The 57671-nt window shown below is 40.7% G+C and carries 33 protein-coding genes, 3 tRNA genes and 2 pseudogenes (1 of these 38 running past the window's edge); 13 read left to right on the top strand and 25 right to left on the bottom strand.

Annotated features, from left to right (window positions below; translation table 11 throughout):
* Positions 1–471: the 5' portion of an isoaspartyl peptidase/L-asparaginase family protein gene (locus JKG61_RS03160; protein ID WP_237249360.1), read on the bottom strand. Its footprint begins 519 nt before the window's first position; 471 of the gene's 990 nt are visible here — the first part of the coding sequence; the start codon lies at positions 469–471; the stop codon falls past the left edge of the window.
* 171 nt (positions 472–642) lie between these two features.
* Here JKG61_RS03160 and mtgA point away from each other — a divergent pair, with 171 nt between their 5' ends.
* Positions 643–1371: a monofunctional biosynthetic peptidoglycan transglycosylase gene (gene mtgA, locus JKG61_RS03155; RefSeq protein ID WP_202101554.1), complete on the top strand. Its 729-nt coding sequence runs from the start codon at positions 643–645 to the stop codon at positions 1369–1371.
* A 22-nt stretch (positions 1372–1393) separates the two neighbouring features.
* Here the strand turns inward: mtgA and JKG61_RS03150 are convergent, their stop codons facing one another.
* A complete protein-coding gene (locus tag JKG61_RS03150) occupies positions 1394–2494 on the bottom strand; it encodes a lactonase family protein (protein ID WP_202101553.1) in 1101 nt (366 codons plus the stop codon).
* Between the two features lie 319 nt (positions 2495–2813).
* Here JKG61_RS03150 and JKG61_RS03145 point away from each other — a divergent pair, with 319 nt between their 5' ends.
* Positions 2814–4184 carry a peptidylprolyl isomerase gene (locus tag JKG61_RS03145; RefSeq protein WP_202101552.1) on the top strand — a complete coding sequence of 457 codons (1371 nt, stop codon included), beginning with the start codon at positions 2814–2816 and terminating at the stop codon, positions 4182–4184.
* A 53-nt stretch (positions 4185–4237) separates the two neighbouring features.
* On the opposite strand, the gene JKG61_RS03140 is transcribed toward JKG61_RS03145, so the two are convergent.
* The 8 genes and pseudogenes from JKG61_RS03140 to JKG61_RS03105 all read right to left on the bottom strand — a co-directional run bounded on the left by JKG61_RS03140 (position 4238) and on the right by JKG61_RS03105 (position 9270).
* Complete coding sequence (locus tag JKG61_RS03140) at positions 4238–5107, bottom strand: YybH family protein (protein ID WP_202101551.1); 870 nt, start codon at positions 5105–5107, stop codon at positions 4238–4240.
* Between the two features lie 43 nt (positions 5108–5150).
* Complete coding sequence (gene cysS, locus JKG61_RS03135; protein ID WP_202101550.1) at positions 5151–6623, bottom strand: cysteine--tRNA ligase; 1473 nt, start codon at positions 6621–6623, stop codon at positions 5151–5153.
* A gap of 26 nt (positions 6624–6649) precedes the next feature.
* The gene (gene der / locus JKG61_RS03130; RefSeq protein ID WP_202101549.1) at positions 6650–7954 is read right to left on the bottom strand and encodes a ribosome biogenesis GTPase Der; all 1305 of its coding nucleotides are present in this window, start codon (positions 7952–7954) and stop codon (positions 6650–6652) included.
* Positions 7955–8228: 274 nt separating this feature from the next.
* A pseudogene (locus tag JKG61_RS03125) lies at positions 8229–8470 on the bottom strand (GIY-YIG nuclease family protein).
* A 112-nt stretch (positions 8471–8582) separates the two neighbouring features.
* Positions 8583–8820 (bottom strand): annotated as a pseudogene (locus JKG61_RS03120) (GIY-YIG nuclease family protein).
* 64 nt (positions 8821–8884) lie between these two features.
* Positions 8885–8956 (bottom strand) — tRNA-Met (locus JKG61_RS03115).
* Between the two features lie 41 nt (positions 8957–8997).
* Positions 8998–9069 (bottom strand) — tRNA-Met (locus tag JKG61_RS03110).
* A 129-nt stretch (positions 9070–9198) separates the two neighbouring features.
* Positions 9199–9270 (bottom strand) — tRNA-Met (locus JKG61_RS03105).
* A 116-nt stretch (positions 9271–9386) separates the two neighbouring features.
* Between JKG61_RS03105 and era the strand changes: the two genes are divergently transcribed.
* Positions 9387–10265, top strand: coding sequence for a GTPase Era (gene era, locus JKG61_RS03100; RefSeq protein WP_202101548.1), 879 nt, complete (start codon positions 9387–9389; stop codon positions 10263–10265).
* Between the two features lie 98 nt (positions 10266–10363).
* Here the strand turns inward: era and uvrC are convergent, their stop codons facing one another.
* From uvrC to ispF, 4 genes are all read right to left on the bottom strand, one after another.
* On the bottom strand, positions 10364–12175 hold the full coding sequence (gene uvrC, locus JKG61_RS03095; protein ID WP_202101547.1) for an excinuclease ABC subunit UvrC: 1812 nt from the start codon (positions 12173–12175) through the stop codon (positions 10364–10366).
* A 6-nt stretch (positions 12176–12181) separates the two neighbouring features.
* A complete protein-coding gene (locus tag JKG61_RS03090) occupies positions 12182–14431 on the bottom strand; it encodes a penicillin-binding protein 1A (protein ID WP_202101546.1) in 2250 nt (749 codons plus the stop codon).
* Between the two features lie 16 nt (positions 14432–14447).
* The gene (porW, locus tag JKG61_RS03085) at positions 14448–17759 is read right to left on the bottom strand and encodes a type IX secretion system periplasmic lipoprotein PorW/SprE (RefSeq protein WP_449618960.1); all 3312 of its coding nucleotides are present in this window, start codon (positions 17757–17759) and stop codon (positions 14448–14450) included.
* A 150-nt stretch (positions 17760–17909) separates the two neighbouring features.
* Positions 17910–18389 carry a 2-C-methyl-D-erythritol 2,4-cyclodiphosphate synthase gene (gene ispF / locus JKG61_RS03080; RefSeq protein WP_202101544.1) on the bottom strand — a complete coding sequence of 160 codons (480 nt, stop codon included), beginning with the start codon at positions 18387–18389 and terminating at the stop codon, positions 17910–17912.
* 274 nt (positions 18390–18663) lie between these two features.
* On the opposite strand from ispF, the gene JKG61_RS03075 reads away from it, so the two are divergent.
* A complete protein-coding gene (locus JKG61_RS03075) occupies positions 18664–20169 on the top strand; it encodes an SUMF1/EgtB/PvdO family nonheme iron enzyme (protein ID WP_202101543.1) in 1506 nt (501 codons plus the stop codon).
* Positions 20170–20547: 378 nt separating this feature from the next.
* Here the strand turns inward: JKG61_RS03075 and pnp are convergent, their stop codons facing one another.
* From pnp to JKG61_RS03060, 3 genes are all read right to left on the bottom strand, one after another.
* Positions 20548–22725, bottom strand: a complete 2178-nt coding sequence (gene pnp / locus JKG61_RS03070) for a polyribonucleotide nucleotidyltransferase (protein WP_202101542.1) — start codon at positions 22723–22725, stop codon at positions 20548–20550.
* Between the two features lie 200 nt (positions 22726–22925).
* Entirely contained in the window at positions 22926–23204 is a 279-nt protein-coding gene (gene rpsO, locus JKG61_RS03065) for a 30S ribosomal protein S15 (RefSeq protein WP_202101541.1), read from the bottom strand.
* Between the two features lie 116 nt (positions 23205–23320).
* Positions 23321–24532 (bottom strand): acyltransferase family protein, encoded by a 1212-nt coding sequence (locus JKG61_RS03060; RefSeq protein WP_202101540.1) that lies wholly within the window; start codon positions 24530–24532, stop codon positions 23321–23323.
* Positions 24533–24849: 317 nt separating this feature from the next.
* Between JKG61_RS03060 and JKG61_RS03055 the strand changes: the two genes are divergently transcribed.
* The 4 genes from JKG61_RS03055 to JKG61_RS03040 all read left to right on the top strand — a co-directional run bounded on the left by JKG61_RS03055 (position 24850) and on the right by JKG61_RS03040 (position 32979).
* Positions 24850–26040 (top strand): ROK family transcriptional regulator, encoded by a 1191-nt coding sequence (locus tag JKG61_RS03055; protein ID WP_202101539.1) that lies wholly within the window; start codon positions 24850–24852, stop codon positions 26038–26040.
* Positions 26041–26051: 11 nt separating this feature from the next.
* On the top strand, positions 26052–29150 hold the full coding sequence (locus JKG61_RS03050; protein WP_202101538.1) for a SusC/RagA family TonB-linked outer membrane protein: 3099 nt from the start codon (positions 26052–26054) through the stop codon (positions 29148–29150).
* A 19-nt stretch (positions 29151–29169) separates the two neighbouring features.
* Positions 29170–31068 (top strand): SusD/RagB family nutrient-binding outer membrane lipoprotein, encoded by a 1899-nt coding sequence (locus JKG61_RS03045; protein ID WP_202101537.1) that lies wholly within the window; start codon positions 29170–29172, stop codon positions 31066–31068.
* A 120-nt stretch (positions 31069–31188) separates the two neighbouring features.
* Positions 31189–32979, top strand: a complete 1791-nt coding sequence (locus JKG61_RS03040) for an alpha-L-fucosidase (RefSeq protein WP_202101536.1) — start codon at positions 31189–31191, stop codon at positions 32977–32979.
* A gap of 16 nt (positions 32980–32995) precedes the next feature.
* Here JKG61_RS03040 and JKG61_RS03035 read toward each other — a convergent pair whose 3' ends face one another.
* The 3 genes from JKG61_RS03035 to JKG61_RS03025 form a co-directional block, all read right to left on the bottom strand.
* Positions 32996–33664 (bottom strand): copper homeostasis protein CutC, encoded by a 669-nt coding sequence (locus JKG61_RS03035; RefSeq protein WP_202101535.1) that lies wholly within the window; start codon positions 33662–33664, stop codon positions 32996–32998.
* On the bottom strand, positions 33657–34646 hold the full coding sequence (locus tag JKG61_RS03030) for an isoaspartyl peptidase/L-asparaginase family protein (protein WP_202101534.1): 990 nt from the start codon (positions 34644–34646) through the stop codon (positions 33657–33659). The genes JKG61_RS03035 and JKG61_RS03030 overlap by 8 nt, the downstream gene beginning before the upstream one ends.
* Before the next feature lie 76 nt (positions 34647–34722).
* A complete protein-coding gene (locus JKG61_RS03025) occupies positions 34723–36498 on the bottom strand; it encodes an aminopeptidase P family protein (RefSeq protein ID WP_202101533.1) in 1776 nt (591 codons plus the stop codon).
* A 137-nt stretch (positions 36499–36635) separates the two neighbouring features.
* Here JKG61_RS03025 and dacB point away from each other — a divergent pair, with 137 nt between their 5' ends.
* From dacB to JKG61_RS03000, 5 genes are all read left to right on the top strand, one after another.
* Positions 36636–38057: a D-alanyl-D-alanine carboxypeptidase/D-alanyl-D-alanine endopeptidase gene (dacB, locus tag JKG61_RS03020; protein ID WP_202101532.1), complete on the top strand. Its 1422-nt coding sequence runs from the start codon at positions 36636–36638 to the stop codon at positions 38055–38057.
* Between the two features lie 71 nt (positions 38058–38128).
* On the top strand, positions 38129–40405 hold the full coding sequence (locus JKG61_RS03015) for an NADP-dependent malic enzyme (protein WP_202101531.1): 2277 nt from the start codon (positions 38129–38131) through the stop codon (positions 40403–40405).
* A 93-nt stretch (positions 40406–40498) separates the two neighbouring features.
* Complete coding sequence (ruvA, locus tag JKG61_RS03010; RefSeq protein ID WP_202101530.1) at positions 40499–41083, top strand: Holliday junction branch migration protein RuvA; 585 nt, start codon at positions 40499–40501, stop codon at positions 41081–41083.
* Positions 41084–41255: 172 nt separating this feature from the next.
* On the top strand, positions 41256–48245 hold the full coding sequence (sov, locus tag JKG61_RS03005; protein ID WP_202101529.1) for a T9SS outer membrane translocon Sov/SprA: 6990 nt from the start codon (positions 41256–41258) through the stop codon (positions 48243–48245).
* A gap of 74 nt (positions 48246–48319) precedes the next feature.
* Entirely contained in the window at positions 48320–48799 is a 480-nt protein-coding gene (locus JKG61_RS03000; protein ID WP_202101528.1) for a GAF domain-containing protein, read from the top strand.
* Between the two features lie 35 nt (positions 48800–48834).
* On the opposite strand, the gene JKG61_RS02995 is transcribed toward JKG61_RS03000, so the two are convergent.
* The 5 genes from JKG61_RS02995 to JKG61_RS02975 all read right to left on the bottom strand — a co-directional run.
* On the bottom strand, positions 48835–49731 hold the full coding sequence (locus JKG61_RS02995) for a WD40 repeat domain-containing protein (protein ID WP_202101527.1): 897 nt from the start codon (positions 49729–49731) through the stop codon (positions 48835–48837).
* Positions 49732–49798: 67 nt separating this feature from the next.
* Positions 49799–51439 (bottom strand): tetratricopeptide repeat protein, encoded by a 1641-nt coding sequence (locus JKG61_RS02990; RefSeq protein WP_202101526.1) that lies wholly within the window; start codon positions 51437–51439, stop codon positions 49799–49801.
* Between the two features lie 151 nt (positions 51440–51590).
* Positions 51591–53534 (bottom strand): OmpA family protein, encoded by a 1944-nt coding sequence (locus tag JKG61_RS02985; RefSeq protein ID WP_202101525.1) that lies wholly within the window; start codon positions 53532–53534, stop codon positions 51591–51593.
* Positions 53535–53545: 11 nt separating this feature from the next.
* Positions 53546–54565, bottom strand: coding sequence for a PorP/SprF family type IX secretion system membrane protein (locus tag JKG61_RS02980; protein WP_202101524.1), 1020 nt, complete (start codon positions 54563–54565; stop codon positions 53546–53548).
* Between the two features lie 11 nt (positions 54566–54576).
* Positions 54577–57671 (bottom strand): DUF7507 domain-containing protein (locus JKG61_RS02975; protein ID WP_202101523.1); only part of this gene is annotated, 3095 nt, incomplete at its 5' end.

Below are 57671 nucleotides of genomic sequence, written 5' to 3'. Positions count from 1 at the left end.
ATAGAAATAGGATGGATCTACTTGCGGGATCCCCTGCTCTTTGGCAAATCTTTCAGCACCTTTTCCCATCATCATCACATGCGGAGAATGCTCCATAACGGCAATAGCTGCAGTTATTGGATTCTTGATCGTAGTGACTCCTGCTACAGCTCCAGCTGCTCCATCTTTACCTTTCATGATAGAGGCATCTAGCTCATTTGTTCCTTCGTGCGTAAATACCGCACCTTTACCAGCATTAAACAAGGGAGAATCTTCCATAACGTGAATGGCTGCCTCTACCGCTTTTTCGCTACTGCCCCCCGCTTTCAGGATATCGTAGCCCGCCCGCAATGAGGTGCGGAGTGCATCCATATAGGCTTGCTCCTTCTGTGGAGTCATTTTGGATTTCAAGATAGTTCCTGCGCCTCCATGAATCACAAGGACTACCTTATCTTTTGGGGTCACTTGTTGCCCTACACCGATTGAACTCATAAACATTAAAAATAAAAAAAGTATATTTCTGAAAATCATAACACGGATAATAATAAACCTTTAAATTAGTAAATTTTAGACAATGTATACCTATCTCGTTTAAAAAGAATAAATGTGGTTACTTAGTTTGTATGTTTTTTCATAGGTTTGCATCGCATTTGTGATGAGGTCATGGCAATAAAACGAGGTAATTACAGAAAGAAAAAAGGGGTTCCGGTTTCCTGGAAAAAACAACTAAAAAAGTGGTCAATACGTGTCGTAAGTGTATTCTTTGCTTTCACCATTTTTTGGGTAATATGCTTAAAATTCATCAACCCTCCTATCACTTATCTCATGATAAAAAGGGGATTCCAATGGCAATCTGAAGGAAAAGGATTTAAAATTGAAAAAGATTGGCTACCGTACGATGAGCTATCCAACAATCTCAAAAGAGCAGCCTTAGCAGGTGAAGATGCTCATTTCATGACACACAGTGGATTTGACACCGATGCTATCAAACAAGCCCTCGAGAAAAATAAATCCGGAAAGCCGCTTCGTGGTGGCAGTACAATTAGCCAACAGGTGGCAAAAAATGTATTTCTTTGGCCAGGTCGCTCTTGGCTTAGAAAAGGCTTAGAAACCTATTTCACCTTTTGGATAGAGATTCTCTGGAGCAAAAAGCGCATCTTGGAAGTGTACCTGAATGTTATTGAAATGGGGCAGGGCGTGTACGGAGCCGAGGCTGCAGCGCATTACTATTTCAGCAAATCAGCAAAAAACCTAACAAAAAAAGAAGCTGCTTTGATTATAGCGATATTACCCAATCCAAGACAGTGGGATGCCCGCCGTCCTTCTAACTACGTTAATTCAAGAGCGAATAATATTGTGCGCTACCTCAACCACTACGATATCCCGGAGTAAGTCTAAACCTTATCCCAAGTCCTTAAAAAATAAGGCAAACCGGTTTACTCACCTCGATCATAGCTGACTCTTCTGGTTCTAAAGCCCCAGTAGTTCTGTTTCTTTTAAACACAGTGATTTGATTCGAGATCTGATTCGTGACAAATATACGGCTACCGTCTTCCGAAATATTCAAATTCCGGGGGGAGTTACCACCCGTAGGCACAATACTTTTTAAATGCAGTCTCTTGTCCTTCATTACCTGGTAGCAAGCAATTACATTAGCATCGCCCCGATTTGTCGCATAGACAAATTTATGATCGGCAGACATCTTTATATCCGCCCCACCATGTTCGCCAACAAATCCTTCGACATAAATGGGTAAGACCTGCGTATTCACCCAGCTACTTTTTTTCTGTTGAAATACAGCGACTTCACCTGTCAGCTCAAGTACTGCATATACGCTTTTCGCATCAGCCGAAAGAACGACATGTCTCGGTCCTGCTCCTTTAGGTGTCTGTATACTATCAATCCTATTAAAACTGTAACCCGAGCCCTTTTGTTTCACCTCGTATATATAAATAAGATCAGCTCCTAAGTCGGACACAAATAACCTGCTACCATCGGCAGAAAAAAAAGCAGAGTGTATGTGGGATTCTGATTGTCGTTCCTTATTGACACTACTACCTCTAAATTGGATAAAATACTCTTCCCGATTTAGGTTTCCATCATTTTTCAAAGAAAACAAAGTCAACGAACCTCCACTATAATTAGACACGACCAAAACAGGCAAGTTGGGGCTGATAGCTATATGACAGGGATGAGCGCCCTTAGTAGGCAATGTACCAATAGCGGTACTATTATCTAAATCTACCACTGTTACCATCCCTTCGTTATTTTCGTTTACAGCATATAGAATCTTACCCTTTCTCGCTAAAAAAGAAGGATTATCCATGGGAATGGTTTCTAAAAAAGTGGACGCGCCGGTGCCGGCCTTAAAGTCGTATACCTGCACCCCCTTACTACCCGTAGAAGAGGTATATGTACCTACATAAAGTTTCGTCGTCTGTGCCGTCAAATCAGAAAATAAACTAGGAATTAGCAATCCTAAAAAAATTACCCCGAACCTTCTTAAATCAATCATATTATACCCGCGTTAAATTTCGTTAAAAACCTTATTACCCTTTATCAAAAAGCTATATTCGTAGCAAAAATATAGAATAAAATAAGGCATCAAAAAAGCTAGATAAGGAAATCAGCTATAACCTTCGCAACTATAGCGATAGGGTTTAGCTGAGATTATCTTATTCTGATGAAAAATACGACTTTTACAAATTATTCTGATATTTTTGTATACAAATATTGAATATATACATATTATGAATCCATCATGATTTATACCCTCACAGCTAGGCATAAATAAATCTGATCGCTTCACTCAAATTAAAAACAAATTAGAAAAGATGAAAAAAATCTTAGGAGTATTTCTTATTCTATCGATATACCTTTCACCAACTATTGGACAAGAGAAACTCGTAGACCGTGTCATATCCACTGTAGGAACAAGTCATATCCTACAATCGGATCTGGAATTGGAGTACACCCAATTTTTAGCTCAAGGAAACACTCCTAATGATAAGATAAAATGCTATATCCTACAGCAACTATTGACACAGAAGCTGTTGGCCCAGCAAGCTGTAATTGACTCTGTCGAGGTATCGGAAAGCGAAATCGATGATCAGTTGAATTTTCGGATCCGCTCCATGATTCAAAAAGCAGGAGGCAAGGAAAGATTGGAAGAGTTTTTAAATCGTTCTATCCTTCAGCATAAAGAAGAGATGCGCCCTGCTGTTGCAGAACAATTGAAAGGCAATAAAATGCAGGGACAATTGGTTTCTAAAGTTGATGTAACGCCTCAAGAGGTAAAAAAATACTTCCAAAGTTTGAATGCAGACAGTCTTCCTTATTTCAATACAGAGATTGAATACGCCCAATTGGTTATCAATCCAGTACTGACAAAAGAGGAAAAGGAAAAATTCCGCGCAAAAGCAGAAGGCTATCGCCAGCAGATATTAGACGGCTCAGACTTCGGAACAATTGCCCGTCTATATTCGGAAGACGGCTCTGCCCCTTATGGTGGTGAACTAGGGTTCAGCACTAGAGATGCATGGGTAAAAGAATTCTCTGCACAGGCTTTTAAATTGAAAGCCGGTGAGATCTCTCCTGTATTTGAGACTCAATTTGGCTTTCACTTCTTACAGGTTCTGGAAAGAAGAGGTGAGGAAGTAAATGTACGTCACATCTTGATCAAAAGCATACCTACACAAGCGGCATTATCCCGTGCAAAAGCGAAGATAGACAGCATCCACAATATCATCGTCAACACCAAACGGATGAACTTTAACACAGCCGCATCCTTATACTCGGATGATAAAGAAACAAAATACAATGGTGGTGTAGTAACCAACATGGAAGATCGGTCTACACTCATACCTGTGGATCAATTGGATGATGTAGCGGTATTTAATGCCATAGACCCATTAAAAGAAGGCGAAGTATCCACATCGGTATTATATACGGATAAAAGGACAGGAGAGACATCTTACCGTATATACTATCTGAAATCTAGAATAGCGCCACATAAAGCAAATTTGGATCAAGATTTTGCTAAAATCAAAGAAGCTGCCCGTCAGGATAAAATAAACCGCACATTGAGTGAATGGTTCGAATCCCGAAGAGAGACAACTTACATCGACATAAATCCAGACTTTTTATCCTGTGATGAATTAAAAGTATGGGTCAACAATGATGATAAAATCGTGAAAAGCAACTAATAAAAAAAGGCGAAAAGTTAAACTTTTCGCCTTTTTTGTTTTTGACAATATGATTACCGCTCAAATAACATTTCTAAAATCACACGCCATTGATAGTCGTCTTTCAGTTGCCATATTCTTATGTAATTAAACTTTACCTCTTTCTCCTTCGAAGCAACAGTCGCCGTCCCTAAGGAGTAAGCAAACTCGCCGCTATAAGCTCGCCCCACATCATTAGGCTCGGTTTCAATAGTTACACGCTGTCTTTTCAAAAAAGAAAGTATATTTTTCTTTCCCACGATTTCCTCCTGCCACGGATAATAAAAGCGTGCATCATCCGCCAAAAACTCGGAGTAAGCCGTTTCATTGTTTGCTTTCAACACCGTTGAGAACAATTGATCGGTAGACATCACGACATCTTCTCTCTGCTGCAATCTGACTTTGGAGCGATGTTTGAGATACCAGGAGTTATCCGGTTCGTGGTACCATAGCTCGCTAGGTTTATTCTTGCCGAAGTTTTCTACCTCAGCTCTTAACTCTACTTTCCAATCTCCCTTCTTACCTCGTTTCCAAACGGTCAGATACTGCCCATTCCTCTTCACAGCTCCGACCTTCTGAAATTCCATTTTACCGGAAGTAACACCCCAATCTAAGCTTTTGGATACCAAAGCAAAATTAGGATCCCAGATCAAGATATCGGGTATATTGGGCCTATTATTCAAATAATTAAAAGCATTAACCGCTGAAGGGACATAAAAAACCGATTGCTTATCAATAATTGACGAAAAAGCTGCATGTGGCGACTGCGCTTTAGAAATCGCTGCAGCATTTCTATCGGCTGTGATCAGGCCTCCGACTTTATCCGGCAATTGTGCAAACAATACCTGCACTGGAAATGTAAAACAAACAAGAGATATGCTGGTAAGAATACTATTATACTTCATAAATATATGACCGACTTTTATTTGTCATTTTGAACCTACCTTATCAAATCTTATTCCAAAGTGTTCCGTCTTTGCTGTCTTTCAGCTGTATTCCAATGCTAGACAGTTCTTGCCTAATACGGTCCGAGGTTGTAAAGTCTTTATTCTGTTTTGCTTCGTTTCGAATAGTTATAATCAAATCCATTAACCCGTCTATATGCTGACTATCTCCTGCCATTTGATCATCTTTCAGTCCCATGATCTCAATTACGAAGTCCTGCATAAGCAGCTTAAGCTGTGCTAGTGTTGCGACATTAACCTGCTGCTTGCCATCATAAATGGAATTGATCAAACGTACAACTTCAAAAAGTTCAGCAATCAAAATAGGACTATTAAAATCATCATCCATGGCTGCGTGACACCTGTTGTGCACTTCCTCCAAATCCACATCGATCTTAGTCTTAGCGGAGGGCGTGATTTTATCCAACAAGGATATAGCCGTCATCAAGCGCTTATAACCTTTTTCAGCAGCATCCAATGCCTCGTTCGAAAAGTCTAATGTGCTTCTATAATGTGCTTGTAACATAAAAAAGCGGACTGCCATAGGGGAGTATCCTCTTTCAAGCAGAGAGTGATCGCCTGTAAACAATTCACCTGGTAAAAAGCCATTGCCTGCAGACTTTGACATCCGTGCACCATTTACAGTCAGCATATTAGTATGCATCCAATATTTAGCAGGCTGCACATGATTACAAGCTTCTGACTGCGCTATTTCATTGGTATGGTGTGTAGCTGCCAAGTCCATTCCTCCGCCGTGTATATCAAATTGATCGCCAAGATACTTGCGACTCATCGCCGAACATTCGATATGCCATCCTGGAAAACCGACACTCCAAGGTGCAGGCCATCTCATAATATGTTCCGGCTTGGCTTTAATCCACAATGCAAAATCTAACCGTCCTTTTTTTTCATCTTGCCCACCTAGTTCGCGGGTATTGTTCAAAAGATCTTCAAGATTACGGTTAGTTAAAATGGTATAATTATGCTCTTTCACATATTTATCTACATCAAAATACACCGTTCCATTGACTTCGTAAGCATAACCGTTCTCGATGATCTGCTGCACCATCTCGATCTGCTCTGAAATATGCCCCGTAGCAGTCGGCTCTATGCTCGGCGGCAATGTATTGAACACCCGCAACACATCGTGAAAGCCAAGGGTATACTTTTGCACAATCTCCATAGGCTCTAACTGCAGGAGTTTAGCTTTCTTTGCAAACTTATCATCTCCCTCATCATTGTCGCCTTCAAGGTGTCCTGCGTCGGTAATATTGCGTACGTACCTGACTTTATAGCCTAGATGCAGGAGGTAACGAAAAATCAGATCAAAGGATACAAAGGTCCTACAATTGCCCAAATGTACATCACTGTATACGGTAGGTCCGCACACATACATACCAACAAGATTAGGATGAATTGGTTCAAATTTTTCCTTTTTTCGCGTAAGGGTATTGTATACGACTAGATTGTGTTGCATATCGAACAGATAATATATTGATTAAACTATTTTTGTCTAAAAAACACTTGAATAGGTACGCCATTAAAATCAAAATTCTCCCGCAGCTTATTTTCTACAAATCGCCTATAAGGCTCCTTGATATATTGTGGGAGATTACAAAAGAAAGCAAACATAGGACTGCGCCCCGGCAGCTGTGTTGCATATTTTATTTTGATATATTTGCCTTTTATGGATGGTGGGGGGTAGTTTTCGATAATCTCCAACATCACCTCGTTCAGCTTAGAAGTAGGTATTTTTTTTGTCTTATTCTGAAAGATCTCCATAGCCTTTTCAACGACTCTAAAGATCCGTTGTTTTTCGGTAACTGACGTAAAGATAATAGGCACATCCGTAAATGGAGCTATTTTCTCCTTAATACGATCCTCGAACTCCTTCATCGTTTTATTGTCCTTTTCAATAGTGTCCCATTTATTGACAACGATTAGAATTCCTTTCTTATTTTTCTCAGCTAAATGGAAGATATTAATATCCTGTCCTTCTATACCATCATTAGCGTCCAACATCAACACAACTACATCTGAGTCTTCTAAAGCTTTTATAGTACGCATCACCGAATAGAATTCAATATCCTCGCTCACTTTGCTTTTTCGTCTCAATCCCGCAGTATCTATCATTAAGAATTCATGTCCAAATTGATTATAATGAATCCGTATAGAATCACGTGTAGTTCCTGCTATATCTGTAACGATATTCCGATCGACGCCTAATAAAGCATTAGTCATTGACGACTTGCCTACGTTTGGACGCCCAACGATCGCAACTTTTGGCAGCTGATTCTCCTCTTCTTCTTCCTCATCTGGGAAATTAGAAACCACCGCATCCAAGAGCTCACCAGTACCAGAGCCGGTAGCCGAAGACACATTATAGATTTCGCCTAGACCAAATGCATAGAACTCCGCAGAATCATGATGTAGCTTTGCATGGTCGACTTTATTAGCCACGACATATACGGGCTTGGATGTCCGGCGCAACAAATCTGCAATCTCATCATCCAAATCAGTAATTCCGGTAGTTACGTCTACCATAAATATTATTACGGAAGCTTCTTCGATAGCGATATGAACCTGATCCCGGATAGCCTCTTCAAATACGTCATCTGACCCATGCACAAAACCGCCGGTATCAATAACCGTAAATTTCTTGCCGATCCAATCGGCGACTTCGTAATGACGATCGCGCGTCACACCACTAAAGTCATCTACAATCGCTTTTCTACTTTCAGTCAAGCGGTTAAACAGGGTCGATTTCCCAACGTTGGGACGACCTACAATTGCAACAATGTTTGCCATATCTTTAAATTTTTATCTCGCGCGTTACCCTCACGGCAACTAATCTTTTATTACTCAATAAATAGAACGGACAAAGTTAAGCAAAAACAGTGGTATTATCTTTTGTGTCCATAAACTTCCTGGATAATATTTTTGTCGTTTACACACACAGTATACATGATTTATGGAAATTGATCACAAAAATAAGAAAAGCCTAACCTTACGATTAAGCTTTCTACTGAGTAGCGGGGACCAGACTCGAACTGATGTCCGCCAGCTGGCGGATAAGAGCCCTTCAAACCAGCAGACCGCGGATAAAAATACGCCCCTGAGCACTCTTTAACTCCCGTTCCCTCTTCATCGCCTCTTCTTTACTGGTGTATTCCTCCTGATAGAGCAAATCCCAGGGCCTGTACCGAACCGTCCAGCCTTTTGTTGACAGCTATGACTCAATAAACGATTAGCTAGATTACCGGTATAACCGATATAGATCTTATCATAAACAGGTGAATGCAATACGTAAACAGTATAAATCATTTCATTAAATTGGTTACAAAACTAAGAAAGCCTAACCTTACGATTAAGCTTTCTACTGAGTAGCGGGGACCAGACTCGAACTGATGTCCGCCAGCTGGCGGATAAGAGCCCTTCAAACCAGCAGACCGCGGATAAAAACACGCCCCTGAGCACTCTTTAACTCCCGCTCCCTCTTCATCGCCTCTTCTTTACTGGTGTATTCCTCCTGATAGAGCAAACCCCAGGGTCTGTACCGTCCAGCCTTTTGTCGACAGCTTATTGTGACTCAATAAACGATTAGCTAAATTACCGGTATAACCGATGTAGATCTTGTCATAAACAGGGGAATACAGCACGTAAACAGTATACATGATTTCTTTAAATTGGTTATAAAACTAAAAAAAGCCTAATCTTGCGATTAAGCTTTCTACTGAGTAGCGGGGACCAGACTCGAACTGATGACCTTCGGGTTATGAGCCCGACGAGCTACCACTGCTCCACCCCGCAATATGTTTTTTAAAAGCCAAGCTAGCACTTGGCTTATTTAGTAGCGGGAACCAGACTCGAACTGATGACCTTCGGGTTATGAGCCCGACGAGCTACCACTGCTCCATCCCGCAATATATCTTATTGCAATTCTGAGATTCAAACTAATGTCCGCCAACTGGCGGATATGAGCCCATGAGCTTCATAGCTCTATCTCGCAATATTTTTATTTTTTTGAAGCCTCGCGCCTCAAACTTATTTAGTAGCGGGGACCAGACTCGAACTGATGACCTTCGGGTTATGAGCCCGACGAGCTACCACTGCTCCACCCCGCAATATATTTTTATTTCAAATCTTTGCCTCTACTAGCAAAATCAAAGATTATTTACTTCCTTAATTGGAGTACAAAGATATTATTTGTTTCTTTGCAAAACAAATAAAAAGCAAAATAATGTCACACAAAGCAGGATTCGTAAGTATTATTGGTAAGCCAAACGCAGGTAAGTCTACGCTAATGAATGCTTTAGTCGGCGAAAAGATGTCTATCATCACGCCTAAAGCTCAAACTACCCGTCACCGCATTATGGGAATTGTGAATGATGAAGACCATCAAATAATATTTTCTGACACTCCTGGAGTGATCGTTCCAAAGTATACACTACAAGAATCTATGATGAATTTTGTCGAAGGCTCATTGATCGATGCTGATATTATTTTATTTGTTACTGATATACACGAGAAATATGACGAGAGTGATGTTCTAGACAAATTACGTAAAACCTCTTCTCCGGTGGCTGTTCTAATCAATAAAATAGACAAGTCTACCGAAGAAGAAGTAAAGGAGAAAATGGAATTCTGGAAAGAGAAACTCAATCCAGAGGCTATATTCGCAATGTCGGCTTTATTAGGATACAACGTTCCTCCTATTTTAACCTATATCAAGGATAAATTACCTATACACCCTCCATATTACGAGAAAGATGAGCTGACGGACAAATCTATGCGTTTCTTCGTTTCTGAAATAATCCGTGAAAAAATCTTCAAGCTATATGACAAAGAAATCCCTTATAGTACAGAGGTCGTGGTAACCTCCTATAAAGAAGAACCTAAGATCACGCGGATCGCTGCGGAAATTATCGTAGAGCGAGACTCCCAAAAGAACATTCTTATTGGTAAAGCAGGTGCTATGATCAAAAAAGTAGGTACCTACGCAAGACAGGACATTGAGGAATTTATTGATGGAAAAGTATTTTTAGAATTATTTGTGAAAGTCATTCCTGATTGGAGATCCAAGAAAAATCATTTAAAACGCTTTGGTTACGATGACTAAATAATAATTAAATAATAATAAAGAGGTGCCAGCACAACCTTGCCACACCTCTTTATCAAATTATGTGTTAGACGTAATAATGCACTAGCCTTAGGGGGCTACTCCGCAGGCATTTCAAAATATGCACGCAATGCCTTAAGCTGTTTGGTATTCAGAACCTGTGCCAAATTTGTGTCCGATTCTTCCCTGATCCGCTTTACGGATTTAAATGTTTTCAACAGCTTCTCCACCGTAGTTTTACCGATTCCCGGTATATTTTCCAATTCGGAAACAAAGGTCTTGCGACTCCGTTGGTTTCTGTGAAAAGTAATTCCAAAGCGATGTGCTTCATCTCGTAAATGCTGTATGACCCGCAGCGTTTCAGATTTCTTATCCAAATAAAGGGGATACTGGTCTCCTGGATAGTAAAGCTCCTCTAAGCGTTTTGCAATCCCGATAACCGTAAGTTGCTTTTCTATCCCTAAGAGTCTTAAGCTCTTTAGCGCTGCACCAAGCTGACCTTTTCCTCCATCTATAATAATCAGCTGGGGCAATTCTTCACCTTCATCCAACAACCTACGATAACGTCTAAACACGGCCTCTTCCATGGTCGCAAAATCATTTGGACCTTCGACCGTCTTTACATTAAAATGCCTATAATCTTTTTTGGATGGCTTTCCATCTTTAAAAACGACAATAGCCGATACCGGAAAGTCACCTTGGATATTAGAGTTGTCAAAACATTCAATATGCCGTGGCAACACATTCATCCGCAGATCTTTCTGCATTTGATTCAACAGTCGTTCTGTTTTGACTTCTGGATTTAGCTTCTCATACTGTAGCAGACGCTCCTTTTTAAAATAAGCCACGTTTTTTAGCGACAGGTCGAGCAGCTTACGTTTATCCCCCAATTTTGGCACGAAAAAGCTAACTTCTGCTGGCAAGCTTTCAATCTGGAGCTCAAAAGGCACAATGATCTCCCGAGAAAGACTTTTATACCGGTTCCTTATCTGTGGAATAGCAATAGCTAAGAGCTCCTCATCACTTTCATCGAGTCTCTTTTTCATCTCGAGAGTCTGTGTCTGTATTACCACACCATTCATCACTTTAAGGAAGTTGACAAATGCATAACTCTCATCAGAAGCGATACTGAAAACGTCGACATTGGTAATAGATGAGCTGACAACTGTAGATTTACTCTGATAATTATCCAACTTATCTAACTTCGCCTTTAACAGATAGGCTTCTTCAAAGTTTAAAGCACCGACAGCATCATTCAGCTGCTCTTTCAATCTCGATGTTACCGCACCGATCTTACCATTGAGGATATCTTTGATACTTTCTAGGTTTTGATCATACTCTTCTTGTTCTTGAAGCCCTTCACACGGTCCTTTACAACTCCCAATCTGGTATTCGAGACATACCTTATATTTTCCCTTGGCAACATTTTCGGGGGATAGGTTCAAAGAACATGTTCTTAATGGAAACAGCTCCCTGATGGTATCAAGAACGATATGCATCATTCCTACCGAGGCGTAGGGACCATAATACCTAGACCCATCCTTGAGATACTTACGTGTCCAGAACACCCTAGGATAAGCCTCATTTTTGATTACAATCCAAGGGTAGGTCTTGTCATCCTTGAGCATGACATTATACCTTGGTTTGTGTTTTTTGATCAGGTTATTTTCAAGCAACCAGGCATCGATTTCAGTGTCAACGATTGTAAAAGCAATGCGATGTATCTTACGCACCAAGACCTTTGTCTTTGAATTCAGTTGTCTCTCATTGACAAAATAAGAGCTCACCCGATTTTTCAGATCTTTGGCCTTACCAACATAAATCAACACATCATCTTTATCAAAATATTGATAGACTCCAGGTTTATGAGGTATCCTCTTTAATTCTGCTTTATAGTCAAATGAATCCATTACTACTTAAAACCCTAACCGATCGTCCTGCAATTCGGGTTCAGAAGAATACCCCTCATATTTAGAATACTCGGAACAATCCATGACTCTGGTCATTCCTTCAGGAGGTTTTGGAAAATCCATTTTTGAATAGTTCAGCGATTTATCATTGTACACTTTTTTCATGAATAGGCCAAACACGGGAAGCGCTGCGGCTGCTCCTTGTCCATACTGCATGCTGCTAAAACTAATTTTTCTATCCTCAGCTCCTGTCCACACTCCGGCTACTAATTGTGGCGTAAAACCGATAAACCAAGCATCGGCGTTACCATTTGTTGTACCTGTCTTGCCGCCCATAGGAATAGTCAACCCACCATATTCCGCTCTACGAACACGAGAACCTGTCCCTCCATCAACTACACCTCTCAACATATCAACCATAATGTAAGCTGATTCACTATTCAACACTTTTAGCACCTTAGGCGTACGCTCATAAATAGGGGTACCGTTCTTGTCTTCTATGCGTAGAATCATCGTTGGTTCGATCCATGTGCCATGATTAACAAATGCAGAATAAGCTCCTACCATATCATACACTGAAGCTTCGTATGCTCCTAAGGATATGGAAGGATAATTTGGAACGTCCGATGTCACTCCCATCTTACGCGTTAAATCAGCAACACTAGCTGCTCCCACTTCGTTCACAACAAAAGCTGTTGCAAAGTTCTGGGAATATTTTATGGCATTTTTCAATGTAATAGGATCGCCTCCTTGTACCGTACCGCGAGGTGTCCAGTCGCCATATGTTTGTTGATGATTTGGAACAGTATAACACGGAGAGTAACCATTGTCGATAGCTACAGCATAAGTAAAAGGCTTGGCTGTTGACCCGACTTGTCTAATCCCCATTTTCACCTGATCAAACTTATAGTGTTCAAAATTGATACCTCCGACCCATGCTTTGATATGACCATTTGTGGGATCCATTGCCATAAGTGAATTTCTCAGCATTAGCTTATTGTACTTGATAGAATCCATAGGCGTCATTACGGTATCAATAGATCCTTTCCAGGTAAATATACTCATCGACACTTTGGTATTGAATGCCTTTTTTATCTCTTCGGCGGAAGCCCCGTTATCTCTCATCTCCTTATAACGATCCGAGCGCTTCATACCTGTTTCCAATAGCCTTTGTTTGTCAGCTCCTGCAAATGCATTTCGGCTGCGCCATTGTTTATCAAATTCGCCCTGCAGTTTTTGCATCCACTCCTTTTGTGCTTCTTCAGCATACTCTTGCATTTTGTAGTTGAGTGGTGTATAGATCCGTAAACCGTCTCTATCTAAATCATAAGGAGTACCGTCCGCTTTGGTAATGGAAAGCCGTTGTAACTCCTTTTTTATTTCGTCTTTTAGTACTGATCTAAAGTAAGGAGCTAGACCTTCTCCATAGCTCGAGATATTTATGTCCAGGCCTAAGGGTTTACTTTTAGCATCTGCAAGTGCCGCATCGGTTAGAAAGCTCTCCGCATGCATATTGATCAGTACCTGATTACGGCGAGTCTTAGCTCTTTCCTCCGCTCTTATAGGAGAGTACATGGTAGGACCTTTCAACATGCCGACCAAAAGCGCAGCTTGTTCGGCAGTCAGCTTATCTGGGGTGGTATTAAAAAAAGTACGGGCTCCCGATTTTATACCAAATGTATTTTTATACCCAAAATCTACGGTATTAAAGTACATCATAATGATTTCCTCTTTGGTATAATTTCGTTCTAGACGTACCGCTGTAATCCACTCCTGAAATTTCTGCATAACCCGCTTGATCGTACTGCGTTCCCGTCTTTCGGAGAATAAGTTCAAAGCCAATTGCTGTGTAATTGTACTCCCCCCCTGTTTATCGCGCAATACTATGGTATGAAAAATTGTGGTTAGTGTACGGAAATAATCAATCCCCGAGTGATCATAAAACCGTTTATCTTCGGTAGATACGAGCGCGTGCACCAAATGAGGCGATAGTTCGCTATACTTTACATTCGATCTGTTTTGAAGATAATAAGTACCTAATACGCGGTTGTCTTCCGTCAGAATCTCAGAAGCCAGATTACTTCGTGGATTCTCCAAATCTTCGAACGATGGAAGCTTGCCAAATAACCCAACACGTACCCCAACCAAAAACAAGCATACAAAGACTATAAACCCAAATAAAATCAGCCAAAATGTACGCGTATATCTATTTATTTCTTCCGTTGTTAATTTAATGTTCTTCGATTCTCTCTTCATCGTATAAAAATATCCACTATTGTTCTATATAATTTTGATGATACTTCTTGATCTCCACACCATCCGTCAGTGCCGGGATAGCCTGTTTTGTGATGACAAAGGTATTATAAATTTCTCCTGGTATTTTCATTATTTCAGGCATTAATGGCAATAATCTTGATTCATAAAGTTTTACTTCTTCAAAAGTTTTGAATGGTCCGATGAAGATTAACTGATTCTCACCGTTGATTACTGCCAATTGATGATTAAGCGAAACACTATGATATCTTGTCCTATTAAACTGTCCTATTCCGTAACGACTTGGAGCCATATTTACCTTTGGATCTAACACATTTATCGTAAAGTAGTATTCTGCTGTATCCGGAAACAATCTCTTATCTCTATAGTCGTTGGGGCCAAAATCTATTTTCGAATCCGCTAATTTTAAGTCCTTGCCAATGATACTCACATCAGTATTAACTTTGCCATTAGCGGTCAGTCGATCTACCCCTGTTACATCTATTAAGGACACCACTTGTTTAGGTTCTTCTTTTACTTTCGCTTCGACCTTAGCTACCTCAACCTCCTTCTTCGGTTCCTCTTTTACTTTCTCTTCGACCTTAGCTACCACGACCTCCTTCTTCGGTTCCTCTTTTACTTTCGCTTCAACCTTAGCTATCTCAACCTCCTTCTTCGGTTCCTCTTTTACTTTCTCTTCGACCTTAGCTACCACGACCTCCTTCTTCGGTTCCTCTTTTACTTTCGCTTCAACCTTAGCTACCACGACCTCCTTCTTCGGTTCCTCTTTTACTTTCGCTTCAACCTTAGCTACCACGACCTCCTTCTTCGGTTCCTCTTTTACTTTCTCTCCGACCTTTGCTACCACAACTTCCTTCTTCGGTTCCTCTTTCGGTTTTGGTATTTCTTTAACAATTGCCGTACCAGTTCTGTAATCACCGTAAATACCAAGACTAGGCCATGCCGTCATATCCGGTTCATCTACAAAGGCAACTCTGGATTTATCCATATCCTGCAGCGCATTGACGCGATGTACAAAGTACTGTGGGTTTTCAGCAATGAAGACCAAATTTTCTTTTGCTAGCGGGACAACTAGACTATCAGAAGGGTAACGTTCGACAATCCCTTCCAATGTAGCTGTAAAATCTTCGACACGACCGACACGACCGACCGCAAGCGCTCTCAGATATTCTACCTGCGCAACCAAAGCTGTATTTTCGAAGCGCTCTTTGAGATCGACATCTGCTTCCCGGATCACTGCAGCATGATCACCGTTGGCATATAACGTAAATAGCTTTTCGAAAACTCGGTCTAAAATATTTTTATCCCTCTTTATCTTATCCATGTAAGAAGGGTCTTTAGCAACTTTGGCATGTAGGCTATTCGGGAACAATGCCACAAGCCGATTAAAGTAGTTCTGTGATTTCTCTTTATTAATACCATCGTACATCCGATACAACGAATAATATATCTCTGCCGCAGCATCTGTATTGGGGTAACGTCTCAGAAACTCTTCATATACCTTTATCGCATCACCATTATCCTGGGTGTAATCCCTATAAATATTGCCTATTACAATAAGACGATCGTGTACTATTTTGTGACTAGCTTCAAAAGCTTCCTTATCTGCAGGGATTTCTTTCCTATACCGTTCTTTAACATTGGACATGAACAGCTCTTCGTCCAGTTCTTCCTTTTCAGTAACACTATCTGCTACAGCGACAATGGCAGTTTCTGCCCCCTGTAGCCTAGCCGAGTTATCTCCTTCGTAACGCCAATTGTCTTTGAGCTGTCTATTTCCCCATCTACGTTTGAAAGCATTCTGCCCGACCAACAACTCATCAGGATTATTAAAATAAAAAGTCCGGTCTGCAGTATTCGAAATATCCATCGATTGTCCCAATCCGTAGGCGGCATAAGCGGTATTAATCACTTCACCTTTCTTAGACTTCTTCTTTGCCTTTTTGGCAAGTTTCTCCTGTTCTTCCAGTTCTTTTTTCTTGACTACCAACTGTTCTTGTGCGTATGTCTCTAAGATCACTTCACGGGCGCTGTCATTTAAAGCCGCTAGCTGAAGGAGCGTATCCTGCCACGAAACCTCCTGATACAACTGCGTGATTTCGTCCATATAACCTAATTTACGGCGGACTTTATTGACATCTGTATAATCTGCGGGCAACACCATAGCCACAGAGTCGAAATAATTCTGGGCTTCAAAATAATATTGATGATCAAAATAATGCTCGGCTAACCGTAAGTAGGTCTCCGTAGATTGGTATTCATTCCTTTGGGGTTGAAGCAACGATCTCTTAAAATAATTCAGAGCCTCCCCTTGATCTCCAGCTTCATAATAAATATCTCCTATCTGATATAGAATCTGATCTTGATAACCATCATTCTTGCCTTCCTTAAGCATACGCTTCAGGGGTCTGACCCTATCGACTAGCCCTTGTCCTCTATCTCCTTCTAAAAATGCCGCCTGCAGACTAGCTTCAAAAGCCATATCAAATGGCACATTACTTTTTGATATCTTATTGAAGTAGTTATAAGCTTTTTCCTTATCTCCATTATCCATATAAAGCTGAGCCAACAAAAACGTCCATCTTCTATTATCCAGTATATTTGAATTGGACTCCAAGGAATATTCTAGATACGGGATAGCAGTAAGTTCATCCCCTAGTCTGATATGATAATTCGCTGCGGCAGCGTTAACAAAAGTGCGCGTTTTCTTTTCCTCATCCAATGTGACAAAAGAGGAATCTATTGCCAGTTTCGCTTCTTCATATTTCCCGATTTGCAACAAAGCTCTAGACTTCCAAGCGTATGCTAATGGCAGATATTGTGGTTGTTCTTCTATCGCAGAACGGAGCAAATGATTAAAAAACTCAATAGATGTATGGTAAGCTCCTTTATAATAATTAGCTTTTCCGACCAGCAAATAGGCCTCATTGACATACTTACTTTCTTGCTTGTTATTGACTATCTTGTAGGCTTTCTGAATCAGTGAATCCATCAGCTTGTGCGGTTCACCATCTCCTTGAGGCTCATCAAAAACACTTTGACGCACCTGATAATTTTTTTTTGCTCCATGAAAGATATTCTCTCTTTCATTGTCTAGCATCAAGTTAGAATTGTAAAGAACATTGTATTTCGCTGTAAAGTTCTGGCGAAAATTATACTCTTTTTCTTCTATTGCACCGCTAGTTTTATCAAAGGCTTTATTTTTATTTTTCGCGCTCTTACACGAAGAAAAGAATATGAAAAATAGAACAAGCAAGCCAACTAGTGACCGTATATGTCCCGAGGTATTTTTTGAAATTAAAACTAACATTCTATAAACCTATGTATAAAGGTAATTGGATTAACACACTTCACCCCAAACACTACAAAAGTATTAATTATTACAGCATAATCCGCTGTTAAAAATCACTAAATTTAATGATTTCTAAGGCTTCTAGAATATTCGGCTGTGGAATCAGCTTTACGCTTTCTGTATTAGACACACGGCATAGGCCACGACTCCCTCCTGTCTACCTATGAATCCCATCGTCTCATTGGTCGTTGCTTTTATTGAAATGTCTTCGACCTCTAGACCAGCGGCCTCCGCGATTCTTTCTTTCATTTCAGGAATATAAGGTTTGATTTTTGGCGCTTCCAAGCAGAGCATTGCATCTATATTGCCCAATGACCAGCCTCTTTCTAGGACCAGGCGGACACATTCTTTGAGCAGCACCAAACTGCTTATACCCCTCCAACGTTCTTCTGTATTAGGGAAATGATAACCGATATCCTCTAAGTTAGCGGCTCCTAAAATAGCATCACAAACCGCATGAACCAACACATCCGCATCGGAATGTCCAAATGCTCCAGCATGATGATCCAATAACACGCCACCGACAATAAACGGATGCCCTTCTTTTATCTGATGAACATCAAATCCAAATCCTACCTTTATCTTCATAATATTATATCTATTGCATCAATTTTTTCATTTACCCCAACAACGATAACATTTAACTTGACACTTTTCCTTAAAAAATGTCTAAATTACTATATATTTTGGAGAAAGCCCAATACAACAATATACAGGGAAAAGCGAGGCTTGAAAGAAAAATCACTTTATTAAACAGATTACCCAAACTATTATGTATATTATTTTATACGTTAATGCTTACCATATCTCTTAAATTATTTATATTTTTGGGAGTTATTTAAATGGACAATTGATTATTCATATGAACTATTTGAGATTTGTCATTACATCCGCCGCATTAGTTGTTTCTGCTTCGCTGTTAATGACTTCTTGTAAAAGCAAAAGCCAACGTGGTGATGTATCCGCTAAAACCGGTGTACGATACAATGATCCTTATAACGGAGGTCTTCAAATCAACCGCAAGATCAAAGAGAGTCCGGGACCAGGTCTCATTGGAATTGAAGGAGGAACTTTTGTAATGGGCGGAAGCCTAAATGAGGATTTGGCTTTTTCACACGACAACTTGAGAAGACGTGTTACGGTAGCTTCCTTTTATATTGACGAGACAGAAGTGTCGAATGCCGATTGGTTGGAGTATCTTCATTGGATTTCTCAAAATTATCCCCAGGATGGCAAGCTTTATTACGACGCACTCCCTGACTCTTTAGTATGGCGTAATCCACTATCCTACAATGAACCCTATGTAAATTTCTACTTACGCCATCCGTCTTTTCAGGATTACCCGGTAGTAGGGGTATCTTGGGAACAAGCTAATGCCTACTGTCAATGGCGTACTGACCGTGTCAATGAACATATCTTACGGGAGCGAGGCATATTGGTTGACTACAAAACCTTAAATGACCAACAGCAACAAGCAGGACAGGCTTTCAATACCGAAATTTACTTAAATGGTCAGATGCAAGGCGCGGGAATCGATGGCAAGAATATGCCTAAAGACAATAAAATAGGTGCACAAAAAGATGCTAGACGTACCGTACGCATGGAAGATGGTATATTGAAACAACCATATAGACTTCCCACGGAAGCGGAATGGGAATACGCTGCTCTAGGCTTAATAGGTAACACATACGATGGCAATATAGAAACCAGTAAAGCCTACCCTTGGAATGGTCTAGGAGTTCGTGACGGAAGCCGTAGAAACCAAGGTAGAATGATGGCCAACTTCAAGATTACAGGAGGTAATAATATGGGGGTCGCGGGCGACCTTAATGATGGAGGAGACATCACTGTACCGGTAAACAGCTATAAACCCAACGATTTTGGCCTTTATAATATGGCAGGGAATGTCAATGAATGGGTAAGTGATGTATATCGTCAGCTTTCATTCGAAGACTTTGAAGACTTCAACCCTTTCCGTGGTCATGTATTTATGGACAATCAATATGAAAATGCGGAGACTAGAACATTAGCTAAAGATAAATATGGTAGGCCGATCAAAGTTCCTGCCAAAGCTCCAAGAAAGCAAACATGGGAAGAGCTTCAAGCTGCAAAAGCCGGCGATCCAAACAATACCACTTATGATTATGATGTTAGAGGATTTAAAGATGAAGAACAGCAGGCTCTCTACGGCAAAACTACGCTTGTTAACGATAAGTCACGCGTATTCAAAGGTGGCTCTTGGAACGACAGAGCATACTGGTTAAATCCGGCAACGAGACGTTATATGCAACAGAATGAATCTAATGCTATGACTGGATTCCGTTGCGCCATGACTATGGTCGGAAATGTATTTGGCCCAGGAAAATAATAAAACTTAATTCTACTATTTTAACAAGCCTCGAAGTAATCCTTCGGGGCTTACTTTTTTTATGCCTATCGTTACTAATCCCTAAATAGTTATAGTCCTCTACAGGCAACATCAGATATCGATGGAATCAACACCAAACCTGATTATATATTTATATAACAATAACCTATGGTTTACATAGCCTTTACATAGCCTTTACATAGCCTTAACCTAGCTATTAGCTATGTAAAGGGTAGTTAAATACCAGGTTATTACAGACTTAATATTGTAGTTGACACCTATGTATCTACAAGCTGGGCTATAGCCTTTCCTCTGGCTACAAAAAGCAATAAAAAAAGCCCAGCTATTGCTAGCTGGGCTCTGTATTGGACAACATACTTATGCTTTCGGAGTATCTCCTGCAGGCTTTTGTTCTTGTTTTGGCTTATCTTCCCGTGGTGGGCGAGGTAATAACACTTTACGTGAGAGCTTCATTTTACCTTGTTTGTCCACATCTAAGAGTTTTACGGTGACCATATCGCCTTCTTTAAGCACGCCATCCATTGTCTCTAAACGTGTCCAATCAATTTCAGAGATATGCAATAATCCATCTTTACCCGGCATGATTTCCACAAATGCACCGAAAGGCATAATAGATTTTACCTTACCTTCATAGATCTCACCAATCTCTGGTTTAGCCGCAATTGCTCTGATACGCGCAACAGCAGCGTCAATTGATTCTTTATTGTCAGCAAAGATCTGAACCACCCCTTTATTTTCCACTTCTTCGATTGAAATGGTAGATCCTGTCTCACGTTGCATCTCTTGAATAATTTTACCACCTGGACCGATCACCGCTCCGATAAATTCTTTATCAATAGTCAACGATATAATACGTGGTGCATGCGGTTTATAGTCCTCACGAGGTGCATCGATTGTTTTCTTCATCTCCCCTAAGATGTGAAGACGCGCTTCTTTTGCTTGATCCAATGCCTGAGTCAATACTTCCCATTTCAGACCATTGATTTTTAAATCCATCTGACAAGCAACAATACCTTTTTCAGTACCTGTCACTTTAAAGTCCATATCGCCTAAATGATCTTCGTCACCTAAGATATCTGAAAGAATAGCATACTTACCAGATTTTTCGTCCGTGATCAATCCCATAGCAATCCCTGACACGGGTGCTTTCAACTTAACTCCAGCATCTAATAGCGCTAGGGTCCCTGCACACACAGTTGCCATAGAAGACGATCCATTTGACTCCAATATATCAGATACGACACGGATAGTATATGGGTTTTCCGAATCAGCGGGCAATACCTGCTTCAATGAACGCATTGCCAAGTTACCGTGACCGATCTCACGACGTCCAGCACCTCTATTCGGTCTTACTTCTCCTGTTGAAAACCCAGGGAAATTATAATGCAGAATAAATTTATTGTAGCCATTGATGAAAGCGCCATCTATCATCTGCTCATCGTCTTTAGCTCCTAAAGTAACAGATGTCAATGCTTGTGTCTCTCCACGAGTAAATACAGCTGAACCGTGCGCTGCAGGCAAGTAATCTACTTCAGACCAAATCGGACGTACAGTACGTACATTACGACCGTCCAAACGGATTCCTTCATCCAACACCAAATTACGAACCGCATCATACTGTACGTCGTGGTAGTATTTTTTCATTAAAAAGGTTGTCTCTTCATCAAGATCTTCCCCTAAGGTTTCAAAAAATTCTTCGCCGATAATTGCAAACCTTTCAGAACGCTCATGTTTTGTAGATCCCGATTTTGCAACTTCGTACACCTTATCATATGTTGCTGCAAAAATTGCTGCACGCAATTCCGGATTAGAAGGTTCGTGGCTGAATTCACGTTTTACAGTAGACCCGACCAAATTAGCTAACTCTAACTGAGCGGCTACCTGTTTTTTGATTGCTTCGTGTGCAAAAGCGATAGCTTCCACCATCTCTGCTTCCGAGATCTCACTAGCTTCACCTTCCACCATACCGATATCCTGTGCAGAACCAGCTACGATAAATTCTAGTGTGGCTTTTTCCAGCTCAGAAAGACGCGGATTGATGACCAACTGTTCATCTATTTTAGCTACACGAACTTCCGAAATCGGACCATTAAAGGGAATATCAGAAACTGCAATTGCAGCTGATGCTGCCAATCCTGCTAATGCATCTGGCATAATATCTTTATCTGCAGAAATCAGTGAAATCATCACTTGGGTATCTGCATGATATGTTTCTGGGAACAATGGACGTAAAGCTCTATCTACCAGACGAGAGATTAAGACTTCGTAATCTGACAATCTCGCTTCACGACGTAAGAAACCACCTGGAATACGACCAGTAGCGGCATATTTCTCTTGGTAATCTACGGATAAAGGCAAAAAGTCTACACCTGCTTTAGCTTCTCTGTTTGAAACAACAGTTGCCAACAACATGGTATTACCTTGCTTTAAAACAATAGAACCGTCAGCTTGCTTTGCTAACTTTCCTGTAGACAACTCGATTGGAGGCAGGCCACCGCCCATCTCAATCGTTACTTTCTTTTCATTATAACTCATTTTGTTTTCTTTATAGATGCATTTTCCTCTTTATTAATATGATGCACCTTGTTTTTTGACCTTTAAAAATCACCACAAAGGTAAATAAAATTTAGAGTAATACTCCAACCAAACAAAAACTTTCATGGCTGAGAATGAAGCGAAAACAAAAAAGCCACCCCCTAACAAGGAGTGGCTCTTAAGCTTTTCACTGTATAAGCTTACTTGATGATATCACGTAAACCTAGACCTTTAATGATCGCACGGTAACGGTTGATATCTTTTTTGTACAAATAAGCTAATAAAGCACGACGCTTACCTACTAACATCTGTAAGGAACGTTGTGTGTTAAAATCTTTTCTGTTTCTTTTCAAGTGCTCTGTTAAGTGAGCAATTCTCTTTGTGAATAAAGCTACCTGTCCTTCTGCAGAACCTGTGTTTGATGCTGTTCCAGCGAATTCTGCGAAGATATCAGCTTTGTACTCTTTACTTAAATACATCTCTTGAATAATATTAAAGCGTTATAAAATTTATTAATTGTCCGCAAAGGTATGAATTAAAAAGTAAAAAATAAAAATAAAAATCCATTGATCATCAATAATTGACGACTTAATTATCATACTTTCACATATATTTTTTTCTGATCAAGCCAATAGCAGATCACCCACATAATCCCCAAAAAGCAAAGTGAATAAACAAATGAACCTAACTCCGTAGGGCCAGGGATCTGCGCGCACACATTCTTATAGAACCAGGAAAAAGGTGTCGTAAATAAAGCCTGACCGCTCTCTCCAACTCCATTTGGGATACGGATCAAAGCCGTAGCTTTGGGCAGCAGGCCACTCAAAACAAAAATAAACAGAGGATTTTTTCCAAAGACATCAAAAAACCGGGTAAGTTTATTCTTTACCCCTTGCACTTCAATATACCATATCATCCCCCCTATAGTCATGACACCTAAACCTGTGGTGTATAATACATAGGAACTACTCCATATCTTCTTATTAATGGGAAAACCTAACGACCATATCCAACCCAATACTACCAAAATAAATCCGGTTACGAATAAACCTGACAACAATTTAAAATGGGACTCATTGCTTTGCGGCACTTTGGTCCAAAGCCAATCAACCTGCCCTTGGTTCTTAATAAAGGTACCTGCCAAATATCCAAAGACGACCTGTACTACGGCCGGTATTGTACTCATTAGTCCTTCTGGATCAAATGGCACACCTTCGCCTTTATACATATGCGCAATGCCTAAGATCTGTTTATCATAAACTGTACCGAACCAGCCCTCTAGAGAATATGGGTCACCTGTACCTAAAAATATACAGAGCCCCCAATAACTTAACAAAATAAAAGCGCTTATATAGATCAAAGTCCGTGGTCTGAAATAGTAAGCCAGGACGGAAGCGAAGAAGTAGGCTACTGCGATACGCTGCAATACGCCGAATATACGGACGCCCTTATTGGGGTCAGCACTACTCACCCATTCTCTAAACTGCAGTCCCGCATCTCCCCACTGTACAAAAGGAAACCAATTTAATCCTAAGCCAATTAAAAAAATCAGAATGGTCCGCTTGATCACTTTTTTCCAAAAAACACCATCCCCTGCATCCTGCATTCGTGGAATAACAAATGACATGGCATTACCGACAGCAAACAAGAAGAATGGGAATACCAGATCCGTAGGTGTACAACCATGCCATGGAGCATGTTTGAGTGGAGTAAACATAGAGGACCATGTACCGGGATTGTTGACCATGATCATGAGTGCCACTGTAGCACCTCTAAACACATCTAAAGAATAATATCTTTGCTTCATAATTATAGCATATTGCACGAAGTTACTATTTTTCATCATAAATCCGCAAAAACAGACATATAAGTTGTACACCATACCAATCTCTAGTAAAAACACTATTAGTTACAATTTACAGGAACATATGTTCGTAGAAACATACAATTTTTCCAAAAAGTTACTAAATCTACAGGCTCATAATCCTCCAAAACAACATTCAAAAACCTAACTAAAGAAAACTTATTAAAAAAATTAAAAAGTATTTTGATGTTAAAATAATTTTAACCTATCTTTATCCAGATATTAAATCCAGTTATTTACAATGATATAGTTTCTTAACATTGAAAACGCTCCATAAGTCCATATTGACATCCTTATATTATCAGACTCCGCAATCTATTGCTGAGTTAAGCAATTCTATTGGAAAAAGTGTTCCTAACGTTACTCGGAGCGTACAGGAACTACTCCAATATAATTTGATCAATTCAGAAGGATTTGCGGCATCTACGGGAGGTCGGAGAGCTATCCAGTATTCGTTAAACATAGAAGTTCTACCTACCCTACTAGCTATTGCTATCGACCAATACAATACGAGTATATCGCTAATGGATCTTTCCAATCAAATGATTAAAGAACTACATCAACAACACATTAATCTGAATCAGAGCGAGGATCCCTTAGAAAAAATTATAGCCCTAATTGATTCCTTCTTGGAGAGTGAGAACAAGGAGAACATTTTAACAGTGGGTATTAGTATGCCTGGCTTTGTAGACTCTGAAAAAGGAATTAATTCTTCTTACTCTCCCACAGATCCGCTATACCATATAAAGGATGCTATCGAAAGGCATCTGCAGATCCCTACCTACATCGAAAATGACTCTACAGCGATTGCCATTGCCGAACATCAATTTGGAAAAGCAAAAGGATCCAATAATGCTCTTATCATAAATCTAAATTGGGGGGTGGGTCTAGGTATGATATTAGAAGGAAGACTGTTTAAGGGACATAGTGGTTATGCAGGAGAGTTTAGCCATATTCCCTTATCTAATCAGAACAAGCTATGCTCCTGTGGTAAACGGGGCTGTCTTGAAGTAGAAGCGTCGCTCATTGCCGCATTAGGCTATGCCAGTGAACAAATTGAAAATGGACAAATCTCTCAACTAACCGCCCATTATGGTCAAGAAGGGAGAATCAACATAGATCAATTGATAGCCGCTGCACTTAATGGTGATCAGGTAGCAATCGAGTCTTTTGCTAAAATTGGTTATATGCTCGGAAAAGGCATTGCGACATTAATACACATCATTAATCCAGAAAAAGTGATCATCAGTGGTAAAGGCTCGGAAATAGGACAGATACTATTACCGCAGATACAGGCTTCTATGCTAGAATTCAGCATACAGCGTCTATCCAAAGACACAAGTATAGAAATCTCTACATTACACAATGCACAAATAATAGGAACCGCTTCTATAGCTGTATCCTCGTCAAATTGGGAAGTACTACACAAAAAACAAACAGAAACGAACTAAAACTAAATTTTATGAGCAAGTTTTATCTTAAATGTTGCAGCTTATCTATCCTTATGCTTCTATGCATATCGACGATATTTGCACAGCAATCTGTCACTGGAATAGTTACAGATGCATCTGGCCCCGTAAAAGGAGTAAGCATCTCCATAAAGGGCACCAACAAAGCGACACAGTCGGATAGCCAAGGAGCGTATGCTATCCAAGTAGAAACGGGCCAAACATTACGTTTTTCCATGATTGGCTACGCCACACAGGAAATTATCGCCTCATCAGCTAAAACGATTAATGTGTTTTTAGTAAACCAAGAAGGATCTTTAGATGAGGTTGTTGTCACAGCAATGGGAATCAAGAGAGAAAAGAAAACTTTAGGTTATTCTTTTCAAGATGTCAAAGGAGATCAACTTGTTGATGCAAAGGAAACAAATATTGCCAACGCTTTGGTAGGTAAAGTTTCTGGGCTTCAAATCATAAAGGGCTCAGCAGGTCCAGCGTCTTCTACCAAAATTACACTTCGGGGCAACAACTCTCTTACTGGAGACAACCAACCTTTAATAATTGTAGATGGCGTACCGATGAACAATTTCCTTGGTGGAATAAAAGGTAATGGCGACAAGAACAATGATATCTGGAATCCCGCAACCGATATGGGCGGGGGATTAGGCGACATCAATCCCGATGATATCGAAAGTATGTCTGTCCTCAAAGGTGGGGCTGCTTCTGCACTCTACGGTTCAAGAGCCGGTAATGGAGCAATTATTATCACTACCAAATCTGGAAAAGCTCAGAGTGGCGCTGGTATCACTTATTCTTCAACCCTTGGTCTCGAAACCATATTCATGACTCCCGAGCTTCAGAATAATTTCGGACAGGGAAAAGATGGCGTCTACAACCCAACAATGACCAACAGCTGGGGAGAAAATATCTCTGGGAAAGCCTATGACAACATTGGCTCTTACTTCAATACGGGCGTAAATCACACACAGAACCTAGCTTTCCAACAGCAACTCGGTGAAACTAACATTTATTCTTCAGCAACCTATCTAAACGATCAAAGCAAAATTCCAGGATCTTCTTTAGAACGGCTAAACCTGATGACAAAAGTCACTTCATCGTTCGGTCCCGACAAGCGTTGGACAACGGATGTGAAAGTGCAATACATGAATATTAATGCTAAAAACAGGCCTGTTTCTGGACATAATGATTCCAACGTGTACAGCACCCTATTCACGATGCCTCGTTCCATAAACATCTTAGATTTCAAAAATCCATTGAATGCAGTAGGCGATATGGCCTGGTATGGGACATCGGAAAATAAAACTATAAATCCTTACTGGCTCGAAAAATACCGTTTGAATAATGATATCCGAGATCGCTTTATTATGAATGGAAACATTAAATACAAATTCAATGATTGGCTGGATACTGAAGCTAGATTTGGCCGAGACCAATATACCACCAATTACGAAACTAAAACCTACGGCGGGAGTCCGCTGATCACAGGAGGAAGCTATGTGTTAGGAAAGAATACTTTTTTTGAAAACAACTTCACTTTAGCGATAAATGCCCGTAAAGATGACCTATTTGGAAAATGGGGCGGAGCAGCATCTATTTTTGGACAGATTATGAAAACCAAATCTGCAGGCATTGATGCTAATACCGGTGAGCTTCAAGTACCTAATTTGTTCTACATCAATAATAGCAAATCGTTCCCTACGATCGAACAGAGCTTACTGCGTAAACAAATAAATTCGTTGTATGCTACTGCAGAGATTAACTACGATAATTACATATTCCTGAACGTAACTGGGCGAAACGATTGGTCGTCGGCACTAGGTTTAAACAACAGATCTTTCTTCTATCCATCCGTTAGTGGATCGTGGGTTATCTCTGACATGATCACAAAAACAGGAGGAATATTACCTCAATGGTTATCTTTTGCTAAACTACGAGGTTCTTATGCTGAAGTTGGAAACGACCTACCTGCCTTTCAATTATACAATGTATATGATATTGGAAAGGATCCTAACGGAAACACAACTGCTGGAATGGGTAAAACTAAGTTTAACCCCGATGTACTCAGTGAACTTATCAGAACTGTTGAGTTTGGTTTCGACACACGATTATTTAACAGCAGATTAGGTTTAGATTTCGCTTGGTATAAAACAAATGCGACAAATCAGTTAATTGATTTACCGATGAATCCATACAGTGGTTATGAATATGAAAAAATCAATGCTGGTAATATCCAAAACTCTGGATTCGAGGTCGTATTAGATGGCAGGATACTAACGAACGCTGATAAGTTGACTTGGAATTCAAGTGTTAATTTTTCGACAAACAAAAATAAAATAATCAGCCTTATCGAAGGCGCAGACATGTATCCGTTGGGATCATACGACAATGTCTCTATCAGAGCTCTTGAAGGAGGTCTATATGGCGATATTTATGGCACCAAATTTTTAAGAGTCGAGGATGCGGACAGCGAGTTCAATGGACAGTTGATATTAAATGGAAACGGAGTACCTCAAGCAGCTGATGATCTTCACAAGTTGGGAAATCAAGCTCCAAAAGCCCTTGTAGGCTGGAATAATAGCTTTGCTTATAAGAGCTTTGGTCTTAGCTTTTTGGTAGACGGAAGATTTGGTGGAGAATTCTTTTCAGGAACTAACCTTAACCTCCAAGCTAATGGTAACGCAGCTATCACAGCCCCAAATGGCGAACGCGCACCTTTCGTTGTTGACGGAGTAGTAAAATCCAATGGCTCTTATGCAAAAAACACACAACAGACTACACCGCAACTGTATTGGGCACAAGTAACCTCTACTTCAGGAAACTATGGTATTACGGAGCAAAATGTATATGATGCAACCAACATCCGTTTGAGAAATGTAACGTTGAGCTATAACTTTCCAAAAAACATTTTAGGTAGCAGTATTGTACAACGTGCCAAGGTAAGTTTTACAGCTAACAATGTTTGGATGATTAAAAGCTATGCAAATGGTATAGATCCAGAATCGGTCTTCGCAATCAATTCGAATGCGACAGGTTTCGAGAATTTTTCAACTCCCACCTCTAGATCATTCTTTCTCAATTTAACGTTAGGATTTTAATCAAGCAAAAAAGAAAACAATGAAAACTATCATATCAAAAATAAGTCTTGTACTCCTCTTAGGGGGAGTTGCGAGTTCATGTTCTAAGTTTGATGACATGAATGTGAACCCGCTTAAGGGTAATGACAATCAAGTAAAGATTGAGTTTTTCTTCAACAACTCGCTTACAGGAGCTCAACAGGACCCTCACATAGGAGAGCGGATATTTGTATTGGACTGGAAAACTACAGGAAGGCAACACATGACCAATGGCCTCGCGACGGGGACAGCTAATGATGATTGGTCGAAAGACTATTACAGATATTCAGCAGAATGGATAAAAAATGCTACAAAAGGGATCGAAATTGCTACCAATGAAATTAAGGCAGGATCGGCCAACGAATACACCAGTAATATTTTACAAATCTCCCGTATATGGAGAGCCTACTTGATCAGCGAAGTGGCTGACAATTTTGGCCCGATGCCAATTGAATACGCTTTAGGGGAAAATCCGAAATACCGCTCTGTAAAAGATGTCTACTATTATCTATTTGAAGAACTAAAAGACGCTGTCTCTAAAATCGATCCTAGCGTTAAAATTCCAGACGACATTGCTAAATTTGATCGAGCCTATAAATTTAACCACGAAAAATGGATAAAATACGCCAACTCTATGCGTATGCGACTAGCCATGCGACTATCCGAAGTGGACGCACAAAAGGCTAAAACGGAGTTTGAGGCTGCAGTAGAGACAAAACAATACATCATAACTACAGAAGATAATTTCACTGTTGCAGAAAAAGACGGTTGGGATCCTTTAGCAGGCGTTACCAGCCGTTCATGGAACTACCAAGCACTTTCGTCCACATTAAACAATCTCTATTTGGGATTAGGCGGCATAAAAACAGAAAGACAAGTAGCTGATTCCCTAAAATCATCCATCAAAGCGGAGAACTATATAGGAAAACGATATGCTGACCATTTTACTTCTATGACCAACGACCCCTCTGCTGGATACTGGTTAGACGGATTACCAAATAAAATAGACCCTCGTGCATTAAAAGCTTTCTTTATCCCAGGCGACATCAATAACCAAAATTTCTTTGTGAATGGCGATGACTCCAAAAAAACAGTAGACACGCTAGTAACGGCGAATAGTAAAATCCCTGTGCATACCAAATTTACCTGGAATGCTTTTGCTTTGGGGGATTGGGCCGCTAAGGGCACTAACAATAGACTACGCAGTACTCTTGTGGGTAAAGTGCCTGCATTAGCTAATCAATTCAGAAAAAGCTCAAATAGTCGTATCTTCTTTGCAAACTGGGAAACCTACTTCCTTTTAGCGGAAGCCTCCCTAAAAGGATGGACTACAGGAACTTCTACACAAACTGCTTATGAAGATGGTATCAAAGCGAACTTTGATTATTGGGGAGTAGGTCAATTTGCCTCTGATTACCTGAGTTCAACAGATTATAATAGAGTTGGCACCTCTGTAAGTTTCTCTCATACGACCGAACCTGGTAATGAACACACAATGAACTTCATCGACGGGTACACTCAAACAGCCGGAACAGTTAGCATCAAATACCCCGTCAATTCACTTTACAAAAGTGGTTCCGTACGTAACGATATATTGACTAAGATTATTACTCAGAAATTTATTGCCAATTTACCTTGGCTACCATTAGAATCCTGGAATGATCAAAGACGGTTAGGTTTACCATTCTATGAAAATCCAGCTATTGAAAATGCATTACCAAATTTACCTGATCTTAATTCAGGCAACTTTTTAACAAGTAATATCAAGTTCTTTCCGCAGCGACTGCCATTTCCTTCTTCTTTGAGAGATTCTGATCCAACAGGATATCAAGAAGCTGTTACATTATTAGGTGGCAGTGACAAAGTATTAACCCCACTTTGGTGGGCTAAACAAAACTAATCCCACTAACACCCTATCCCCGTTGCTCACCGCAACGGGGATTTTATATTCTATATCAACCTATATTTCTTGATAAAAATTCATTTTTAGTATCTTGTTAGACCACAAAAACACAGCATTATGATTCGTTCCAATTTATTGAAGTCCTTTGTACTCATTTGTCTGTCCATAGTATCCTACCTACAAGTATCCGCTCAGTCTTCTTCTGCGAAAGCCCAATGGTTTCAAGAGGCAAGATACGGGATGTTTATCCATTGGGGACTATACAGTGCTGCTGAAGGGCTTTGGAAAGGGGAAAAACTGCGTTACCTCAACAACTATGCGGAATGGATAAGGTACCGCAACCGTATCTCGAAAGAAGAGTATGGCGAATTGTCGAAGCGCTTTGATTGGAACAAAATAAACCCTGAGGAATGGGTAATTCTTGCAAAAGAAGCCGGCATGAAATACATTATCATGACCAGTAAACACCATGACGGCGTAGCTATATGGGATACAAAAATAGGAGATTACTCCCTACCTCACCTAGCTGGCTCTAATAGGGACATCATAAAAGAACTAGCAGATGCCTGTCGCAAACACGGTATGAAACTGGGGTTTTACTATTCGCATTGGATCGACTGGGAGCATCCTTACGCCTGGGATCACAACCAAGAACTGCAAGGTCATGTAAGCGATGCCCAATTTAACCAGTATTGGCAAGAAAAGGTAATCCCTCAACTTACAGAACTGTTGACCGACTATGGCGATATCGCACTGATGTGGTTTGACATGTGGATTCCTTATCAAAAATCTATCATTAAGAAAGAACAGTTGCTACAAGTTGTCGAGCTCATACGCCGCTTACAGCCCCACTGTCTCATCAATTCAAGACTCGGACTCCCCACGGACGAAAAAAATGTTGATTTTGAAACTTTCGGCGACAATCAATTTGGCAGTACCTACATAGATCACCCTTGGGAGACGCCCGCTACAATTGCACACTCTTGGGGTTATAACGGACAAGAGAATGAATGGAAATCGACCTCTCAATTATTTCACTCTTTGATCTCCAACGTGAGCCTTAATGGAGGTCTCACACTCAATATAGGCCCTAGAGCAGATGGCAAAGTTCCATATGAAAGTACACAACGTCTCCATGAGGTAGGAGATTGGCTCAAAGTCTATGGCAATAGTGTCTATGGAGCCACTGGACTTCCGCTCCGAGCGGAACAGCATGATTGGGGATACCTCACAACTAGGCAAGAGGGCAGCTCTACTTTTGTATATGCCCAGGTCTTCAACTGGCCATTGGATCAAACCTTACGCATCTCAGGAATCAAAACTGCGCCACAAGAAGTCTACCTCATGCGAGGCATAACAAAAAGAAAACTTTCATTTAAGTCTGACGGACCGTTATTGCATATCGAGCTAAATGGTGTAGAGCCAGACAACCACGTTTCCAATATCATACTAAAATACGACCAATCCCCCACTATAGATAGCGATATTGTTGCGGAATCGACTTTTGGAGGTCTTGCTCTCACCACAACTAATCATCAGGACAAAGGAATAGCCTATGAAAAATATGATGGAAAACAGCCTAACCGTATCAAACTTGATGGGACAAAGAAGATCAGATGGGCAGTATATATTGCTGAACCAGGCTTATACAATTTTGACCTATCGGCCTACAATCCGCTCAAAACAGATAAAAAGATCAGCATTACAGTAGATAAAAAAACAACTAAAGGACTATTAGAACCAAACTCGCTGATGGTGGCCGAGCCGAATGAGAACAATTACAATCCGGAGTTTACCGATCGACGGATAGGTCAGATTTCCTTCGCCCAAAAAGGGACCTATACTATTGAACTCACCAATGAAGGAATGGATGAGTTTTGGTTTAATAGGATATGGATCAACAAATAAAGCGAAAGAGAAGGTATTAAGAAACCTTCTCTTTAAGCTCTCTCACTTCTTGAGCGACGGCTGTATTTCCACCATCAGTGATTGCCGACGAGTGAAAATATACGGCAGCCGTTTCACGTAAAACCTGTTCCACATTCGTCGAGCGGAGGCCTCCTCCTGGCATGATGACAATACGTCCTTCAGCCCTATGCACAAGATGCTTGAGATTGGTCAATCCCATCATCACATCAGGTTCGCATCCAGAGGTCAGGATCGTAGTAAAACCACAAGAAATAACATCCTCCAAAGCAACATCCATATCTACGACATCATCAAACGCACGATGAAACGTACAAGGCAACGGGGAAGCCAACTCGACCAGTTCTTTATTCTGGTCCTTATTCATCGTGTTATCCCTATTCAATATACCAAAAACAAAACCATCAACGTGCTGCTCCTTCAGGCGAATCAAAGCTCTTTTCATCTGCTCAAACTCGTCCGCACTGTAGACAAAATCTCCTCCTCGTGGACGTATCATAACATTCAGATCGATATCAAGTTCTTTACGAAGTGTGATAACATCGTCGATATCTGGGGTAGTGCCGCCGACCTCCATACCTGCACAAAACTCGATACGATCTGCCCCGTTTTCTTGTGCAATCAATGCCGCCCTACGATTGAAACTTGCAATTTCTATTTTAGCCATCCGTTTTTAGATAAGAGTTGGAGACAATAAGTTCATTGCCTTTAAAGTCATACTTTGCATAATTAAACCCACCATGGATACAATAGGCGCCATATTCTCCCCTTTTATTCAGGGCGATAAAACCGACCTGTATATTATCCAGCGTCTTCTTTCGATTATGGGTAAATTTAACGATCCGCTTTACCGCTTCTTCACAAGCTGCTTGAGGAGTATGTCCTTGACGCATCAGTTCGACCACTAAATGACTTCCGACAGTCCGGATCACCTCTTCGCCATGCCCTGTAGCCGTAGCTGCACCGATTTCATTGTCAACATAAAGACCAGATCCTATAATGGGAGAATCCCCTACACGACCATGCATCTTGAAAGCCATACCACTCGTCGTACACGCACCAGAAAGGTTACCACGGCTATCTAGCGCAATCATACCAATCGTATCATGATTTTCAATATTGACCACCGGTTCATATTTGGCCGTTTTTAGCCATTCGCGCCATTCTTTTTCCGATTCAGATGTCAACAGATTTTCTTCTGGAAAGCCTTGTTCTTTCGCAAATTGTAAGGCTCCATCCCCGACCAACATCACGTGAGGAGTTTTCTCCATCACCGCCCTAGCGACAGATATGGGGTGTTTAATATGTTCCAGCGCTGCTACAGAACCTATTCCTGCATATTCATCCATGATACAGGCATCCAGTGTCACCTTGCCATCTCTATCGGGACGGCCTCCATACCCCACACTACGCTCGCTAGGATCAGCTTCTGTCAGCCGTACTCCCTGTTCGACCGCATCCAATGCACGTCCTCCCGCAGCAAGCACTTCCCACGCCCCCGCATTGGCCTTTAGACCAAAATCCCATGTCGATAGCACCACTGGCTTATTCACTTTCTCTAATGACATCCCTTTTGACAAATTAGGATCCAAACCTAGAGCCAGTGACCCTACGCCTATTTTACGTAAAAACCTTCTTCGTGAATTCATCTATTTATGCTAAATAAGAGTTATTTCAAAGATTGACAAAAGGTTACCTTGCAAAGGCAACCTTCTATCGTAATATTTAAATCGCTTGGGTTTTACCTTTCAGCCATCTAGCTTCGTCCTCTGTCAATAGCGGAGATACTTTTTCGTACACCCATTGGTTGTAGCTATTAAGCCAATCGATATGGCTTTGCAGCAACAGGCTTTTTTCGACTAGATCCGTCGCAATATAACAAATAGTCAAGGTTTCGAAATTCATAAAATCGCCAAATTGAGAACTCTTGTAATTTGTTGATAACACTAGATTCTCGATACGGATACCATGTTTACCTTCCCGGTATAATCCAGGTTCGATAGAGGTAATCATTCCTTCCTCCAAAGGGATATCGACATTTGTAGGATTGATGACCTGTGGTCCCTCATGTACATTCAAAAAGAACCCCACCCCGTGTCCTGTACCATGCCCGTAATTACGCAGTGTTTCCCATATAGGACGTCTCGTGATCGCATCAATCTGATAACCTCGTGTATTTTGTGGGTATATCGCCTGACTCCCTTCAATCGTACCTTTCAATACGATTGTATAGTCTTCCTTTTCTTCTTGTGTAATATCTCCTAATGAAACCACACGCGTAATATCGGTAGTCCCGGTTTTGTACTGTCCTCCCGAATCCACCAACAACAGACCTGAAGGCTTTAATGCATAATTACTAGTCTCCGTAGCATGATAATGCGGTAATGCACCGTGGTCCAAATAACCAGCAATGGTATTAAAACTGACATCAACAAATCCAGGCTGTTCTGCCCTAAAACCCTGTAATTTTTCCGCTATAGAGATCTCCGATAATTCTTCTTTACCTAGAGTTTCTTCCAACCACTTAAAAAACCGAGTCATAGCTACCCCATCATTGACCATGGTATTGCGTACATGAGCTACTTCGGTTTTATTTTTAATTGTTTTCAAGCTCGTCGATGGGTTGATACGCTCGACAATCTTCACTGCTGCTGGAATACTGTCATATATCGCAAAACAAGTCCGTTTCGGGTCAATGAGAATACTGCTGATCGATATATCTTTCACAAAAGCGAAGACATTCGCATAGTCCAATATACGCACCCCCTCGCGCTCTAATTCAGCAATCGCCTCTTTGTCCAGTTTTGAGGATCCAACAAAGAGAATTGCTTCATCCTGCGTCACATATACAAAGCCCAGTACAACTGGATTACACGGAACATCCTGACCTCTAATATTAAGTAACCAAGCTAAATCATCCAGTGAAGATATAAAATGTCCTTCCACACGATACTTTTGCAGAGCCTTCCGGACCTCTCCCAACTTGGAACCCGTACGCTGACCTGTTGTTGCTTCATCTAACAGATAGGCTTTTACTTGTGGCAAAGCAGGTCTGCCCTCCCATATCGCCCCTAGCAAATCCACATGTCCATCTACCACAATACCTCTGGGTTCCAAACTGTTCTTGACTGTTTGTGCGACAAGCAAGGATGCAAGATTACCATCGAAGGCAACTTTCGCTCCTTTTTCAAGTCGTTGATCCAACCACTCCACATACTCTGCAGCTGCCTGCACCTTGAGCTTTACCAGCTCAAACCCGGTTCCTGCAAGTTGTTCTGCAGCTTGAACGAAATAACGGGCATCTGTCCATAATCCAGCAAAATCTGGAGTAATCACTAAGGTACCTGCAGACCCACTGAAACCCGATGTCCACTCGATACATTTATAACGCTCAGGGAGGTATTCACTAATATGAGGATCCGATGAAGGAATAATATACGCATCAATTCCTTGCTCCTTCATTAAACCACGGACCTTGGTTAATCTTTCTAAATGTGACATATTTTTATAACTAAATATCTCCTGCAAGTTAGCGATTTCTTTTTTTTTACGCTAATTTGCGAATATGTGAATCTGCCTATTTCCAGATTTGCAGATTTGCAGATTTTCCTTAGGTTTGTCAAAATGCTATTATAATTATGAACACAAAACAATACGTTGCACTATTCTATTTTTCGTTAGTGTCTATTACAGCATCCCTAGCGCAGTCTATACATCAGAATTTAGACAAACGCTTTCAATCGTTCCTTGCACAGCCAGGTTTGAAAAACGGGATGGCTAGTTTGCATGTTATAGATAAGAACACTGGCAATACCGTGTTTGAAAAAAACAGCGACATCGGCCTTCCTACAGCTTCTACGCTCAAAGTAATCACTTCCATTACAGCACTTGATCTTTTGGGTGCAAACTATACCTATAAGACAAAGCTATATTACACGGGTATTATAGACAGTACAGGCGTTTTACATGGTGATATTGTGATTCAGGGCAGTGGTGATCCCACGCTTGGCAGTGATCGTTATGAGCAAACCAAAGGTCAGACCTTATTAAATAAATGGGTTAATACCATCAAAAATGCAGGCATTACAGCCATAGAAGGACGTATTATTGGCGATGACCGTCTTTATAATGGACATGATCTGCCGGGAGGATGGATCTGGACGGATATGGGCAATTACTATGGTGCAGGTATATCCGCATTAAACTGGCAGGAAAACAAAGCAGGCATCAACTTCCAAGCCGGAAGTCTTAGTAACCCCGCACTAATAGCATCGACAACCACTGACCTTTCCTATCTTCAATTAATCAATACCGTAAAAACCGGTAGGCCGGGCAGCGGTGACAATGTCTATGCCTATTCGGCTCCCTATTCCGAAAAGATATACCTTCGTGGCACTTATGGTCAGGATTTAAAGAAAACCATTGAGATTTCTCTTCCGGACCCAGCTTTCGCATTAGCTTTCGACCTGTCCAAAGCTATCAATGCCTCCGGAATATTTGTAAGCTCAACTCCTACAACGGGACAACGACTGGTAGAGCAGGATTCCATATTCCCAAACAAAACGGCAGAACTAGATATACACACGTCTCCCAACCTCACAGACATTGTGTATTGGTTTAATCAAAAAAGCATTAATCTATACGGCGAGGCTATCTTAAGAAGCATAGCGTACCTTAGTGGCGGAAAAACATCGACATACGACGGAGCAAATTATTTACAAAAATTCTGGCAACAAAAACTTCAGCTTAGTATTAGCGAATTAGACATTATAGACGGCTCTGGTCTTTCTCCCCAGAATAATGTCACGACCAACGCTATGAACAGGATTATGCAATATGCTATTAAAAGACCTTGGTACGAATCTTTCACAAAAAGTTTACCAATCTATAACGAGATGACAATGAAGAGTGGTACCATAGGCGGGACTCTAGGTTACACAGGGTATCATAAAGCGAAAGACGGAAAAGAATATACGTTTACAATTATTGTCTACAACTATACGGGAAGCGCGTCAAAAATGCGTCAAAGTATGTTCAGTGTACTAGACATCCTGAAATAATAGCTTTATAATTGTATATTGTAAAAACAGAATAATACCTTTGAGGGCTTAAATTTGACACGCATACTAAAATGAGTAATATCAATAGAAAAAAAGAGGCTTTGGACTATCACGCTCTAGGCCGGCCTGGTAAAATTGCCATTGTTCCGACAAAACCTTACAATTCTCAACGCGACTTATCCCTAGCTTATTCACCTGGTGTAGCAGAACCTTGCCTTGCCATTGCTGAAAATCCTGAGGACGCTTACAAATATACAGCCAAAGGTAACTTGGTCGCTGTTATCAGTAATGGTACTGCGGTATTAGGATTAGGAGACATCGGAGCTCAGGCAGGTAAACCTGTTATGGAAGGAAAAGGTCTTCTTTTTAAAATATTTGCCGATATCGACGTATTCGACATCGAATTAGACACCAAAAACGTAGATGAATTTGTCAATATCGTAAAAGCGTTAGAACCTACTTTTGGCGGTATCAATCTCGAAGATATAAAAGCACCTGAATGTTTTGAAATCGAACGCCGTTTGAAGGCAGAAATGAATATTCCGGTTATGCATGATGACCAACACGGTACAGCTATCATTTCGGGTGCAGCATTAATTAATGCCTGTGAGCTTCAAGGAAAAGATATTTCATCGGTGAAGATTGTTGTAAACGGCGCCGGTGCTGCTGCGATATCATGTACAAGCATGTATGTGGCTGTAGGAGCAAAAAAGGAAAACATCGTTATGCTGGACAGTAAGGGTGTAATCCGTAACGATCGGGAGCAACTAGATGGATCCAAAGCAGAATGGGCTACCAACAGAGATATCCACACCTTGGCGGATGCTGTAGTTGATGCAGACGTATTCATCGGTCTATCCGCAGCAGATGTTCTCACGGCGGAAATGCTAAAATCCATGGCTGCCCAACCGATCGTACTCGCAATGGCTAACCCGAACCCAGAAATTGCTTACGACTTAGCAGTAGCCACACGCGCTGATATTATCATGGGCACTGGCCGTTCTGATTTCCCAAACCAGGTTAATAATGTATTGGGATTCCCCTATATCTTTAGGGGTGCGCTAGATGTACGGGCTACCGCAATCAATGAGGATATGAAAATTGCTGCCGTCCGTGCGATTGCTGACCTTGCAAAAGAAAATGTGCCTGAAGAAGTGAACCAAGCATATAACACTAATAATCTACGCTTTGGGCCTGATTACGTGATTCCTAAACCGACGGACCCTCGTTTGATTACAGAAGTATCTGTTGCTGTCGCTAAAGCCGCTATAGCATCTGGTGTAGCCCGTCAAACAATTACAGATTGGGAAGGTTACAAAGATGCTCTACGTAAGCGTCTTGGAAAAGATGATGGCATCATGCGTAAGGTAACCTCTATTGCTAAGAACAATCCGAAAAGAGTAGTCTTTGCAGAAGCAGACAATGCAAAAACTCTTCGTGCTGCGCAAATCGTCAAAGAAGAAGGTATCGCTATACCTATTTTATTAGGGAACAAAGAGCGTATAACCAACATGATTGAAGAGTACGCTTTTGACCTAGACAATGTCCTGATCATTGATCCTAAGGCGGAAGAAAAAACAGAAAGATTCGAAAAATATGCAGAGCATCTGTATAAGAAAAGACAACGTAGAGGGGTTTCAAAAATGGATGCTATCAAATTGATGTCCAATCGGAACTACTTTGCTGCCAGTATGGTTGAATTTGGAGAAGCAGATACATTAATTTCTGGCTTAACCAGAAACTATGCATCTACAATCAAACCGGCGCTACATGTTATCGGTGCTAAGGAAGGTAGCCGTATCGTAGGGATGTATATGATGTTGACTTCCAAAGGTCCGTTGTTCTTGGGGGATACTACGGTAAACACAGACCCTTCAGCGGAAGAACTTGCAGATATAACTGTATTGATCGAAAAGGCAGTACGTCGTTTCAATGTTAAACCGAGGATAGCTATGCTTTCTTACTCTAACTTTGGCTCTAGCGACGGGGCGACACCGACGAAAGTACGGGAAGCAGTCAAATTGATCCATAAAAATCATCCCGAAATCATTGTAGATGGTGAATTGCAAGCCAACTTTGCGTTGAACAAAGAGATGTTGGATAGCAACTTCCCTTTCAGCACCTTAAAAGGGGAGAGTGCCAATACGCTAATATTCCCGAGCTTAGCATCAGGCAATATTGCTTACAAACTATTGCAAGAAGTTGGAAATGCCGAAGCCGTTGGACCAATTTTATTAGGTATGAACAAGCCAGTACACGTATTGCAACTGGATAGTTCTGTTCGCGAGATTGTGAACATGGTGACTATCGCAGTTGTCGATGCACAAGCACACGAAAGTTCAAAATAAACTGAAGTGCTAATCGTGATAAGGTTATACTATTTATAAAAGATACCTCTATAGCTTACATCACCTCTATAACTTCATAACTTTAAAGTAACCATGTACGATTATTTCAATGGTAAACTCATATTCAAAGCCCCGACCCATGTTATACTTGAGGTTGGGGGCATTGGATATTATATCCACATTTCATTAACGACATATTCGTTGATTAAGGACTTGGAAAATTGTAAACTCTTCATCTCTTTTCAAGTCCGTGAAGATGCTCATACTTTATTCGGTTTTGCTACGGAAGGTGAGCGCCATTTATTTAATCACTTAATTTCTGTTTCAGGGATTGGCCCTAATACAGGCAGAATGATGCTTTCTTCGATCACTCCCGAAGAAATACAATCTGCTATCGTGAATGGGCAGGTGGCTATCATCCAAAAAATAAAGGGGATAGGTCCCAAAACAGCTCAGCGGGTTATTCTTGAACTTCAGGACAAGCTCAAGAAACAGGGAGACCATGCCCTACTTCCGATTTCCCCAGTGGCACAATCGGTTCCCGATGAAGCTCTATCCGCATTAGTTATGCTGGGCTTTCAAAAAAATCAAGTCGAAAAAGTACTTGGTACACTTTTACAAACAGCAAACGATCTTAGTGTAGAAGGGCTGATTAAGGCTGCTCTTAAAAAACTATAATATTGTAGTAAACAAACCACATTAACAATCTTTTAACATTTAATCTAAAGGAATATCTTTGGGAGACTTTGTTATTATTAATTAAAACACAGATATTTGCCTGAATAATAGCAATTATTAATTTTATTTTAGCCAAACTCTCTTGAAAAAGCGCAGGTCATTATTAACATTATTGATACTTATTTGTGTACTAATAAATATTGGCTATGCGCAAGTAATAACTCCTGTTACTAATCTTTCAGCCGATGATTCCACAAAGTTAAAATATCATATCCAAGATAACCCCTTTATTAAATTACCAAAATCTTATCGGCCGATTTCGTTGGATATACCGCAGAATATCGAACGGGAGGTAATTTTTGATCCCAAGACGAAGCAATATATCATCCGGGAAAAACTAGGTACAAAGATGTATCGTCCTCCTCTGTACCTTAGCATTGATGAGTTTAAAGATTATGAATTTAAAAGACTAAAGAAAAACTACTGGGAAGAACTCGCTGGTAAAGAAATAGCAGAAGAGCGTCGTCGTCGGTTATTTCCTGTAATTGAAATCAACAGTCCTACTTTTGAAAAGATATTTGGAGGCAATAGTATAGACATCAATCCACGGGGAAGTGTAGATATTGGCCTTATGGCCCAATATAACACTAATGACAACCCCATGTTTAACGAACGGCAGCGCAAACAATGGGGAATGGATTTCGATCAGAACATGAACCTTAACCTTGTCGGTAATATAGGTGAACGGGTCAAAGTAAATGCAAATTTCAATTCCCGTGCGCAATTTGGTTTTGAAAATCAGATTCGATTTGACTATGTCGCAGGAGATGACGATATCATACGACGCTTAGAAATAGGTAATGTCAATATGTCTCTAAATTCAACGCTTATTCAAGGTGCTGAATCATTATTTGGTGTAAAAACACAGTTACAATTTGGAAAGCTTGCTGTTACAGGCCTATTATCGCAACAACGATCGAATAAGAAAGAGATTACACTTTCCAATGGCAGCAGGGAAAGCGAAATGACATTAGAGCTCAGCAACTACGAAGCAAACCAACACTATTTTCTGGGACAATACTTTAGGGATACCTATGCACAATCCCTTGCTATGGCTCCTATCGTTACTACTCCAGTCAATATCACGCAGATAGAGGTGTGGATCAACAATCGCTCTAATGCTTACGAAGATGCGCGGGACATTATGGCCCTTATGGACCTAGGCGAGTATAACCCCTATAATAACATTATTAATCGGGTTTCTCCTTCTAAATTGCCGTCTACAGGAATCCCTGGCTCTGTAAGTCCTGACATATCCAATGACTTACTAACCCAATTAGGCGAACCTGGACGTGAATCCACAGGGAATGTCGTTCAAAGTTTCTTTGCTAGCAGTGGTGCTAATGACAACTACGCCAAACTTACCTACGCCCGAAAACTGACTGAAGGTCGGGATTATACCATCAATAGGCGATTGGGCTATATCTCCTTGGTATATCCTTTAGGACAGGACCAGGTATTGGCCGTAGCATATCGCTATCTTGCCAATGGGAAGGAATATCAAGTTGGAGAATTCAGCACAGATATTCCAGTATCTCCTTCTTCTCCAAAAATGCTCTACACGAAACTATTGAAGAATGAAGTTTTAAAAACAAATCTTCCGACATGGGATTTGATGATGAAAAACATCTATTCACTCAATGCAACGAATATATCGGAAAACAATCTATTCTTACAGATATATCGTACAGAAACTGAGACGGGTGCCGAACGCCCCTCCATCTACGAAGGAAGTCTAACTGCAGAAAAAACTTGGTTACAACTAACCAACCTGGATCGTGTTACACAAAATTTAGCAGCTGGCTCAGACGGGTTATTTGACTTTTTACCTGGTATCACCATCGAACCCGTGAGGGGCAAATTGATTTTCCCTGTTGTCGAGCCATTTGGTAAAGATCTAGCCACGCGTTTTGCTAGTGGCGAAACCGATCTCATCGAGAAATACACCTACCCCGAATTGTACACGCACACCAAAGTTGACGCTGAACAAAAGTTTCCCAACAAAAACAGGTATAGGCTGAAAGGAAGATATCAATCAGGCTCAGGTACGGAATATCAGCTGAGTGTTATGAACCTGCGTCCCGGACAACTACGGGTTATGTCCGGAGGGGCTATCCTTCAAGAAGGAACCGATTACATGGTCGATTATCAAATCGGCACATTACGCATGCTTAATCAAGCCTTAGTACTCTCGGGGCAACCCATAACTGTATCTGTAGAAGACGAAACTTTATTTGGCCTACAACAGAAAACTTTGATGGGCGGGCGTCTAGATTATACTTTTAATAAAAATCTGATGGTGGGTGCCACCCTAATGAATCTAACGGAAAAACCCATCTCTGAGAAAGTCTTTATCGGCGAAGAACCAATTTCCAATACGATGTTTGGAGCAGATGTGACATATAACGCCCCATCCCGCTGGCTTACTAGAATGGTTGACAAATTACCTTTCCTTAGTACGAAGGAAGAGTCCCACATTAGTTTTTATGGTGAATTTGCTCATTTAAAACCTGGGCATCCTAAGGGGCTGAATACCGCCAATGGCAATACAGGCACCACTTATATTGACAATTTTGAAAACAATTTCTCGTACATCGATATCAAGGGACAGTTAGGATGGCAGATATCAGGAACACCACGTATGTTTCCAGAATCAGATCTGAACAATGATTTAGCATATGGATATAATCGGGCTCAACTCGCTTTTTATAATATCGACCCTATATTCTATCAACCGTCGAGCCTCAACCCTCAAGTAAATCAGCGCTTCTTGCTGGATCACCGAACAAGAAAAGTGACAGAAAAGGAGGTATTCCCTTACAAAGAAATTAAAACTGGTACGGACGCCTTCTTGCCAACACTCGATTTGGCTTATTACCCAATGGCGCGTGGACAGTTCAACTATACCACGACAAATATAGGTTCGGATGGCAGTCTCTTAAATCCAAAAACGCGTTGGGGAGGTATGTTTCGTAAAATCGACCAAACAGATTTCGAAGCCCAAAACATCGAATTTTTGGAGATGTGGATGATGGATCCTACACTCACTAACCCCAATAAAGCGGGTGGTGATATCTATATTAACTTAGGTAATATTTCTGAGGATATTCTAAAAGACGGTCGAAAATCGTTGGAAAATGGCCTCTCTCCCACGGGAGATAAAACCTTAGTAGATCAGACGGTATGGGGTAATGTGGTACGTAACCAACCTGTCGTACAAGCTTTTGAAAACTCAGATGCCAGTAGATTACACCAAGATGTAGGATTAGACGGATTGACTAATGATGAAGAGCGCTCTTTCCACGCTAACTTCTTGAACCAGATGAGTGGTATACTGGACGCACAAGCATTTACCAAATTACAGAGCGACCCTTCTTCGGATGACTATATCTATTTTAGAGGTAATCACTTTGATCAAAATGTAGGTATCCTAGAGCGTTATCAACATTACAATGGTACGCAAGGAAATACACGTACCAATAACCAATCTATGGCAGACTTTGGTGTAGAAACCTCTGCCAGCACCCTATTACCTGACGGAGAAGACATTAATCGGGACAATACCATGAACGAGATTGATGAATACTATCAGTATAGACTCTCTATCCGTCCTCAGGATATGGTTGTAGGCAAGAACTTTATTGTAGATGAACAGACATCTACAGTCCGTATCCTTAGTAAGGACATGGACGTGAAATGGTATAAATTACGCATCCCGTTGAATGAATTTGAAAGTAGAGAAGGTAATATTCAAGATTTTAAATCTATTCGTTTTGTTCGTTTGTTCATGACAAATTTTGCGGACACTTCCGTGGTCCGTTTTGGAAGAATGCAATTTGTACGTGGCGATTGGAGAAAATACAATGCAGAAAATGTAGCCAGCAAGGTCATTGCCGATCATAGCATGGGCGTAGTAGCATCGGACAACTCCATCTTCAATGTTGCTAATGTTAGTATTGAGGAAAACGGAAAGCGCGAACCTATCCCCTATGTTGTTCCGCCGGGAATCAACCGGCAAATCGATATTTCCAATAATAATCTCGATATACAATTGAATGAGCAGTCCATGAGTCTTGATGTCAAACAGCTACGAGATGGGTATGGTCGTGCTACTTTCAAAACTGCGTCACATGATTTCAGACCCTATGGCCGTCTTGAAATGTTTATCCATGCAGAGGGTGAAAATCTAAATGATGGTGACTTCAGGGCCTTTATTCGGGTAGGAACGGATGACAAATATAACTATTACGAGTATGACATGCCTTTACGTGTGACCCATCCCGGTACCACATCTGCAGATTTAATATGGCCCGAAGAAAATAGGATGAACATTCAAATCAAGTTGTTCCAAGATGCAAAATTAGCTCGTGATAATGCTAAGCTCAACGGACAACCATGGCCCTTGGACGTACCTTATGAACACTCAGATGGTAAAAACCGTATTCTAATTATTGGAACTCCTGATATTTCTAAAGTCCGTTTTTACATGATCGGTGTACGAAATCCACTACGCGGCTCATCGACGAGCACATCGATAGACGATGGGAGAGATCTTGCTGGTGAATTTTGGTTTAACGAGTTACGCCTTACCGACTTTGATGATAAAGGTGGCTGGGCAGCTACCGCACGTCTTAACCTAAAATTAGCAGACTTCGCCAACGTAGCATTAACGGGTACTAAATCTACCATTGGTTTTGGTTCCATATCCCAACGTGTTGGAGAGCGTAACCGTTCTGACAATTTCTTCTTTGATATTACGACCAATGCGGAGTTTGGAAAATTCTTCCACCCGCGGCATGGTGTCATTATTCCATTTTATTTTAATTACTCTAATCAAACTGCGACACCTGAATTCAACCCTTTAAGTCCAGACATCGAATTGAATAGTGCTCTAGCAACACTGTCCAATTATCAACGTGATTCCTTATTACGCTTGGTGCAAGATTATACTACCCGTAAAGGCTTTAGCTTTACCAATGTACGTAAAATACGGACAGATAATGAGAGTCAAATACGCCCTTGGGATATTGAAAACTTTGGTCTCTCCTACGCCTTTAGCGAGTATTACCATAGAGACTTCAATACAGCTTCGGCTTTACAACGTAATTATCGCGGTGCCTTAGACTATACATTCAGTAGTCCTACAGCAACTTTCCTTGAACCTTTCAAAAGTATTAAATCTAAGAATCTGGCTTTGATCCGGGATATGAGCTTTAATCTCATGCCGTCCTTGCTAAACTTCAGGATGGAGGTAAATCGTATTTATAACGAGAATACACTACGTGACAACTCTTCTAATAATGTACTTCCGACATATTACAATAAGAACTTTAATATGAATCGGATTTATGGCATCAGTTGGAATCTGACCAAGGCCTTACGCCTTGACTTTAATGCCACAAACTATTCTATTATTGATGAACCTAATGGTCGAATTGATGGGGCAAAACGGGATACGATATGGTCAAACTTCTGGAAAATGGGAAGAACTACAGATTACAACCACATGATGAATCTGACCTATACCCTTCCGATCAACAAAATACCTTACCTAGAATGGGTCAATGCCACGGCCCGATATGGTACACAGTTTAACTGGCAAAGTGAGCCTCTATTAAGTTTACAAAATGAAAACATCAATCTTGGTAACAGTATTCAAAATAACAGGACTATACAAATTAATCCGACGTTAAATCTGAATGCACTCTATAGCAAGTTCAGTTTCATCCGTCAAAATTCCGGTAGAAATAGCACAGGAACCATACCATTTTTGGTACAGTTACTAACCTCTATTCGGAATGTCAATGGAGCGTATACAAAAACGGAAGGAACTTATCTACCTGGTTATATGCCTTCAACCAATATGTTCGGATATGATTTTAGTTCGAATGCGCCCGGTTGGGGCTTCTTATTCGGCGGACAGGGAGACATTCTGGATAGAGCTGCCCGAAATGGCTGGTTGTCATCTGATACCCTACAGACAAATATGTACACTAAAACGTTTGCCGAGAACCTCTCTGTTGTAGCTAATCTAGAGCCTATCAAAGGATTAAGAATAGACTTGACGATGTCTCGCATAGATAATTACAATCAAAGTACTGCTATTAAATTTAATGCCACGACAGGTGAATTAGAAAGCGTTTCTCCATTCGTAACAGGTAACTACACTATTTCGCAGATTGCTATACGTACTTCATTTAAAAATAGTGATGCATTATTTCAAAAATTTGAAGAGCACAGGCAGCTTATATCCCAGCGTCTAGGCGAGCATAATATCAACTCTGTGGGTCAATCTCCGGATTTTTACGCGGATGGATATGACAAAACACAACAAGATGTTGTAGTCAACGCTTTCTTGGCCACTTATCTTGGGAAGGATACGAATAGTTCGAAACAAGGAATCAAACCTACTTTCCCACTGCCGAACTGGCGGATTTCCTACAATGCGCTGGCAAATGTATTGGGCATACAAGACTTTATTAGCTCGATCAACATTAATCATGCTTACCAATCTCAATACGTCATCGGTGGATATACGTCCACCGCAAGATATGAAGAGTCTGAGGGAATGCCGTTTGTACGTGATGCAAATCAAAACTTTTTACCTAAGAATCAATATGGCCAAATATCGGTTATTGATAGATTTGTACCCCTTATCGGTATAGATATGCGTTTTGCTAACGCGCTATCCGTAAACTCGGAATACCGTAAAATGCGAGATATGAATATGAGCTTACAAAACAGTCAATTGGCTATGATGGCCGAACAGTCTTTTGTTGTCGGTATGGGATACCGAAAAAACAATGCTCGTCTTCCTTTTGGTATTTTCGAAGACCGCAAATGGGTAAATGACATGAACTTTAGAGTAGATTTTGCATTAAACGATAGGAAAACAACCGTATACCGCTCTGACATCAATCAGGCTGAAATATCAGGAGGAAACAAGAGTTTGACAATCAATCCATCATTAGATTATACCATTAATCAATTTTACAACATTCGATTATTCTATAATTCAAATGCTGTAAAACCGTATACTTCGCAAAATTATGCGACTTCGTACACTTATTTTGGAGTCAACATACGCATTCAGTTTCAATAAGAAAGTTAACAAATGAACAAGTTATCTAGTTAACGAGTGAACTAGATAACTCGTTAACTCAATACCTATAAAAAATGGCAGAAGATCTTACAATAAACAACGGCAATAAAGAAGAACAGTATAAAAGTCTAATTCCGCAGATCCAAGGATTACTAATCGGAGAATCGGATAGGATAGCTAATCTAGCAAACATTACTGCAGCACTAAAAGAACAGTTCAAATTTTTCTGGGTTGGCTTTTACTTTGTAAAGGGTAATCAGCTTGTTTTAGGTCCCTTCCAAGGCCCTGTAGCCTGTACTAGGATAGCATTCAACAAAGGAGTTTGTGGGACTGCTTGGGCGCAAAAAGAATCCCTGATTGTCCCCAATGTAGAAGAGTTTCCAGGCCATATAGCCTGTAGTTCACTTTCTAAATCAGAAATAGTCCTTCCTGTGATCAAGAACGGAGAGGTAGTCGCCGTGTTGGATGTAGACAGCGATCAATTAGACACCTTTGACCAAATAGATGAAAGATATTTAACAGAGATAATTAATCTTGCTTGCCCCAATTTTTAATTGGAGTTATCCTGCGATCGAGTGAACGGATTCCTTCAAACCTCCACTGCCCAGACTTTAATCTGTTTGTCATCACCAGCAGTACACAACAGACGAGCAACATGGTCATAGATCAGACTATTAATGGAAAGTTGGTGAGAGTCGATTCCTTTGTCCCGGGAGATATTCTTTAAAAGCCGAAAATCTCTATCCCATATTTTAATGGTTTTATCTCTACTGACCGTGACTAATTTATCCAATAACGGCGCTATACCATATACCGTAAAGAAATGAGGGGTTAATTCATTTTCCTTTTGTAGCGATGGAAAAGATAATTTATACATACGCGCATCACGTCCTCCGGTGTAAAGATATCCATCATCCAGTAACATACTTGAGATTGCCATCTCATGAGTTTTGCTCTCCGCAATCCGATGGAAATCTTGAGCATCATGTATATATACCATACCGCCCTTATCTCCAAAAACCACTGTCTTTTGATCTCCCGACACCTCCATCGTACGTATTGTTTCCTTCGACACTTGAAAAGTATAAAGTAATTGGAAAGTATCTAAACTCCAAACATAGGCCCTTCCTTCTTCCCCAATAGCAATAATTTCATTTTTGGATGTCAATATTTTAATATTGAAGATAGCTCCCTTTTCTACATTTAACTTAGCTACCAAACGAGGATTTGTACGTTGAATAATAAAGAGTTCACCATTACGCATACCAGCAGCAATCCAATCGGTACCCGGAATAATTTTAAGAAAATATACAGACGCAGGAACTGCACAGAGTATTCGTTGGAATTTCAGCTGCATAAGATCCCATTCTACAATTCCCTTGTCATTTCCCGCCGAATATAACAAGTGTTTGTCTATATCGACCTCTAAAGTATAAATAGGATTTTGATGCCCTGTTAATGTACCGTGTAAGCTAATTTCCGTCATATCGAATAAATAATCATCCTATCACGAAATTAGGCAAATATAATGGGTAGACAAAGCTATTGTCTAGTTACAGATAGATATGTTCGTTCAGTTTTTTCTTAAGGCGTTGCTTAGCCTTTTTTATGCCTTCTAAAGATACGGAAAGTTTATCCGCAACCTCTTTATTAGAAAGATTGAGATTGATCAGCGCTAGCAGGCGCAAATCAGCATCCGTCAGCTCCGGATACTTATTGATCATATCACTAAAGAAACAAGGAAAACTATTTAGATAAGCGACCTTAAATTTTTCCCAATTACGGTTATTCATCAGATTGCTTCCCAATAGTTGTCTAAGTTCCAAGCTTATCCTAACTTGCTTACCCGCATCATCGCTATGAAAACGCTTATCACTTAATATCACCAAAGGGCAGTACTCCTCTTCGTCTTCCACCTTTACTACTCCCAATTTCTGTGATCCACGTTTATTTTTCTTATATACTATAATACAAATAACTGTTACTGCAATACCCAATGTCATCATCAGCAAAAGACTCAATCGCTTATACTTTTTAGACTCGCTATAATACTGATCAAAATGAGCCTTTTCATCCTGTAATTTTGCCATTTCAATGGAAGAATTACTATGAAATGTGGATAGCAATCTGTTGTATTTAGTTGCTTCTTTTAAGGTCAATAACTGTCCTTCTTCAATAGCTAATGTATCCAACAACCTGGCTTTTAAGTCGTATGCCTGGACCAAGCCCTCATAGCGAATAGGTTTTTTCTCCATCTTACGGAGATAGATATCAATATTCGCTAGTGCTTCCCTTAATTTTCCTTGCTGGAACTGTATCTCTGCTATTCTCTTCAAAGTCAGCAACGCTGATATCATATCACCTGAAGGCTTGGAGTTATAGATATAATCAAGCTCAAAATACTCCAGTGCCTTATTAAGATCATGATTTTGGGCATACACATTTCCCATATTTCCGTAAGCTATGCCCATCCATGCCGAATCTAATACTGCATTAGACTTTGTCAATACCTTTTTAAAATAATTCAGAGCTTCGTCTTTTTTCCCTGTATTTAAGGCAATAAGACCTAAGGTGTTAATAACATTAAACAACTCCCTTGGAGCTAATTTATTGTTATAAGAAAGTGTCTTTTCAAGCAATTGTGAAGACATATCGTATTCCTCGATATCAAAAAAGTAACGCGATAATGTAAGGTAATACTGCCATACATTTGCTATCTTATCTTCATCAAGCTTTTCTAGAATCGAAAGGCACTGTCTAAAATAGCGATAAGCATCTGCGTATCTAAAATAGGTGTAGTAGTAATTTCCAAAGCTAAAGTTCTGACGAAATAGTTGTTGAACCAAAGAGTTTTCTTCGGCAAATTGAACCGCCTTCTCATGGTTTGCTGTTGACAGCCCATTGACGCGATCGTAGCGAAGAGAAAAATAATGCCCTAATGTTTCGAAATAAATACAGGTGATGCTCTTATCATTTCTTTCCTTGGCGAGCTTATGTATAAACTCTATATTCTTAAGGACAGAATCCACTTCATTTAATTCGAAATCCAAACTTAAGATAGAGCGCGCCTTAAATCCTATGAACTCACTTTTTAAGGCTCTTAATTCTTCATAAGGATTCTGCCCTCCTTTCGCTTCTCCACAAAAGAAGCAAAATAGAAAAACACTAGTCCAGAGAGAATATAACAATTTCACTTTTAGTCCGGTAATTGATTTACAGGACAAATAACTCAAAGGAAAATGACATCAGCAAAAGTAGCTACTATTTTGTAGTTATGCATCTACAAAAACCACTACTTTTGCTAAAAATACCTAAAAATGGGTATATATTGCCCGATGGTAATGACTAATAAGACAGTATTTCGACCTCCGTCCGCCGATTTGCCTGATGCTCAGTGGGAGAACATTTCACACCATCAGCACAACGGTTGACCAAGCGCCGTTCGCCATAACCTTTTGCTACAAGTCGATCACGTTCTATTCCTCTAGATACGATATAAGCCACCGCGCTTTCTGCCCTCCTCTGGGATAAAACATCATTATAGCGATGTGACCCTCTGCTATCTGTATGGCTCGACAATTCGATCCGCAAGGTAGGATTGTCACGCAATGTTCTGACCAACTGATCTAATATTACTGCCGCATCTTTGCGAATATTGTATTTATCAAAATCATAATATATATCTTCAAGTACGAATTTATGACCGACCTCCATTACAGGTTCTAAATACAAAGCAACCTGATATATGGTATCTTTTGTCGGTATTGTAGTCAATATATCAATAGAGTCGGCATGAAATCCTGAGCGTTCGGCTAAAATCTTGTATGTCGCATTGTTATCGGCATCAAATGTAAATTCAGCACTTCCATTGCTTTGAGTTTTGGCCACTAGGTTCCGCTTAGCACCGTATAGTGTCACATTAGTCTCTGCTAATAGCTTTTTCGACTTTTTATTAAAAGTTTTCCCCTCTATAACTATCTTAAACACCGGCTTCTTGGTCGCGTAGGTGTAGATATCATCTCCCCCTAGACCGCCTGTTCTATTGGATGATAGGAAGCCTTTTTGAGCCTTATCATCGTCATCCTGTACGAAGTAAGCGAAATCATCCGAAGCACTATTGATGGGAAATCCCATATTTTTCACCTTTATAGCTTTTCCTCCTTTTAAGATCGCTTCGAATATATCCAAACCTCCCATCCCCGGTTTACCATTGCTGGAAAAATAAAGCTTACTCCCAAATACCATCGGAAACATTTCGTCGTACGGGCTATTTACCTCTGCTCCGACATTTACAGGATTTGCCCAAGTACCATCGCTCCGAAGCTCACAAAACCAAATATCAACACCACCTTTACCACCAGGCATATCTGAAGCAAAATATAATCTATTTTCATCTTCGCTCCATGCCGCATGACCTAACGAATATTCTTTTACGTTATTGAAAGGAAAGGCTGTTTCTTTCCACCCATCCCCCTCCTTATCATAGATCATAAGCTCCAGCGTAGCCCGCGACCACTTCCGTCCCTCTTTACGATACTTTTGCACCTCTTTACTAGGATTAGTCCGGGTCACATATAGTCTATTTCCAGACTTATTACTGGCGATCGGTCCCACATGGTACTTCGCCTGATTGATATTACCATCCGTCGCTATGCTCCCTTTTCCTGAGCTGTTGCTATCTCTTGAAAAAAGTCGGAGAAAAGACTCTCCGGTCATACCCGATTTGGCTACAGTAGCATCTTTTGTCTCCCCTACATAGTAAAGCTTATTTTCTATGGACATCATCGCAAACTCAGAAAGCGGACCATTTACGCCGGTAAAAGGTAGGATATCAACTTTTTTTGGGTTAGCTATCCAACGTATGGCGGAGTCAGCTCCCTGTAATGCCAGCTTGACAAAATCGTCGTCGCCTTGTTCGTCGGTATATCTCTTATACATCGCCTTTGCCTCGGCATATTTGCCATTTTCTTTCAAGACGGTCGCATAAACTAAGAGCGATCTCTTCGCGTAGTCAGATCGTTGCACAGCACGTGCATACCAATTTTCTGCCAAGTCGTAATTGTTAATATAAGCATAGCTTTCTGCTAGACGTTCTAAATTTCTAGTTTTGATTTTCTTTGACTCGCTAAGTTTACTATATAGCTTGGCTGCATTATAATATTCATATTTATCAAAGAGTAAATCAGCTTTTTCCTGTACACTACGCTGTTCCTGCGCATACAGTTTCGGTCCAAAGAGCATTAGTGCTAAGACCAGATAATGACTTAAAAATATGCGGTTATACTTCATCTTATTAAGTTTTAAAAGAACCTTGGACTTAAAATCTGTTTCAGCGCGCGATCGAATGTAATGCCCAAAGTCACTTCATGTGTACCACTTTGTAATCCTTGCATTCTATTCAACATGATATCATACGAGTATCCTACCCTAAATTTGGGGGTCACATAGAATTGTGCTATTCCCTGTACCGAGTTGAGCGAACTTAACTTAGCTGGTGAATTGTCATAATACTTTCTATCGAAGATTTTAGCACGGGTCCGATATCCTCCGCCAATCCAGAATTTGCTATTAAATATGAACATGGCGTTAGCATCTAGAGATGTCGGCCCTTTAAAATCATCCTTTACCAAAAGACTTGGCCGTAAATGTAAGCCCTCTTCCAAGGAAATCAGACCACCCGCAATAACGTAAAGACTAACATTCTTATAAAGACTTTCTAGCGAATTCTGATTGAATACAAAATCTTCATTGTCTATAGAATTGGAGAACAGATCATGTACCGCTACCCCTGCATATATTTTTGGAGTCGCGTAGTATGCACCCAATCTTACATCGGGTACCCATGTTGAAAGCTTTCCATCCGGAAGTACTTGATCCTTTCTAGTAACAGGATCAAGCTTTGCTCCGTCCAATCCATATTGGGTAACCCCCGCGGCAATACCCAGACTGAGTCGCTTGGTGTCTTCGGGATCAAGTTGTAAACGTAACGCATAATTGGCATATACGGATGTCGCAGACTGTGCTCCTAGCCCATCCATCGTTACCTGTAACCCGACACCGTGTCTTCTACTGATGGGATCTAAGACCCCATCAATAGAAATACTACCGGTTTTTGGAGCGCCATCCCAGCCCGTCCATTGACTTCTCAGACCGATCTGTGCAAACCACTCTTCTTTGTATCCTGCATAGGCCGGATTTACACTCAACGAGTTGAATATATATTGCGTAAATTGTATGTTCTGCTGTGCTTGTGTTGTTAAAAAACAGGTTACGCCCATCAGTAACAGCATCAGTCTTTTCTTCCTATTATTCTTGTTCATGACCTTATGCTTTAGCGTGTTTTGATTAGTACATGACCTTTATATAGATCTTCCTTAGCTCCTTTGATTGTCTTCACGATATAGAAATATGTTCCTTCGTTAAGCCCGTGCCCTGTCCATTCGTTTCGGTAATTACTATTCCTGTAGACTTCATTGCCCCAGCGATTCAAGATAGTAACCTCTATACGGTCAAAACCCTCGATTCCTAAAATCTCAAATGTGTCATTAGTCCCGTCATCATTTGGCGTAAACACATTAGGGATGAAGAATGGCATTGCTGCTACATTGACCGTTTTCTGCGCACGCGCTTCTACCTGTCCACCTATCAGATCCTTAGCTGTAGCAACCACCTCATTAACAATGGTACGTTTATCAAAATCGGATCTTTGGGCTGCATAGGTTGTGGTAAATGTCCTTTCCTTTCCTACATTCAAATCACCTACACTCTCTATCATTCCCGTCAACGGATCTTTAACGACCACATCTGTCAGGTCATAGTTACCTCTATTCGCTACTTTAATAGTATAGGTAATAACTTCACCTTCCTTATTGATTTCCGTTTTATCAGCATCCTTAGTTACTTCAAGAACATTGCTAAACAACACTTTAACTAAGACCTCATTAGACAACTTCTCTATCACACCGGTCACTGGGTTGAAAGAGCGCATTTTCATTGCTCCGCCTACAGTACCTTCGACATGTGCTGTGTTTCTGATCTCTCCTCGAATAATATCGGCCAAAACCGACTCATAAGTAAGTTCGAATTTTTTACTCTCGCCGACAGCTAGATTACCAGCGGCTCCCGTAAAACTTGGGAACATCGGATCGGTAACGACGACTCCTACCAAATCAACGGTTCCTGTATTAGTCACCTCGATCGTATATTCAACAAGTTCTCCCAAGAATGTAATTACACTCTTATCCGCACTCTTGACAATATCGATCTCTGGTTTAAATTTAACGTTGGTCGATGTTTGATCTACAACTTTTTCTTTAGTTTTTAAAGTTGCTGAAGCGACATTATCTATCGACGCCTTTAAAAGATCATTGTAAGTAACCGTATACTTCAATTGATAGTTTTTGACTTCTCCAACCTTCAGATCGATTACATCATTAAGCGCTAACATCACATCTTCGACAGTGACCTCTTCTAAATCGATGTTACCCGTATTGGTTACGGTTATGGTATATGTCAACTCTTCTCCTACTTTGGATACCTCTGCCTTGTTTACCGTCTTCGTGATAGCTACCTTACCGGTCTGACAGATGCTGATGATCACTTCGTCATCGGCAACGACCATACCACGGACGGCTCCCGTTATGTTACCTTCCGGAGTTTTGGCGGTCACACCTGCTCTATTTGTGATCGACCCACGGTTTATGTCGGCCTGTGTAACGCTATAGGTAGCCTTGAACACCCGTGTTTTACCTGGTAGTAATGACCCGTCCTCATCACTTGATATCGTGCCGATACCCGGCAATAAATCGGTAACGGAGACATCATTCAAGGATACATTGCCTGTATTTTTAACCGTAAAGGTATAGGTAATCTTATCGCCTACCTGGAGTGCATGACAGTCTCCCGTACCTTGTAAGTTGTGACTTTTCACGATGCTGACACCTGCATCACGACAGATCGCTATTATCGTTGGCTCATCATTATTGATATTAGTGCCCGATATATCCTGAACGGCTTTCTGAGCAGGATCAACTGCCGTCACCTTCGCCGAATTACGGATAAAACCAGCGTCGACATCTGCTTGCGTCACCTTATAAGTAGCTATATAGGTTCTTGAATTCCCCGCTGCCAATGGGCTAACATCTTGCGTCAATCCAGTTAATCCTAACATAGCATCCACTAAATTGATATCGCTCAGTGTGACATTACCTTCATTAGTTACAGTAAAGGTATAAGTCACGATATCCCCGACGTTAACTCCGTAACAATCGCCATCTTTTTCAAGATTATGCGTTTTCACAAGCTTAATTTTAGCCTCACGACAGATAGAAATTACCGTTGGCTCATTTGAAGACACCGTACTACCCGATACATCACTAACTCTTTTGTTCGCGGCATCGATAGCTGTCACAGTCGCCTGATTAACCACTTGACCGTTATCAATATCCACAGGAGTCACAACATATTCGACTTGGTAAGTCCACACTTCATTAATATCCAGTTTACCATCGCTGTTATTATCCCCTCCCTGATATACCGCTGCTCCGAGTGGATCATTTACAACAACATTCGTGAGACTAGTATTTCCTACATTGCTAACATGCAATGTATAAACGATCGTACTACCTTTTTCTAGTCCGTAGCAATTACCATCTCCTTGGAGGTTATGACTCTTGACAATCGCTATTGCTCCATCTCGACAAATTGAGATTACAGTAGGGTTGTCATTCGATGCATCGGTTCCTGACACGTCACTAACATCCTGATCGGTCAGAGTTTTTGATGTAACAGTAGCGGTATTACTAATAAAACCTGCTTCTACATCAGTCTGTTTTACAACGTAAACGGCAGTGTAGTTACGTGTTTCTCCTGGAGCTAGCGGATTATTGTTTTGAACTATCGCTGCGTCTAACATCGCATCGGTCAGAATGATATCTTTCAAAGTCACGTTGCCCGTATTGGTCACCGCGAAACTATAAGTCACCTCAGAACCCGCTGTTAATTCATAACAGTTAGAATTTCCTTGCAGATTGTGATTTTTTACTAAGCTAATTGAACCGTTCTGACAGATAGCGATAGCTGTAGGGCTATCATTATCCAGAGCAGTACCCGAAAGGTCTTTATAACTCACATTGTTAAAGACTCCCGTAGCCTCCGCCTGGTTACTGATATTACCACGGTTAAGGTCACCCTGCTCTACAGTATACGTAGCCGTATAGGTCAGGGTGCCCCCCGGCAATAGCGCTGTAGCACTGCTGCCCGAACTAGCCACTGGTGTACTCAATCCACTTATAGTTCCTGAACCGTTAAATGTTTTATCGGCAACAGTAACATTACCCAATGTAACACTACCGGTGTTGTGGACCACAAACGTATAGGTAACCACCTCACCTACGGTCAAACTGCTGCAGTTCTCTCCGTTCGCAG

The organism is Sphingobacterium faecale, from assembly GCF_016746095.1.
GTDB lineage: Bacteria > Bacteroidota > Bacteroidia > Sphingobacteriales > Sphingobacteriaceae > Sphingobacterium > Sphingobacterium faecale.
The sequence above is the reverse complement of the archived record's forward strand: the minus strand, read 5'-3'. Positions and strand labels throughout refer to the sequence as shown.

What these genes read in the sequence shown, in the direction of transcription:
- mtgA (WP_202101554.1), top strand. Translation starts at nt 643, where the DNA reads ATGGCAATAAAACGAGGTAATTACAGAAAGAAAAAAGGGGTTCCGGTT.
- JKG61_RS03150 (WP_202101553.1), bottom strand. Translation starts at nt 2,494, where the DNA reads ATGATTGATTTAAGAAGGTTCGGGGTAATTTTTTTAGGATTGCTAATT.
- JKG61_RS03145 (WP_202101552.1), top strand. Translation starts at nt 2,814, where the DNA reads ATGAAAAAAATCTTAGGAGTATTTCTTATTCTATCGATATACCTTTCA.
- JKG61_RS03140 (WP_202101551.1), bottom strand. Translation starts at nt 5,107, where the DNA reads ATGAAGTATAATAGTATTCTTACCAGCATATCTCTTGTTTGTTTTACA.
- cysS (WP_202101550.1), bottom strand. Translation starts at nt 6,623, where the DNA reads ATGCAACACAATCTAGTCGTATACAATACCCTTACGCGAAAAAAGGAA.
- der (WP_202101549.1), bottom strand. Translation starts at nt 7,954, where the DNA reads ATGGCAAACATTGTTGCAATTGTAGGTCGTCCCAACGTTGGGAAATCG.
- era (WP_202101548.1), top strand. Translation starts at nt 9,387, where the DNA reads ATGTCACACAAAGCAGGATTCGTAAGTATTATTGGTAAGCCAAACGCA.
- uvrC (WP_202101547.1), bottom strand. Translation starts at nt 12,175, where the DNA reads ATGGATTCATTTGACTATAAAGCAGAATTAAAGAGGATACCTCATAAA.
- JKG61_RS03090 (WP_202101546.1), bottom strand. Translation starts at nt 14,431, where the DNA reads ATGAAGAGAGAATCGAAGAACATTAAATTAACAACGGAAGAAATAAAT.
- porW (WP_449618960.1), bottom strand. Translation starts at nt 17,759, where the DNA reads ATGTTAGTTTTAATTTCAAAAAATACCTCGGGACATATACGGTCACTA.
- ispF (WP_202101544.1), bottom strand. Translation starts at nt 18,389, where the DNA reads ATGAAGATAAAGGTAGGATTTGGATTTGATGTTCATCAGATAAAAGAA.
- JKG61_RS03075 (WP_202101543.1), top strand. Translation starts at nt 18,664, where the DNA reads ATGAACTATTTGAGATTTGTCATTACATCCGCCGCATTAGTTGTTTCT.
- pnp (WP_202101542.1), bottom strand. Translation starts at nt 22,725, where the DNA reads ATGAGTTATAATGAAAAGAAAGTAACGATTGAGATGGGCGGTGGCCTG.
- rpsO (WP_202101541.1), bottom strand. Translation starts at nt 23,204, where the DNA reads ATGTATTTAAGTAAAGAGTACAAAGCTGATATCTTCGCAGAATTCGCT.
- JKG61_RS03060 (WP_202101540.1), bottom strand. Translation starts at nt 24,532, where the DNA reads ATGAAGCAAAGATATTATTCTTTAGATGTGTTTAGAGGTGCTACAGTG.
- JKG61_RS03050 (WP_202101538.1), top strand. Translation starts at nt 26,052, where the DNA reads ATGAGCAAGTTTTATCTTAAATGTTGCAGCTTATCTATCCTTATGCTT.
- JKG61_RS03045 (WP_202101537.1), top strand. Translation starts at nt 29,170, where the DNA reads ATGAAAACTATCATATCAAAAATAAGTCTTGTACTCCTCTTAGGGGGA.
- JKG61_RS03040 (WP_202101536.1), top strand. Translation starts at nt 31,189, where the DNA reads ATGATTCGTTCCAATTTATTGAAGTCCTTTGTACTCATTTGTCTGTCC.
- JKG61_RS03035 (WP_202101535.1), bottom strand. Translation starts at nt 33,664, where the DNA reads ATGGCTAAAATAGAAATTGCAAGTTTCAATCGTAGGGCGGCATTGATT.
- JKG61_RS03030 (WP_202101534.1), bottom strand. Translation starts at nt 34,646, where the DNA reads ATGAATTCACGAAGAAGGTTTTTACGTAAAATAGGCGTAGGGTCACTG.
- JKG61_RS03025 (WP_202101533.1), bottom strand. Translation starts at nt 36,498, where the DNA reads ATGTCACATTTAGAAAGATTAACCAAGGTCCGTGGTTTAATGAAGGAG.
- dacB (WP_202101532.1), top strand. Translation starts at nt 36,636, where the DNA reads ATGAACACAAAACAATACGTTGCACTATTCTATTTTTCGTTAGTGTCT.
- JKG61_RS03015 (WP_202101531.1), top strand. Translation starts at nt 38,129, where the DNA reads ATGAGTAATATCAATAGAAAAAAAGAGGCTTTGGACTATCACGCTCTA.
- ruvA (WP_202101530.1), top strand. Translation starts at nt 40,499, where the DNA reads ATGTACGATTATTTCAATGGTAAACTCATATTCAAAGCCCCGACCCAT.
- JKG61_RS03000 (WP_202101528.1), top strand. Translation starts at nt 48,320, where the DNA reads ATGGCAGAAGATCTTACAATAAACAACGGCAATAAAGAAGAACAGTAT.
- JKG61_RS02995 (WP_202101527.1), bottom strand. Translation starts at nt 49,731, where the DNA reads ATGACGGAAATTAGCTTACACGGTACATTAACAGGGCATCAAAATCCT.
- JKG61_RS02985 (WP_202101525.1), bottom strand. Translation starts at nt 53,534, where the DNA reads ATGAAGTATAACCGCATATTTTTAAGTCATTATCTGGTCTTAGCACTA.
- JKG61_RS02980 (WP_202101524.1), bottom strand. Translation starts at nt 54,565, where the DNA reads ATGAACAAGAATAATAGGAAGAAAAGACTGATGCTGTTACTGATGGGC.